We start from the raw sequence: 56229 nt of genomic DNA on the forward strand, positions 1-56229 counted from the left end.
CAGGAGCTAAACGCGAAAACAGAAACTTCGGATAGATGGCTTGTTTTTTATTGGTGATGTCATGTAACATCGGAACATGTACTAGATGTTATTTTGTAAATCTTGTAAATTATAGGTCAGCTAGACTGTCCTTAATGTGCATGGAGTCCTGAGAAATGCCCGCCAATTCCGGCAAGAAACTCTTCGTCGGCCCGCGGTTCCGCAGGATCCGGCAGCAACTGGGGCTGTCGCAGACCCAGATTGCCGAGGGCCTCGGGATCTCGCCGAGCTATGTCAACCTGATCGAGCGCAACCAGCGCCCGGTGACGGCGCAGATCCTGCTCCGGCTGGCCGAGACCTATGACCTCGATTTGCGCGACCTCGCCACCGCCGACGAGGACCGTTTCTTCGCCGAGCTCAACGAGATCTTCTCCGATCCGCTGTTCCGCCAGATCGACGTTCCCAAGCAGGAGCTGCGCGACCTCGCCGAGCTCTGCCCCGGCGTCACCCATGCGCTGCAACGGCTCTACGCCGCCTATACCGAGGCGCGCCAGGGCGAGACGCTGGCGGCGGCGCAGATGGCCGACCGCGACGTCGGCACGCGCTTTGAGGCCAATCCGGTCGAGCGCGTCCGCGAGCTGATCGAGGCCAACCGCAACTATTTTCCGGAGCTCGAGCAGGCCGCGGAGGCCCTTCGCGATGAGCTGAACGTGCCGGCCGAGGGACTCTATGCAGCGCTCGCGGCGCGGCTGCGTGAGAAGCATTCGATCCAGACCCGCGTCATGCCGGTCGACGTGATGCGCGAGACGCTGCGGCGTTTCGATCGCCATCGCCGCCAGCTGCTGATCTCCGAGTTGGTCGATCCGCCCGGCCGCGCCTTCCAGCTCGCCTTCCAGCTTGGCCTCGGCGAATGCGCGCAAGCCCTGGAGAGCATCATCGGCCGTGCCGGACCGCTCGACGACGCGCCGCGCCGGCTGTTCCGCATCACGCTCGGCAACTACTTTGCAGCGGCCGTGATGATGCCCTACCCCGCGTTCCTCGCCGCGGCCGAAGCCCTGAATTACGACATCCACGTGCTGGCGCAGCGATTCAATTCCGGCTTCGAGCAGGTCTGCCACCGGCTCACCACCCTGCAGCGGCCGAACGCGCGAGGCATTCCGTTCTTCCTCTTGCGCGTCGACAATGCCGGCAACGTCTCCAAGCGCTTCTCCTCCGGCACTTTCCCGTTCTCGAAATTCGGCGGTACCTGTCCGCTGTGGAATGTGCACTCGACCTTCGACACGCCCGATCGCCTGCTCAAGCAGGTGATCGAGCTGTCCGACGGCACGCGCTATTTCTCGATCGCGCAGATGGTGCGCCGCCCCGTCGCGCCGCACCCGCTGCCGCAACCGCGCTTCGCCATCGGCCTCGGCTGCGAAATCCGTCACGCCGCGCGCCTGACCTACGCCGCCGGCATCGACCTGGAGAAGACCGAGGGCACTCCGATCGGCGTCAACTGCCGCCTCTGCGAGCGCGAAAACTGCGCCCAGCGCGCCGAACCGCCGATCACGCGCACGCTGATTTTGGACGAGACGACGCGGCGGGTATCGAGCTTCGCGTTCTCGAATGCGCGGGAGTTGTGACGGGCACTCTCTCCTTCGTCATGGCCGGGCTTGACCCGGCCATCCACGCGCTACAGCGTGCGAGGAAAGACGTGGATGCCCGGGACAAGCCCGGGCATGACGACCGAACATGCGGCCGCTGCTCGCCAATATCGCAAACAAGGCCCTACGCCAGCGTATGCACGATCACCGGCCCCGCAGCCGCGCTCGCATGGCCCGCAAGCAACGGCCCGAGATCCTTCTCGATCCAGGCGATCGCCCGCCGGTTCGCCTCCTCCGCCTGCTCGAACTTGTCGAAGATCGAGATCGCGGTCACGGTATCGTCGCCGGCATAGACGACGTAGTAGGCACGGAAACCGTCGACGTCGCTGATGATCGGAACGGCGCCGTCCTTGATGCGGCGCGCCAGCTCTTCCGCGCTCCCGCTTTTCGCCTTGGCCTGACGGATGGCGGCATACATGGCATCCTCCCCTTCCGGCTGTCTGGACTTTTGGGCTCTGTGCCCGGAGCCGATGTTACGCCGAAGCCCGCCGCCAATCCACGCTTGGTTAACCCCGCACTAATCTGCCGCAGCGATCTGCAACCACCGGTTAAGCACGCCTCAACATCGCTGCCTTAGTCTTGCCCCACTCACTTTTCGCAAACAACGGTGGCCTATTCTGCCGGGCGAAGTGACATCAGGGGGTTCATCATGCGCATTGCGTTGCTGCTGACCGCAACCATTGTCGGCGCGCTCTTCGCCAATCCATCCCAAGCCGGATCGCTCGATGCCGATGCAGCGCAGTCGCTGCCGCCGGGCTTCCAGAGCTATCGCGGCTACATGTTCGACCTGTCGGAGAATTCCGACCGCAAGGATGTCGACAAGCTCACCGACAATCTGAAGAGCCAGATCGACGCGGTCGAGGCGGCCGGCCTGTCGCCGCGCGTGCTGCGCTTCTTCCGCACCGTGCCGATCATCGCCAGCGAGCTCGCCTGCCTCGACGAAGGTGCCGCCACCGCCTGCTACGGCCGCGTCGCTCCCAACGTCGAACGCCGCGTGCCGCGGACGCTGACGGTCTGGGACCACGACAAGCAGCGCTGGACCAATCCGAACGCCGTCGACCTCGCGGTCGATTCGGGCCTCGGCGTGATCATGCTGCGGCCGGACATGATGCGCTACGAAAAGGAGGCGGTGCTGCTGCACGAGCTCCTGCACGCCTACCACGCGCGGCTGTTGCCGGACGGCTACGCCAACAAGGGCGTGATCGCCTATTTCGCCCTTGCCAAGTCCAAGGACTTGCTGCCCAAGGAATCCTATGCGTTGAAGAACCCCATGGAGTTCTTTGCCGTGACCGCCAGCATCTTCCTGGCCGGAAAGAGCGAATTCCACGATCCGAAGTCGCGCGAGACGCTCAAGGAGAAGATGCCGGACTATTACAAATATCTGGTCGGAGTGTTCGGCTTCGACCCGGAGCCGGCGGCTGCAAACGGCCCGGTCGCCTCGCTGAAGTGAGGCGAACGTCGAGCTGCCTCAACCAGATCAACCAAAGAGCCGCGCGAAATGCGCGGCTTTTTTGTTTTGCAGGCCGGAAGCTGCGGATGACGCCCAGGCGGGAATTGCCAAGGCGGGGCCCGATCTGCATAGTCCCGCCCGCATCGAGACCCATTTTCGAAGAGGATAGAACAACATGGCGGACGCCGACCTGGATGTCGTGATCCGGCAACTGGCCAGACAGCTGCATACGGGCCTGATGACCCGCGCCAAGGAGCGGCGGGATCGCTTCAACGGCCTGGCGGCCAAGGCCAAGGGCAAGGACACCGGCGACCGCTTCAAGATGATGGCCAAGGCCACCATGGAGCAGGCCACCGCCGCCGCCAAGCGCCTGCAGATGTCCGCCGACAACGTCGCCGACAGCTACGCGCGGTCAATGCGGCTTGCCGCTAGCGCCCCGGTGGCGGCGAAGGTCGAGAAGAAGGCGAAGGAAGAGAAGCCGGCGAAGAAGGCCGCGAAGGCGAAGAAGGCCAAAGCCAAGAAGGCGAAGTAGGCGGACGAGAAGTATCTCTCCGCACAATCAGCACCTAGGGTGGGCATAGCGACTTGTCCGCCGTAGCTCGAAGAGCGAAGGCGGAAGCGTGCCCACGCGTCTGTTGCCGTATTGTAGAGATCGTGGGCACGGCGCAAGGGCGCCTTTGCCCACCCTGCGATTCCAGGATTCGGTGGATAGAGCCCCCTCACTGCCTCGGCACTGACACCTGCGTCGGCTCGGCGCTGGCGAGTTCGGCGAGCCTGGCGCGCGCGGCTTCGCGGGTTTGACCGTCCTTGCCGGCCGGCAGCGCCAGCGCCGCCTCGAAATCGGCGCGCGCATCGTCGGCCTGGCCGCGGGCGAGGAACGCCAGGCCACGGTCGAGGCGGGCCTGCGCATCCGAGGGGTCGAGGCGAACCGCCGTGTTGTAGCTCAGAATCGCGCGGTCGAGATCGCCGGTGGCGGCGAGCGCGAGACCGCGCTGGTGATAGGGCGCGGCGCGCTTGGGATCATGCGCGATCGCCTCGTCATAGTCGGCGATGGCGAGTTCGAGGTCGCCATTCTGACGGCGCGCGAGCGCGCGGTCGCGATAGAGCGAGGCGCGGTTGGGATTGAGGTGAATGGCCTCGTCGAAATCGGCGACCGCCCGCCTGAAGTCGCCGTGGCGCAGCGCGATCCGTCCGCGCCCCTCATAGGCAAAGGCGATCAGCGATCCGCGCAGCGGCGAGAAGCCGATCACGGCGGAGCAGATGTCGGGATCGTCCTCGTCGCCGCAATTGACGACCATGTGCGTGGACAGGCCGACGAGCACGCACAGGACGATCAGCAATGGTACGGCAGCTCTGGTCATCTTCGACGGTGGCCGGCAGCGGGCCGGTCACGCATCCCCTTTCGAAGGAAGTGTCTCGCCGGGGTCTTAACACCGGCTCGGACCATCCTGTGTGCGCCAGGTCACAAAGCCGACCGCAAATTGCCGCAGGTTCCATATCAGCCCCAGGGACCACGCGAGGACGAGCGCCCCCATGGGCTGCGCGGCGGATAGTTCTCGTTGGCGCCGACCGACGGCGCCGGCCGCGTGCCGAGCTCGGCCGCGAGCTGCTGAAGCGCCGCAATGCGGTTCTGCGTCGAGGGATGGGTGGCGAACAGATTGTCCACGCCATGGCCCGACAGCGGATTGATGATGAACATGTGCGCGGTCGCGGGGTTTCGCTCGGCCTCATAGTTCGGCACCTGATGCGCGGCGCCCTCGATTTTCACCAGCGCGGAGGCCAGCCACATCGGCTGCCCCGCGATGCGCGCACCGAGATTGTCCGCGGCATATTCGCGAGTGCGGCTGATCGCCATCTGCACCAGCATGGCGCCGAGCGGGGCGAGGATCATCATCAGGATCGAGCCGACGATGCCGAGACCATTGTTGTTCTCGCGGTTGCCGCCGAAGAACATGCCGAACTGCGCCAGCATGGAGATCGCGCCGGCGATGGTCGCAGTGATCGTCATCAGCAGCGTGTCGTGATTCTTGATATGGGCGAGCTCGTGCGCGATCACGCCGGCGAGCTCCTCGCGGCTGAGCTGACGCATCAGGCCGGTGGTGACGGCGACGGCGGCGTTTTGCGGATTTCGGCCAGTCGCGAACGCGTTGGGCTGCATCTCATCCATCAGGAACACGCGCGGCATCGGCAAGCCTGCCCGGCCCGCAAGTTCCGCGACCAGCCCGACCAGCTCCGGCGCGGTCGAACGATCGACCTCATGGGCGCCGTACATCGAGAGCACCATGCGGTCGGAGTTCCAGTAGGTGAAGAGATTGGTCGCGGCGGCAATAACGAGCGCGATCATGGCGCCGGAGGCGCCGCCGATCAGATAGCCGACGCCCATGAACAGGGCGGTGAGGCCTGCGAGCAGCATTGCGGTACGAAAATAGTTCATGGCCGTCTCCCAAGGCGGCCGCGGGCGAACCTCTGGCCGGCACCCCGGAGGTATGAAGGCTGCCTGCGACTGCAAGGTTCGTGCGTCGCCCGGCCGCACATTCCATCGCGGCGTCAGCCTTTCCCGCGCCGCTAAAGCTTGAGCGGGATTTGCGCAAAAACACCCGCAGACGTTTAGCAACCTGGAAAGCGCAATCGCGGCTTAATTCGTGGTAACCGGGCACGCCGCGCGGTCGCGGCGCATTGACCGGTTCCGTTGGCACCCCGTCAGCAAGGTGACCGTCATGATGGACCGCTCGAGCGCCGCCTCCCTCGATCCCGCATCTGCTCCCTCCCCTCACGACGCCAAGATCGACGCCAAGATCGACGCGAGGACTGACGCGAAGGGATTGCAGGAGGCGCTGTACGAGCAGATGTTCGCCAATGACGAGCCCGGCCCCGCGCCCGATGCGAAGACAGAGCCGGAATCGCAGCGGCGCTGGCCACGTCTGAGGCGCGGCGCGAAGATCGCGATCGGACTTGCCCTCATCGCCATTTTCGGCTGGCTGCCGCTGCGCGCGGTCTGGGAGTATTCAAGCGTCGAGGCCGTATTGAATTCCCGCCTCGTCACCCTGCGCACGCCGATCGGCGGCCGTGTGGCAGCCGCGCAGCGCTTGACCGACCAGGCCAGACTCGACGCCGGGACCGTGGTCCTGCGCGTGGTCAACCCGCGTGGCGATCGCACCCGGCTCGACGATCTCCGGCGGCAGAAATCGCGCCTGGAGAACGAGCGGCCGAGCCTTGCCGCCAAGCTTGCCTCGGCCCAGGCCGCGCAAAAGGACCTGGCGCGACAGGCGACGCAATTCCGCGACGGGCGCGTGCTCCAGCTCGAGGCCCGGATCGCCGAGATCCAGACCTCGATCGAGGCCGCGGCAGCGCGGCGGGAGGAAGCCAGTGCCGCGGTCGACCGGGCTTCCTCGCTGGCGAAATCCGGCAACGTCTCGACCGTCGAGCTGGCACGGCTGACGCGCGAGCTCTCCGTGTCGCAGCAGATCGAGCTCGGTGCGCGCAAGCGGCTGGACGCGGCCATGGTCGAGCTTGCCGCGGCACGGAACGGCTCCTTCCTCGGCGACAGCTACAACGACCGGCCGAGCTCGGTGCAGCGCGAGGAAGAGATGCGCCAGCGTGCTGGCGACCTCGACGCCGACCTCGCACGCATCGACACCGAGATCGCCTGGCTCGCCAGCGAGATCATCACCGAAGAGGTTCGCTTCGCCGATCTGTCCGAAGCCAACATCACGACACCGGTCACAGGGCGCGTCTGGGAGATGATGACCTCGCCGGGCGAGGACGTGCAAGCCGGCCAACCGCTGCTCAAGGTGCTCGATTGCAGCAGCGCCGTCATCACCGCGAACGTCACCGAGAACGTCTACAACCGTTTGCAGCTCGGCGACCACGCGACCTTCGAGCCGAACGACGGTGGCGCGCCGATCTCCGGCACCGTGGTCAACCTGACCGGCGCCGCCGGCGCGCCCGCCAATCTCGCCATCAATCCCGACGCGCTGAGCAAGGAGCCCTATCGCGTGACCGTTGCGCTCGGTGATGGCGCTGCCCACTCCTGCACGGTGGGACGCACCGGCCGCGTGGTGTTTGCAAGGCAAGAGACCGCGCCGTGACGACGGCGCTGACGCCCGGCCTGATTGCGCTCGGCGCCTTCATGGCGATCGTGCCGCTGCTCAGGCGCGACAGCACGATGGCACGCTCGTTCCTGGCCATCGTGTCACTCGTTTTCCTGCTCCGCTATCTCCATTGGCGCGTCACAGCGACTCTCCCGCCGCCGCATCTGACCGCGGATGCCGCGGTCGGCTATCCCTTCATGCTGCTGGAAGCGGCCTCGCTCGTCGCGGTCAGTTTGTCTCTGCTGTTCCTGAGCCGAACAATCGATCGTTCCAGATCAGCCAGGATTGACAGCCGCGCCTTCGATCCCGGCGCGCCGCTGATCGACGTCTTCATCTGCACCTACAACGAGGAACGATCGATCCTCGAGCGCACGATCATCGGCGCGACCGGCATGACGTACGGCAACTACCGCGTCTGGGTGCTCGACGACGGCCGACGGCCCTGGCTGCGGCGACTTTCGGGCGAACTCGGCTGCCATTATCTCACGCGGCCCGACAACCATCACGCCAAGGCCGGCAATATCAATCATGCGCTCCGGCATGTCGGTGCGATGCCGAAGCCGCCGCAATTCGTCGCCATCCTCGATGCGGACTTCGTGCCGCGGCCCGACTTCCTGGCGCGGACCATCTCGCTCATGGACGATGCTTCGGTCGGGGTGGTGCAGACGCCTCAGCATTTCATCAATCCCGACCCGATCCAGAGCAATCTTGCTGCAACCGACGTTTGGCCGGACGAGCAACGCTTCTTCTTCGACATCCTGCTGCCGGCCAAGGACGCCTGGGGCGTCGCATTCTGCTGCGGCACCTCATCGCTCATTCGCTACGACGGACTGGTGCGGATCGGCGGGTTTCCGACCGATTCCGTCACGGAAGACTATCTCGTCACCCTTCGCCTGAAGGAACGCGGCCTCAACACGATCTATCTCAACGAGCGGCTGACGATCGGGCTCGCGCCGGAAGGGTTGAAGGAATACATCACCCAGCGCGCCCGCTGGTGCCTCGGCTTGATGCAAATCGTGCGCGGCCGCAGCGGACCGCTCTCGCGCGAGTCGAAGCTTTCCTTCATCGACCGGCTCTCGCTGGTCGATGCTTTCATGAGCTGGTCCGCGGTCTACACGTCGAAGGTGGCGGGCCTCGTGGTGCCCTGGCTGTTCCTGCTCTTCGGTATCAAGGCGGTCCGTGCCGACCTGAGCGAGCTGCTCCGGTTCTTTCTGCCGTTCTATGTCTGGCACAGCCTCAGCATGGCCTGGCTGTCGCACGGCCGCTCGCTGGCCATGATGACGGACGTGTCGCAACTCATCGCCGCGCCCGCAGTGCTGAAGGCGGTGGCAACCGGTCTGCTGAAGCCGAAAGGACACAAGTTCAAGGTCACGGCGAAAGGCGGGGACCGGGACAGGAGGTTTGTCGAATGGCCGCTGCTGCGGCTCTATGGCACCGCGCTTCTCGTTACGCTCGCGGCCATCGCTTATGCCTTCATCCTGCACCTGCGCGGCGAGAACATCGCCTACGGCGGGCTGGCTTTGGCCTGGAGCCTCTACAACGCGTTCATCCTCACCGTGGTCTGCTTCGTCTGCATCGAGCAACCGCGCAAGCGCAAGGCGGAGCGTTTTGATCGCAACGAGACGGTGCTGCTGCGCCAGCACGGCAAGTCGCATCTCGCGCGGCTCGCCGACATCTCGATCACCGGCGCCCGCCTGATCGATCCCGATCCGCCGCACCCGGGCAGCGCGATCGAATGCCGGATTTATGGCCGCCCGATCGCCGCAGTCGTGGTGCGGCAGACCGCGGACGGATTCGCGGTGCGTTTCGAGGAAGGCATGGATACACGCGTGCATGCGATCAGGGCGTTCTATGCCGGCGAGTATGTACGCGCCTATCAGGGCGTCAGGGCGCTCCCGGTCGGGAAAGCGCTGCTGATGCGACTGTTCGGCTAGACCGGCATCCACTCGCATCCCATATGCTGGCATGGCACGGAAGGGATGGCCTGAGGCCATCACTTCACCTAAACTTCGGGCGAATCCACGCCTGCCCCTTCCCCGCCGGAACCCCTATGGTCCAGACCCGATTTCTGATCGCGGCCGTCGCGCTCCTCGCATGCTCCGCCACCGCCTCCGCCCAGTTCGCGCCGCCGCCCGCCAAGCCCGTGGCGCCCAGGACCACCGCAGCCTCGCCGCGTGCGGCGTCCTGCCATAACGGTGCGAGCTTCGATCGCTTCCTCGCCGACGTGAAGCAACAGGCTGTGGCCGCCGGCGTATCGCAGCGGACGATCGCGGAGGCTTCGCCCTACCTCGTCTACGACCAGGGCATCGTCAACCGCGACCGCGGCCAGCGCGTGTTCGGCCAGCTCTTCATCGAATTCGCCGGACGCATGGCGGCGCCCTATCGCATGCAGAACGGCCAGCAGCACATCAAGCAATACGCTGCCGCGTTTGCACGAGCCGAAAAGGAATATGGCGTGCCGCCGGCGGTGATCGCCGCGTTCTGGGGGCTGGAGAGCGACTTCGGCGCCAACATGGGAAATCTGCCGACGCTGAAATCGCTGGTGTCGCTCGCCTATGACTGCCGTCGCTCGGAGATGTTCGTGGGCGAGACCATCGCCGCGCTGAAGATCATCGACCGCGGCGATCTGCATCCCGACGAGATGATCGGCTCCTGGGCCGGCGAGCTCGGCCAGACCCAGTTCCTGCCTGTGCATTACGTCAACTACGCCGTCGACTATGACGGCGACGGACGGCGCGACCTGTTGCGGTCGCCAGCCGACGTGATCGGCTCGACCGCGAACTACATTGCCAACGGCCTGAAGTGGCGGCGCGGCGAGCCGTGGCTGGAAGAGATCAAGGTGCCGCAAAACCTGCCATGGGATAAGACCGATCTCACGGTGCGAGAGCCGCGCTCGACATGGGCGCAGCTTGGCGTCACCTATCCCGACGGCCGGCCGCTGCCGAATGACAATCTCGCGGCCTCGGTGCTGCTGCCGATGGGACGCAATGGTCCGGCCTTCATGGCGTACCCGAATTTCGCGGCCTACACCGAGTGGAACAACTCGTTGATCTATTCGACCACCGCGGGCTATCTCGCCTCGCGCATTGCAGGTGCTGCACCGATGCGCAAGCCGTCGGCGCCGGTGGCGCAGCTGCCGTTCAACGAGCTCAAGGAACTGCAGCAACTGCTCGTGCGTGCGGGCTTCAATGTCGGCAAGGTCGACGGCGTGCTGGGCCAGCAGAGCCGCGCGGCCGTCAAGGCGATGCAGATCAAGCACGGCCTGCCGGCCGATTCCTGGCCGACCGCCGAGCTGCTGGCGCGCATGCGCGGCGCCACGGCGCAGGCCCAGCCGGCGGGGACGTTGCGGTAGAATTTTCGCACTGCACAAGCAGCTTCCCGCGATTGTATTTTTCCGTGAGCCTCCCATGTGAGTAGCTCAGGTTTTCTCCTGAGATTTCCCATTCACAAGCGAGCATCACATGTCCTTCTACGACGCCGTCGTCCCCGCCTATTTGCAAATGCTGAACAGCGTGACCGGCCTGCTCACCAAAGCCGAGGCGCATTGCGCGGCCAAGAAGATCGACCCGAGCGTGCTGCTCGGCTCGCGCCTCTTCCCGGACATGCTGCCGCTGTCGAAGCAGGTCCAGCTCGTCAGCGATTTCGCCGCCAAGGGCTGTGCTCGGCTCACTCATAGCGAGGTGCCCTCCACGCCTGACACCGAGACGACCTTCGCAGAGCTGAAGCAGCGGCTGGCCAAGACCATCGACTATGTGAAGTCGTTCAAGCCCGAGCAGTTCGAAGGTGCCGAGACCAAGGACGTCACCTTCCCCGCGGGCCCCGACAAATCCATCACCATGAAGGGCCAGCAATTCTTGAGCGCGTTCTCGCTGCCGAACTTCTATTTCCACGCCACGACCGCCCACGGCATTTTGCGCCACAATGGCGTCGAGATCGGCAAGCGGGATTTTATGGGCGCGAACTGATTTGCGAAATCGCACGGCCGTGGCAGTCGTAATCCACTGCCACGGCCAAAATCGCACATGAATTATGCTACGCGGCCCCCGCCGCGTAGCGCGCCTGCACTTTCCGTATGGCTCATCTCTTGCGCTTGATGTCGCGATGCACAAGTGTTCCTGACCTTTCACCGTCTGGAACATCCCCCATGAGCCGTTCGACCAAATTGTTTGAGACCTACAAGCTCGGCCCGATCACGCTGGCCAACCGCCTGGTCATGGCGCCGCTGACGCGCAACCGTGCGGCGCCCGGCACGTTCGTGCCAGGTCCGCTCGCCGCTGATTATTATGGCCAGCGCGCCTCCGCAGGGCTCCTGATCACCGAAGCGAGCCAGGTCTCGCAGCAGGGCCAAGGCTACCAGGACACGCCCGGCATCTACAGCAAGGACCAGGTCGCCGGCTGGCGCAAGGTTACCGACAAGGTGCACGAGCGCGACGGCAAGATCTTCATCCAGCTCTGGCATGTCGGCCGCATCTCGCATGTCGACCTGCAGGCGGGAGGCGCAGCCCCCGTGGCACCGAGCGCGATCCGCGCCAAGGGCAAGACCTTCGTGAACGGCGGCTTTGCCGACGTCTCCGAGCCGCGCGCGCTCCAGCTCTCCGAAATCCCCGGGATTATCGACGATTTCAAGCGCGCCACGAAGAACGCGCTGGAGGCCGGCTTCGACGGCGTCGAGATTCACGGCGCCAACGGCTATTTGCTTGAGCAGTTCGCCAAGGACGGCGCCAACACGCGCACCGATGCCTATGGTGGCTCGATCGAGAACCGCGCGCGGCTGATGCTGGAGGTGTCCAGGGCCGTCGTGGCCGAGGCCGGCGCCGACCGTACCGGCATCCGCATCTCGCCGGTGACGCCTGCCAACGATATCTCGGATTCCAACCCGCAGGCCCTGTACAACCATATCGTCGACGGCCTCAGCGCGCTGAAGCTGGTCTATCTCCACGTCGTTGAAGGCGCCACCGGCGGCCCGCGCGATATCGCGCCGTTCGACTATGCATCCTTGCGCAAGCGCTTTGCCGGCGCCTATGTCGCCAATAACGGCTACGATTTCGATCTCGCCACCAAGGTGCTGGACACCAATGCGGCCGACCTCATCGCCTTCGGCAAGCCGTTCATCTCCAACCCCGACCTCGTCGAGCGGCTGAAGCAGGGCGCAACGCTGAACGACTGGGACAAGACCACGTTCTACGGCGGCGGTGCGAAGGGTTATACGGACTATCCGACGCTCGCGGCCGAGCCGGCGGAGTAACGACCAACCACACGAAAGCTGTCATGCCCCGCGAAGCGGGGCATCCAGTACGCCGCGGCCTCTCGGTTCAATCGCGACCGTCTCGGAATACTGGATTGCCAGCCTTCGCGGGCAATGACACCCAGTGTGTAAGACGCGCTGGTGCCACAAGCGCAAAACAAAAAGGCCGGGATTGCTCCCGGCCTTTCGTCCTTGTGAGACCTTGCCTTACTTCGCTTCCGCGCGCTTGGGCGGGGTGGCCGGCCACGACTTGATCAGAGTGTCGTAGTCGACGGTCTCGCCCTTCGGCTTCTCGTTGGCGAGCTTGCGCTGCGGAGCAATCGTGCCGTCCTTCTGGGCCTTGGCGAACCAGTATTCGGCCGTCTCCTTCTTGTGCAGCTTGGGACCGCAGGCGCCCTGCACGCCGGACTTCTCCAGGCGCTCCATGACGGAGTCCTGAGCGGCGGCCAGCGCGTCCATCGCCTGCTGCGGGGTCTTCGCACCGGACGACGCATCGCCGATGTTCTGCCACCACAGCTGCGCGAGCTTCGGATAGTCGGGCACGTTGTTGCCGGTCGGGGTCCACTGCACGCGCGCGGGCGAGCGGTAGAACTCGATCAGGCCGCCGAGCTTCGGCGCACGCTCGGTGAACGACTTGTCCCAGATGTCGGATTCACGGATGAAGGTGAGACCGACATGGCTCTTCTTCAAGCTCACCGACTTCGAGATGATGAACTGGAGATAGAGCCAGGCCGCCTTGCGGCGATCCGCCGGGGTCGACTTCAGCAGCGTCACGGAGCCGGCGTCCTGGTAGCCGAGCTTCATGCCTTCCTTCCAGTACGAACCGTGCGGCGAGGGAGCCATACGCCATTTCGGCGTACCGTCCGCGTTCATCACGGCGATGCCCGGCTTCACCATGTCGGCGGTGAAAGCGGTGTACCAGAACATCTGCTGGGCGATGTTACCCTGCGCCGGCACCGGGCCTGCTTCGGAGAACGTCATGCCCTGCGCCTGCGGCGGCGCGTACTTCTTCAGCCACTCGAGATACTTGGTGATCGAGTAGACCGCGGCGGGACCGTTGGTGTCGCCACCACGCTCCACCGAGGAGCCGACCGGACGGCAGCCTTCCATCCGGATGCCCCATTCGTCGACCGGCAGGCCGTTCGGAATGCCCTTGTCACCGTTGCCGGCCATCGACAGCCAGGCGTCGGTGAAACGCCATCCGAGCGAGGGGTCCTTCTTGCCATAGTCCATATGGCCGTAGACCTTGACGCCGTTGATCTCCTTGATGTCGTTGGTGAAGAACTCGGCGATGTCCTCATAGGCGGACCAGTTCACGGGCACGCCGAGCTCGTAACCATACTTGGCCTTGAACTTGGCCTTGTAGTCGGCGTTGGTGAACCAGTCGTAGCGGAACCAATAGAGGTTGGCGAACTGCTGGTCGGGCAGCTGATAGAGCTTGCCGTCCGGCCCCGTGGTGAATGACTTGCCGATGAAGTCGTTGACGTCGAGCATGGGATCGGTGACGTCCTTGCCCTCGCCGGTCATGTAGTCCGACAGCACGACGGTCTGACCGTAGCGGAAATGCGTGCCGATCAGGTCGGAATCGTTGATCCAGCCGTCATAGACGTTCTTGCCGGACTGCATCTGGGTCTGCAGCTTCTCGACGACGTCACCTTCCTGGATGAGGTCGTGCTTCAGCTTGATGCCGGTGAGCTCGGAGAACGCCTTGGCCAGCGTCTGCGACTCATATTCGTGAGTCGTGATGGTCTCGGAGACGACGTTGATCTCCATGCCCTTGAAGGGCTCGGCGGCCTTGGCGAACCACTCCAGCTCCTTCTTCTGGTCTTCCTTCGACAGCGTCGAGGGCGTGAATTCCGCGATCCACTTCTGGATCACGGCGTCGTCGGCGGCGCGGACCGGCGCCGAGACGGCGAACGACACCGCAATGATGGCGGCGGCGCTGGACATGGTCAGAAAACTATTCTTGGCCAATGGACCTTTCCTTCTCCTAAACTGTCGCATGTTGTTCCTCCGTTGCAGCGACAAACTTTTATACAGACCCGGATTGCCCCCGGATCTGGCCGTCCCTTCGCGAGCTTCAGACCGTGCGAAAAATGAGCACGGCCGTGACCAGCGAAATTCCACTTGCGAGCCACAGGCGCGAGATTTCAACGCCCTCCTCGCCGATCGGCAGCGTTGCGATCGCATCGGTGCCGAAGAAGCCGATCCAGAGAAGGTGGATGACCGCCGCCGATATCAGCGAGATGAACAGGCGGTCGCCGCGCGTGGTCGGAATTCGGAGCACACCGACCCGCTCGGCTTCGGGATAGACCGCCGCAAGCCACGTCATCACGGCGAGCGTGCAGGCGAGCGCGGCGAAGAAGATCGCCGTCGGCAGCGTCCAGGCCATCCATGCGATGGATTCCATGCTCTTACTCCTTGCGCATGATCTGGTCCGAAAACCGGTTTGCACTTTTCGGGATCATGCGCGCTCTCCTTACACGCGACCGAGCGCAAAACCGCTCGCGATGTAGTTACGGACGAACCAGATCACGAGCGCGCCCGGGATGATGGTGAGCACGCCGGCGGCTGCCAAGAGGCCCCAATCCATGCCCGACGCCGACACCGTGCGCGTCATGATCGCAGCGATCGGCTTGGCCGACACCGAGGTCAGCGTGCGCGCGAGCAGGAGCTCGACCCAGGAGAACATGAAGCAAAAGAAGGCGGCGACGCCGATGCCGCTCGCGATCAACGGCACCAGGATCTTGATGAAGAAGCGCGGGAAGGAATAGCCGTCGAGGAAGGCAGTCTCGTCGATCTCGCGCGGCACGCCGGAAACGAAGCCTTCGAGGATCCACACCGCCAGCGGCACGTTGAAGATGCAGTGCGCGAGCGCGACCGCCCAGGGCGTATCGAACAGGCCGATCGCCGAATAGAGATTGAAGAAGGGTAGCGCGTAGACCGCGGCCGGCGCCATGCGGTTCGACAACAGCCAGAAGAACAGATGCTTGTCGCCGAGGAAGCGGTAGCGCGAGAACGCATAGGCCGCGGGCAGCGCCACCGAGATCGAGATGATGGTGTTGAGAACGACATATTCCAGCGAGTTGATGTAACCGGAATACCAGCTCTCATCGGTGAAGATGCGCTTGTAGTGCTGCAGCGTCGGCGTGTGCGGCCATAGCGTCATCGTCGAGATGATCTCGCTGTTGGTCTTGAAGCTCATGTTGACGAGCCAGTAGATCGGCAGCAGCAGGAAGATCAGGAACAGCCCCATGATGAGGCGGCGGCCGGGAATCGAATGCATCACGCCACTCCTTCCTTTGGCTTGAGCACCGGCACGGGCTTGAGCGCGGCCGCAGACTTCGGCTCCGACGCCGGCTCACTTTCGGCCTGGACTTTGCGCTCGACACCGGCGTTGGTCATGACGGTGTAGAAGATCCAGCAGACGATCAGGATGATGAGGTTGTAGACCAGCGACAGCGCCGCGGCCTTGCCGAGGTCGAACTGACCCAGCGCGATCTTGACGAGCTCGATCGACACGAAGGTGGTGGAGTTGCCGGGTCCGCCGCCGGTGACGACGAACGGCTCGGTGTAGATCATGAAGCTGTCCATGAAGCGCAGCAGCACCGCGATCAGCAAGACGCGGTTCATTTTCGGCAGCTGGATTGCCTTGAACACGGCCCAGCGCGAGGCACCGTCGATCTGGGCGGCCTGGTAATAGGCTTCGGGAATCGACTTCAGGCCGGCATAGCAGAGCAGCGCGACGAGGCTGGTCCAGTGCCAGACGTCCATCACGATGACGGTGACCCAGGCGTCGATGTCGTTGGAGACGTAATTGTAGTCGATGCCCGCGGCGTTGAGGACGTAGCCGAGCAGCCCGATGTCGGGACGCCCGAAGATCTGCCAGATCGTGCCGACCACGTTCCACGGAATCAGCAGCGGCAGCGCGAGGATCACGAGGCAGGCCGCCACCGTCCAGCCCTCGCGCGGCATCGACAACGCGACGACGATGCCGAGCGGCACCTCGATCGCGAGGATCACCAGCGAGAAGAACAGATTGCGGCCCAGCGAGGCAAGGAACCGGCCGCCGAGATCGGTCGAGGGATCGAGCAATTCCTTGAACCAGCCGACGCCGTTCCAGAAGAACTGGTTGTTGCCGAAGGTGTCCTGCATCGAATAGTTCACCACCGTCATCAGCGGCAGCACCGCCGAGAAGGCGACGACCAGGAACACCGGCAGCACCAGGAACCAGGCTTTTTGGTTGACGGTCTTGTCCATCAGGCGGCTCCCTCCACCAGAAGGCTATCGGCATAGACGTGGACGTGGGACGGATCGAATTTCAGTCCGGCCATGCCGTCCGCGCTCGTGAAGCCCGCCGGCGCGCGCGCCGCGAGCTTGGCGTCACCAAGGCGTGCCCGCGCAAAACGGATCCGGCCGAGATCGTCGAGGCGCTCGATCTTCGCCGTGAGCAGGCCGGGCGCAGGTGCGACGACCTCGACGAATTCGGGACGGACGCCGATCTCGATCTTCGCACCGGCAGGCAGATTGTCGTAAGCACGGTTCAGCGCGATGACGTGACCGCCAATGCGCGCCTCGCGTCCCCTCACCTCGGCCGGCAGGATGTTCATGCCGGGCGAGCCGATGAAATAGCCGACGAAGGTGTGTGCCGGCTTGTCAAACAGCTGGGCAGGCGTACCGCTCTGCACCACGCGGCCGTCATGCATGACGACGACGGTGTCGGCGAAGGTCAGCGCCTCGGTCTGGTCGTGGGTCACGTAGATCATCGTGAGGTCGAGCTCGCGATGCAGCGCCTTCAGCTTGGAGCGGAGCTGCCATTTCAGCTCGGGATCGATCACCGTCAGCGGTTCGTCGAACAGCACGGCGGCGACGTCGGAACGGACGAGACCGCGGCCGAGCGAGATCTTCTGCTTGGCATCGGCCGTGAGCCGCGTCGCCTTGCGGTTCAGATAGGGTTCGAGATCGAGCAGGCGGCCGATCTCGGCGACGCGCTTGTCGATTTCGGCCTTCGGCACGCCGCGGTTTTTCAGCGGAAACGCCAAATTCTGTCCGACCGTCATGGTGTCGTAGATCACCGGAAACTGGAACACCTGCGCGATATTGCGCTTCTGGGTTGACAGAGGTGTGATGTCCTTGCCGTCGAACAGGATTTGCCCCCGCGACGGCGTGATGATGCCGGAGATGACGTTGAGCAGCGTGGTCTTGCCGCAGCCGGACGGACCAAGCAGCGCATACGCGCCGCCCTGCCGCCAGGTCATGGTCACCGGCTTCAGTGCAAAGCTGTCCTGCGGCGCATCATTGCCGCCGTAGGAGTGGGCGAGATCGACGAGGTCAATGCGGGCCATGGCGCATCCCCCTCAGGATTGACCGGGAGCCGCGACCAAACGGTCGGCAGCATCGAACACGAACACATCATTCGGATCGAGCACGGCGTCGAGCGTCTGGCCGGGCTCGAACTCGTGCACGCCGTGCAGCACCGCCACCCAGTTCGATCCTTCGCGGGTCAGATGCACGAAACTCTCCGAACCGGTGATCTCGGTCACCGTGACAGTGGCATGGAAGGCATGGCGATCGGCCTCGCCATTGGCGAGCGCGAGCTGATGCGCGCGAAAACCGACGCGATAGGCGCCGTCGGCCAGCGACGAATAGAGGCCAGAGGCCGGCGAGGCGGTGCCGCCGGCATATTGAACGGAGCCGTTCTTCTTCTCGATACCGACGAGGTTGAGCGGCGGATCGGAGAAGACCTGCGCGACACGCAGGGTCTGCGGCCGGCGGTAGACATTGGCAGTCTCGCCGATCTGGAGCGCCTGGCCTTCCCACATGCATACAGTGTTGCCGCCGAGCAGCAACGCCTCGGTCGGCTCGGTCGTGGCATAGACGAAGATCGCGCCCGAGGCCTCGAAGATGCGCGGCAGCTCGGCGCGCAGCTCCTCGCGCAGCTTGTAATCGAGATTGGCGAGCGGCTCGTCGAGCAGCACGAGATCGGCGCCCTTGACCAGCGCGCGCGCGATCGCGGTGCGCTGCTGCTGGCCGCCGGAGAGCTGGAGCGGCGTGCGCTTCAGAAACGGCTCGAGCCGCAGCAGCTTTGCGGCTTCCGCCACCCGCGTCTCGATCTCGTCGCGCGGCTTGCCCTGCACGCGCAGGGGCGAGGCGATGTTCTCGTAGACCGTCAGCGAGGGGTAGTTGATGAACTGCTGATAGACCATCGCAACCGAACGCTGGCGCACGTCGGCGCCGGTAACGTCCTTGCCGTTGACCAGCACCTTGCCCGAGGTCGGCTTGTCGAGGCCGGCGAGCAGCCGCATGATCGAGGTTTTGCCCGACAGCGTCGGCCCGAGCAGCACGTTCAGCGTGCCGCTCTCAAGCGTCAGCGAGACGTCGCGGATATGCTGGACCCCCTCGACGGTTCGGGTCACGTGATCGAGCGTCACGGTCATGAGCGTCCTCCCGCTTCCAGCAGAGGACTTTGCGGCACGGCGTGGGTCCTGATCCAGTCGTCAAGCGCAGCAATCTCGTCGGCAGATAGTCGCAGGCCGAGCTTGGAACGGCGCCAGACGACGTCCTCGGCGGTCACGGCCCATTCATTGGCCATGAGGTAGCGGACCTCGCGCTCGGTCAGCGTCGCGCCAAAGGCCTGGCCGAGATCGGCCGATGATTTGGCGTCGCCGAGCAGCTTGATGGCCTTGGTGCCATAGGCGCGCGCGAGCCGCCTGGCGTGCTCATGACTGATGAAGGGATAGCCGCGCTGCAGCTCGGCGATCAGGCCGTCGATGTCGGACACATTCATGTCGCCGCCGGGCAGCGGCCATTTGCCGGTCCACCCCTCCCGCGCTTTTGCGCTGCGAAGATAGGGCGCGAGCCGCTCCAGCGCCTCCTCGGCGAGGCGGCGATAGGTGGTGATCTTGCCGCCATAGATCGACAGCAGCGGCACGCCGCCGGGCGTGTCGAGCTCGAACACGTAGTCGCGCGTCGCGGCCTTGGCTTCGCTGGCGCCATCGTCATAGAGCGGGCGCACGCCGGAATAGGTCCAGACCACGTCGCCCGGGGTCACGGGCTTCGCCAGATACTCGCTCGCCGCGGTGCAGAGATACTGGATCTCCTCCGCCGTCGCCTTCACCTTGGCGGGATCGCCGTCATAATCGCGATCCGTGGTGCCGATCAGCGTGAAATCGTCCTGGTACGGAATCACGAAGATGATGCGGCCGTCGGCGTTCTGGAACATGTAGGCGCGGTCGTGGTCGTAGAGCTTCCTGACCACGATGTGTGAGCCCTGCACCAGGCGCACCTTGGCTTTCGCGTTGACGCCGGCGCCGCGGCCGAGCACGTCCTCGACCCAGGGGCCGCCGGCATTGATGAGCGCGCGCGCCTGGATCGACGAGCGCTCACCGGTCAGCGTGTTGACCATGCTCACGGTCCAGAGGCCATCGGACTGCTTGATATCCGTTGCGCGGGTGCGGGTGCGGATCTCGGCGCCCTTGTCGGCGGCATCGCGTGCATTGAGCACGACGAGGCGGGCGTCATCGACGAAACAGTCGGAATATTCAAAGGCGCGACTGTAACGATTCGGGATCAGCGGCTTGCCGACCTCGTCACGCCGCAGATCGACCGAGCGCGTCGCCGGCAGCAGATGCCGGCCGCCGATGTGGTCATAGAGGAAGAGGCCAAGCCGCAGCAGCCAGGCGGGGCGCAGGCCGGCATGATGCGGCAAAACGAAACGCAGCGGGCGGATGATGTGGGGCCCGATGCCCCAGAGGATCTCGCGCTCGATCAGCGCCTCGCGAACGAGGCGAAACTCGTAATATTCGAGATAGCGCAGGCCGCCATGCACCAGCTTGGTCGACCAGGACGACGTCCCGCTCGCCAAATCGTTCATTTCGCACAGGAAAACCGTGTTGCCGCGGCCCACCGCGTCGCGCGCGATGCCGCAGCCATTAACACCGCCTCCAATGATGGCGAGGTCGAAAATACGCTCCAACAGACGCATCCCCCGGCGACTCGCTCGTTCCGTCGAGCGACTACTTTCGTTTTTGATTAGATCACACCGAAAAGCGAAAGCAAGACGAAAGAGAGGAGGAAGGAAGTGAAAGCGAAACTTTTTCAGCGCCAATACGGCGGAGAAATCAGCAGGAGAACGGACAGTTTTGAGGCAGACGGCTCGGCTGATCGGCTCAGGGGCCCACCGCACCGCTTCAGCTGACTTGGATGTAGCAACATGCCTACATATAATTTGCCCCAACGCAGGCGAGGAGGCGCGAACCGATGGTCACCACCCTGACCAGCCGAGAGTTCAATCAGGATACGAGCGGCGCCAAGAAGGCAGCAGCAAAGGGGCCCGTCTTCATCACCGATCGCGGCCGTCCGGCCCATGTCCTGCTGAGCATCGAAGATTATCTGCGCCTGAGCGGTGGACACATGAGCCTTGCCGAAGCTTTGGCACAGGCGAACGCGGACTTCGATTTCGATCCGCCTCGCATCACCGGCGGAATCTCCAGGCCGGCCGATCTCGACTGATGTTTCTGCTGGACACCAACGTCATTTCCGAACTGAGGCGGCCGGATAAGGCTGATCGCAACGTGCTTGCTTGGGCCAATACAGCGCCCGCGGCGAATTTCTTCATGTCTGCCATCTCGATTCTCGAAATTGAATTTGGCGCGCGCCTGATCGAGCGCAAAGACGCGGTGCAAGGTGCTTTCCTGCGCGCCTGGATCGACGATCACATTCTGGCCCGCTTCGAAGGGCGGATCCTGGCTATCGATACGGCCGTGGCGCAGCGTTGTGCCCAACTTCACGTTCCCAATCCGCGGGCCGAACGCGACGCCCTTATTGCAGCCAGCGCGCTTATCCACGGCCTGACCTTGGTTACGCGCAATGTGGGGGATTTTGAACCTACGGGCGTGCCACTGCTCAATCCGTGGAGCAGTACATAAGTCTCTATCTCAGCCGCACCACCGGCGCGGCTTCCGGTGCCGCATCCTGGGCATCTGCCGGCGCATCGTCGATGTCCGCGCCCTTCGGCAGCGCTTCCACCACTTCGATGCCCTTGCTGTGGCAGATGGTGGCGAGGCGCTCCGGAAGCTCCTGGTCGGTGACGAAGGTCTGGATCTGGGTCATGTGGGCGATGCGCACCGGCGCGCTGCGGCGGAGCTTTGTGGAATCGGCAACCAGCATCACGCTGCGGGCATTGGCGATGATGGCCTGCGCCACCTGCACCTCGCGATAGTCGAAGTCGAGCAGCGCGCCCTCCTCGTCGATCGCGGACGCACCAATGATGGCGTAGTCGACCTTGAACTGACCGATCAACTGCGTCGCGGTGGAGCCGACCACGGCGCCGTCGGCACGCCGGACCGTGCCGCCGGCGACCACCACCTCGATGCGGGGATGACGGTAGAGCAGCATCGCGACGTTGAGATTGTTGGTGATGACGAGGAGATCCTCGTGCGAAGTCAGCGCGCTCGCGACCTCCTCGGTCGTGGTGCCGATGTTGATGAAGAGCGAGCAGCCGTTCGGGATCAGCGAGGCGGCCGCGGCTCCGATCGCCTTCTTTTCGTCGGCGGCGACGAAGCGCCTTGCCTCGTAAGCGAGGTTTTCGACGCCGGAAGCGATGATGGCGCCGCCATGGATGCGGGTCAGCGATCTCCGCTCGCAGAGGTCGTTGAGATCCTTGCGGATGGTCTGCGCCGAGACTTCGAAGCGGCGCGCGAGCTCCTCGACCATGACGCGGCCCGAGGCCCGCGCGATGTTGAGGATTTCGGCTTGGCGATGGGTTAGTCCGGTCACGGCAAAGGCCTCAAATCAGGAGAATGCATGGTGCGGCGGTTCGCGCCTTCGGTCAATGCGCGCGCCGATCACGGTTAACTTATGCGGCCCGTCACCACGCCATGGTGCTCGCGAGACGCGCGAGCAGCTGCGGATCGTCGAAGGCACTGGCGGACGCGACTGCGCCGGCTGCAACCAGGTCAGCATGGCTGAGGCTGGTCCGGACGCCGATGGTCGGAATGCCGGCCGCCGTGGCCGATTGCACGCCGGTACGGGAGTCCTCGAATGCGATCGAAGCCTCTGCGCTCGCACCGACGAAACGCAGCCCTTCCTGATAGGGCAGCGGATGCGGCTTGCCGTGCGGCAGCTCGGCGCCGATCACGAGCGCCTTGAAACGATGCGAGATGCCGAGGCCGGAGAGCAGCAGCTCGGCATTGAGACGCGGCGCATTGGTCACGGCCACCATGGGAACGCCGGCTGCGTCCGCCCGGTCGAGCAGCGCCATCAGGCCCGGCAGCGGCTCGATCTGCCCGGCCACGAGCGCACGGAAGACCTCCTCCTTCTCATCGAGGATCAAGGCGCGCCGCTCCGGCGCCTCGTCGGGCAGAAAGCGCTCGCCGATCGCGACATTGGCGAAACCTTGCAGCTCTCTAGAGAACCGCGCGTGATCGAAGACGTGGCCGCGAGGGCCGAGCACCTGGTTGAACGCCTTCAAGTGCAGCGGGTCGGTGTCGGCCAGCGTGCCGTCGATGTCGAACAGCAAAGCCCTGCCCATCGCTTCCGTTTTGGCCTCGATCATTTCCGTACTTTCCCAAATCCACGGCGTATTGATGCGCGAGACGTATCAATATGGCTTCGACCGCGCAATGACGCATGCTGATGACGACGACGTGACACTCGACAAAGTCGCGCGCGGCTGCAACACTCGCCGCAAGATCAAAAAGGAGGAAACGATGACGATCAACCGACGCGATCTGGCTCTCTCGACTCTTGCCGTCTCCGCGCTTGCGCTCACGACACCGGCGCTCGCCGCTTCGGCGGACGAGGACGCCGTGGCGAAGAAGGTCGAGGCCTTCCGCCTCGCCCAGATCGCGGCCGATCCGAAGGCGCTCGGCGCACTGTGCTGGGATGACCTCAGCTACAGCCATTCCAGCGGCAAGGTCGAGGACAAGGCGACGTTCATCGCCAACGCCACCGACGGCAAGTCGAAATTCCTGTCGATCGACTACAAGGACCCCACCATCAAGGTCGTCGGTCCTGCAGCGATCGTGCGCTTCCACTGGCTGGGCGAACAGGAGATGGCAGCCGACGGGAAGAAAGTATCGACCAACCTTCACATCCTGATGAACTGGCAGAAGCAGGGCGACGAGTGGAAGCTCCTGTCGCGGGCAGCAACGAAGTTGTGACGACTCTTACCCTCTCCCCTGTGGGAGAGGGTGGCTCGTCGCGTAGCGACGAGACAGGTGAGGGGTTGCCTCAGCGAACCCCTCTCTCTCTGAATCTCGAGAACGCCGAAACATACCCCTTATCCGGCGCTTCGCGCCACCTTCTCCCACAAGGGGAGAAGGAAGAAAACAGCAGTATCAAGGGCGGCAAAAAATTCCGACCTCGCTCCGCGAGCCCGGAATCACCAGCGGGCGCTTACGCCGCTTCCTTCACATCACCGTTCACCAGCTTGCGCGCGGCGCGTTCGGCTTCGCGGGCGTTGCGGAAGAGCTGGCCTTCGAGACGGTTGAATCGGTGGGACGAGGCAAAGAAGCAATAGCCTCCCGAAGAACGAACGACGATACCTGCGGTCTGCGAATTGACTTCGATGATGTAGCTGTCCGGCATGGTCCGTGGATTCCTCAGTGCGGGCAAATAACGGCACTCATGCCCAAAGGTTCCCAGGCATTTTGAGGCCGTTTCCACCCCGAATCGACACGCAATTGAGTACGCCGAGACCTCATCCGTTTTATGACTGGTTCTTGGCGAAGCGGCGACGAAGATGACTCACTGGTGCCGCGTTTGACGGCGCTTGCCACGCATTTGTGAGATGAGGCAGAGCGTCGCGCGCGATTACGTCGCGATGACAGTGTCGGTCGGGCGAACCGCTTGCGGGCGACCATGTTCGTCGATCGAGACGTAGGTGAAGTTGCCGTCGGTGACGAGGAACGGATGCTCCTCCCCGCGGCGCAGCGCCCACGCTTCCAGATGCACAGTGAGCGAGGTGCGGCCTACGCGCACGAGATTGGCGTAGACCGACACGAGATCGCCGACATAGACCGCCTTGCGAAAGTTCATCGCCTCGATCGCAACCGTCACGGTCCGCGATTTCGCGACCTTCGAGGCAAACACGCCGCCGCCGACGTCCATCTGACTCAGCAGCCACCCGCCGAAGATGTCGCCATTCGCGTTGGTATCGGCGGGCATCGCCAGCGTACGGATGCAGAGATCGCCGTTAGGCCCGGGGGCGGAGCTGATAGGGGCGTGGACATGCGTATCGGTCATATGGTTGGTCTCCCGCGGCTCTCGGCTCTGGATACAAAGCCGCGGCGCCTTGCGCAACATCGACACGAGGCAAGCTTGCGCTATCCAATCGGCCGCGGCGACCCGACGAGGATTCCGGTATCGTTCAGTTTGCGTTGCCACTCCGCATCGTCGGCCCGCGGCGCGCGTCCGGTCGTCGCCGTTACCAACCGTTCCAGCCTGCTCCATAGCCGGAGACGGTCGCATGGATAATTGGCCCATCCATTGATGACACAATATCGGATGGTGTGGTCACGGTGATGACACCAATGATGCTCGGGTGAGCAGACCAGATGCAGCCGTTGCGCCATGCGCAGGAGCAGCGGGCGGACCGGCCGGTGCGCGAGATTGTGAAAGCTCATGCCAAACAGCATGCAGGTCGCGATCACGAACCAGACGATCATCAGCGCATAGGTGAGCGCGGAAACCGGAAACAACGCCGTGACGGTGGCCGCGACTCCGACCACCAGCGCGCTCGGCGCCGCACCGAGAGACGCCTGGTCGAGGAATCCATAGAGTAAGACGTGGCCGGGGTGGGTGTGATGCTCCCGCGTGATCGCGATGCCGCGGCCGAGCATCCCCTCGTCGAGCCAGGTGTCGACCACCCAATGCACCAGCCCTGAAAACAGGTCAGCGAGGAAATATCCTGCCAGGAGCGCCACGATCAACCACGGCCAGCGCAATTCCACCGCGGGATAACGCCCGACGAGATAGCCTGCGCAACAAAGGATCACGACGATATCGGCCCCGCAGCACAGCCGCGTGATGATGATCTCGCGCAGGGTCGCTTGCTTGAAGAACGGGATCGTCGGCACCGGCGATACTCCCCACGGGCTCTACCACCCATGATAGCATCTTTTTACCGACGGCCCCCTATTGCAAACTGTCCCAGCCCGCATCCGGCGCAAAACGTCCGCCGAATCGCTCGGCGAGCCCACGCAACGTGGACACGACGTTCTCCACGCCGCGCGTGCGCGCATAGTTCAGCGGGCCGCCGCGGAACGGTGCATAGCCGGTACCGAAGATCATGGCGCCGTCGACCGCATCAGGATCGTCGACGATGCCCTCGCGAAGGGCAGCAACGCAGACATTGGACATCGGCAGCATCAGGCGGTCGATCATCTGGTCGGTGACGCGCGGACCGGTCTCGGGGAGCGGTGCCTTCTCGGCCTTGCCGTCCTTCCAGGTGTAGAAGCCCTTGCCGGTCTTGCGGCCGAGCTCGCCCTTGGCGACCTTGTCGCGCAGCCAGGCCGGCGTCGGCGGCAGGAGATCGCCGAACTTGGTGCGCAGCATGTCGCCGACGTCGAGGCAGATGTCGAGTCCGACCTGATCGGCCAGCTCGATCGGGCCCATCGGCATGCCGAACTGCTCGGCCGCGGCGTCGATCAGACGCTGGTCGATCTTCTCGTCCAGCATCACCATGGCTTCGAGCATGTAGGGCGTCAGCGCGCGGTTGACGAGAAAGCCCGGCGAGCTCTTCACAGGCAATGGCAAGCGATCGATCGCACCGACGAAAGCGAGCGCGTCTTTCAGCACCCGCGGGTCGTTGCCGTCATGGCTGACGACCTCGACCAGCTGCAGCCGCGACACCGGATTGAAGAAATGCAGGCCGACCAGCCGCTCCGGTCGCGCCAACGTGGTGCGCAGATCCTGAAGCGGAATGCTCGAGGTGTTGGTGGCGAGAATCGCGCCCGGCTTCATGCGCGGCTCGAGCCCGGCATAGACCTTCTGCTTGAGCTCGAGCTTTTCCGGGACAGCCTCGATGATCAGATCGGCGTTGCGGACGCCCTCGCCGTCCATGTCAGGGATGAGACGATCGAGCGCGTCGCGCACTTCGGTCGGCTTGCGGATGATCTTGCCGTAGAGTTCGGCGGCGCGCTTCACCGCGCCCGCAATCGGCGCCGCCTTCATGTCGGCGAGCGAGACGCGCAGTCCCTGCCCGGCTACCCAAGCCGCGATGTCGCCGCCCATGGCGCCGGCGCCGATGACATGGACATGCTTGATGGTGTTGCCGCTGCCGGCCGCCTTCTTCATCTGCTCGCGCAGGAAGAACACGCGGATCAGGTTCTGGGCGGTCGGTGTTACCATCAGCTTGGCGAACGAGGCCTGCTCCGCCTTCAGCATCGCGGCCTTGTTGCCGCCATGGGTCTCCCAGAGGGAGATCAGCGCGTAAGGCGCGGGATAGTGCTCGCGGGACGCGGCCTTCGCCGCCTCCGAGCGCATGCGCCTGGCCAGGAGACCGCGCACGAAGCCAAAATTGGCTGCACGCCCGAGCAGGCCGGGCTTGGCCCGCTTCAGGCGGCCGAACAGCGCGTCCTTCACCGCGCCCCGGACATGGCGCTCTTGAGTCACGGTATCGACGAGGCCGAGCGATCTGGCGCGGCGTGCGTCGATGGTGCGGCCGGTCAGCATCAGCGCCATCGACTGGGTGGGATTGACCAGCGCGGTGAACCGCGCGGTGCCGCCGAGGCCGGGGTGCAGGCCCAGCATCACCTCCGGAAAGCCGAAGCGTGCGCCGTCGATGGCGATGCGCGACTGGCAGGCCAGCGCAACCTCGAGCCCGCCGCCGAGGCAGAAGCCGTGGATGACCGCGACCGTTGGTAGCTTCAAGGCTTCCAGATGATCGACCACCGCGTGCGCGGCGCGGATTCGCGTCTCCACCATCTCGGGATCATCAGCGCCGCGGAATTCGTTGACGTCGGCGCCGGCGATGAAGCCGGACGGTTTTGCGGAGCGGATCACGAGGCCGGCCGGGCGCTCGGTCTCGATCGCCGCGAGCACGGCGTCGAACTCCTCCATCACCTCCGAGGACAGCGTGTTGGCGCTTGCATCAGCGCGGTCGAACAGCAGCCAGGCGACGCCGTCTTCATCTCGCGTCAGCTTGAAGTGCCTGTACGGACTGTCCGTCGCGGGCTTGGGCCCGAGTTCGAGCACGCGGTCGCCGAGCGCGGTCATGATCTTGGAATCCATGGTCACACCGCCTCGATCAGCATGGCGCCGCCGAGCCCGCCGCCGATGCATTCGGTGGCAATTCCGCGCCGCGTGCCGAGCCGCTTCATCGCGTTGACCAGATGCAGCACGATGCGGTTGCCGGAGGTGCCGACGGGATGGCCGAGCGAGATGGCGCCGCCATCGACGTTGAGCTTGTCACGGTCGATCTCACCGGCCGCGCCGTCGAGGCCCAAAATCTCGCGGCAGAACTTGTCGTCATTCCAGGCAGCCAAGCAGCCGAGCACCTGCGTCGCGAAGGCTTCGTTGAGCTCCCAGGTCTCGACGTCCTTGATGGTGAGGCCGTTGCGCTGGAGCAGCGGCGTCGCTGACATCACGGGACCGAGGCCCATGATGGCAGGATCGAGCGCGGCCCAGTGGCTGTCGACGATCGCGGCCTTCGGCGTCAGCCTGTGCTTTGCGACCGCGGCGTCGGAGGCGAGGATCACCCAGGAGGCGCCGTCGGTGATCTGCGAGGAATTGCCGGCGGTGACCTGGCCCCAGGGGCGCTCAAACACCGGTCTCAGCTTGGCCAGCGTCTCCGCCGTGGAGTCCGGCCGCACGCCGTCGTCATGGTCGAAGAATTTTCCGTCGCGGGAGAACGCGGTCTCAACCTCACCCTTGAGAAAGCCCGCACTTTGCGCCTGGGCGAGCCGGCGGTGGCTCTCGGCGGCATAGGCATCGGATTGCGCGCGCGTAATGCCGAAGAGATGGCCGACGACCTCGGCGGTCTGGCCCATGTTCAGATCGGTGACGGGATCGGTCAGCCCGCGCTCGAGCCCGATGATCGGCTTGAGATCGCGCGGGCGCAACTTGAAGGCAGCCGCGAGCTTGGCGGCGACGCCCTTGGCGGTGGCAAGGCCGGCGAACCAGCGCACGCCGGAGTTAGGCCAAACCAGCGGCGCGTGGCTCAGCGCCTCGGTACCTCCCGCCAAGATCATGTCGGCATGACCTTCGCGGATATAGCGGTAGGCGGTGTCGATTGACTGCATGCCGGAGCCGCAATTGATCTGCACGGTGAAGGCGACCATGTCCTCGCCCATGCCGAGCCGGAGCGCGGCAACGCGGGCCGGATTCATCTCGTCCGCAATCACGTTGACGCAGCCGAGGATGACCTGGTCGAAATCCGTGGGCGCAAACGGCTGGCGCGCCAGCAGCGGCCGTCCGCATTGCACGGCGAGATCGACCGGCGTGAAGGGCCCCGGCCCCGAGCGCGCCTTTAGAAACGGCGTTCGGCTGCCGTCGACGATGAAAACCGGTCGTGCCATCAGCTCGCCGCCCTCTGTTCACCGAGTTCCTGGAAGAACTGATGCACATTGACGGTTTTCTTGTAAATCGGCGACAGCGCCTCCGGCGCAAAATCGTCGACCTCGATTACTTTTGTGACGGCTTCATGAGCCGCGGCCAGTTGCTCGCCCTCGGCCTGCGTGATCACGCCCTTGGCGACGGCGTCCTTCCAGTCGCGGATATGCGCGGCGCGCATGCGCTTGGCGATGGCATCGGTACTTGCGACCAGCACGAACGCGCGCTCCAGCCGGGCAAAGCCGCCGTCGTCATCGACATGGGCGAGATCCTGCGTGAGGCGCTCGCGCGCCGCCGACGGCTCCAGCACGATGGCCGCGCATTGGTGCACGACGCGGTCGGAGGGGCCGAGCACGCGGGCGCCGAACGGCTGGACCACGAGCTTGAGGAAGCCGGCAACAAAGCGGTTGGGCAGATTGGCCAGGATTTCGGCCAGCCGGTTCTCGATGGTCCTGAAACCGGTCGCCATGCACCATTCCAGCGCGGCAAAGTCCTCCTTCTGACGACCCTCGTCGTGCCAACGCTTTAGCGCGGCCGACAGCAGATAAAGCTCGGAGAGAATGTCGCCGAAGCGGGCCGACAGCATCTCCTTGCGCTTGAGCGCGCCGCCCAGCGTCAGCAATGCCATGTCGGCGCAGAGCGCGAACGCAGCGGAGTAGCGCGAGAGCTGGCGATAGAACGGTGTGGCATCGCCCGCATCCGGCGCCATCGCAAAGGCGCCGAAGGTCCAGCTGCGGCCGAAGGCACGGAACAACGTGCGGAGGCTATGGCCGACATGTTTCCAGAACGCCTTGTCGAACGCGGTCAGCCCGCGTTCGCGATCGGTATCGGCCAGCGCGTTCATCTCGTCGAGCAGATAGGGATGCGCGCGGATCGCGCCCTGCCCGAACACGATGAGATTGCGGGTCAGGATGTTGGCGCCTTCGACCGTGATCCCGACCGGCACGGCGCGGTGCAGATTGCCGAGATAGTTCTGCGGACCGTCGATCACGGCCTTGCCGCCATGGATGTCCATGGCGTCGTCGATCGCGGTGCGCATTCGCTCGGTGGCGTGCAACTTCATGATGCCGGAGATGACGGCGGGATGAACGCCGGCATTCAGTGCCGCGCAGGTCAGCCGCCGGGCCGCATCCAGCTGGTAGGCGGTCGCGACGATGCGCGCGAGCGGCTCCTCGACACCTTCGAATTTCGAGATGGAGATGCCGAACTGCTCGCGGATCCGGGCATAGGCGCCGGTGGTGCGTGCAGCATAGGCGGCCCCCGCAGCAGAGAGTGACGGCAGCGAGATGCCGCGGCCGGCGGCAAGCGCGGTCATCAGCATCTTCCAGCCTTGCCCCAGCCGCTCCTTGCCGCCGATGACGTAGTCGAGCGGGATGAAGACGTCGCGGCCCCGGTTCGGGCCGTTCTGAAACACCTGCATTGATGGCAGATGGCGATGGCCGATCTCGACGCCGGGCAGATGGGTCGGGATCAGTGCCACGGTAATGCCGAGCTCCTCCCGGTCGCCCACGAGGTGGTCGGGATCATAGGCCTTGAAGGCGAGGCCGAGCAGCGTCGCGACAGGTCCGAGCGTGATGTAGCGCTTGTGCCAGTTGAGCCTGAGGCCGACGACCTCGCGGTCCTCGAAGGTGCCCTTGCAGATGATGCCGGTGTCGACCATCGAAGCCGCGTCGGAGCCGGCTTCCGGGCTGGTGAGGCCGAAGCAGGGAATATCGCGTCCGTCGGCGAGGCGCGGCAGCCAGCGCGCCTGCTGTTCCGGAGTGCCGAAACGCATCAGGAGCTCGCCCGGCCCGAGCGAGTTCGGCACCATGACTGTGACGGCAGCAGCGATCGAGCGGGTCGAGATCTTGCGCACCACTTCCGAATGGGCATAGGGCGAGAAGCCGAGGCCGCCAAACTCCTTCGGAATGATCATGCCGAAGAATTTTTCGTGCTTGACGAAGTGCCAGACATCCGGCGGCAGGTCGCGCCATTCCCAGAAGATCTTCCACTCATCGAGCATGGCGCAGAGCTCGTCGACGGGTCCGTTGAGGAACGCCCGCTCCTCCTCGGTCAGCCTGGCCTGCGGGACCTTCAGCAGCTTCGACCAATCCGGGTTGCCGGTGAAGAGATCGGCATCCCACCAGACATCGCCCGCCTCCAGCGCCTCGCGTTCGGTATCGGACATCGCCGGCAGCACGCCGCGGGCCCAGGAGAAGATCGGCTTTGTGATTTTGTCGCGGCGGAAGCTCATGGCTGACCTCATGCATCGGCGCGGTGTCGGGCATTTTAGCGGAAAGCGGCCGGCGGCGGTGAAGACTTCGCCTGCGACATTGACGCGGCCAAGCGCCCCCGGACCATAACGGCCAGGGTGCGACGGCGGTTCCGGGAGGGGAAAATGGCGATGGATCGTAGCCCGGATGGAGCGAAGCGCAGTCCGGGTAGGCCTATCCGCGCGGGGAGAATCCCGGATTACGCTGCGCTCCATCCGGGCTACGGGCGCGACCGATCAATCCGGCCGCACCATCTCGAACATGTTTTCCGGCTTGATCTCGAAATAATCGCCGCGGCGGCCGGCACGGACGATCGGGCGGGCGGCGGCGGTCTGGTAGACGCCGTCCTTGATCATGGCCTTGTCGATATGGACGGCGACGACCTCGCCCAGCGTCAGCCAGGCGTCGGCCTCCTTGCCGTCGGCGCCCTTGAGGCGGACGATGTCGGACACCTTGCACTCGAAGGCGACGGGGCTCTCAGCCACGCGTGGCACGTTGACGAGCTTGCCAGGCACGGCGGTGAGGCCCGCGATCTCGAACTCGTCGACCTCAGGGGCGACATGCGCGGCGGTCGCGTTCATGTGTTTGGCGAGGTCCATGGTGGCGAGATTCCAGACGAACTCGCCGGTCTGCTGGATGTTCTCGACCGTGTCCTTCCAGTTGGTGGAGGAGAAGCCGATGATCGGCGGCACGTAGCAGAACGCATTGAAGAAGCTGTAGGGCGCGAGATTGACGTGGCCCTTGGAGTCGCGCGAGGAGATCCAGCCGATCGGCCGCGGCGCGATGATGGCGTTGAAGGGGTCGTGCTTGAGGCCGTGGCCCTTGGAGGGCTCGTAGAAGTACAGATCTTTGTCGGTCACGCGCTTGCTTCTCCGTTTTCCGTCATTCCGGGGCGGTCCGGACGGGACCGCGCAAGCGCGGCCCGGAGGACCGAACCCGGAATCTCGAGATTCTCAGGTGCGCAATTGCGCACCATAGTTCGCCTCTTCGAGGCGCCCCGGAATGAGAGAGGCAGCTTATAGGAGGAAACCCGCCACCCCGTCAGTGGCGCGGAGACAGACCCGCGATGACGAAATCGATCATCTGGTCGATGGTCGGGCCCGGCTTGGTGGCGCACTGGGCGATCATCTGGGGGTGGAAGAAGCGTATCATCGCGGTGCAGGCGCACAGCGAGGCCAGCTGCAGGTCCGGCGCCTCGAACTCGCCGGAGGCAACGCCTTGCGCGATCATCTGGCCGATCACCCCGGCGATGCACTCCATATGGGCGACGCAGACGTCCCAGTCCTCCTCCATCGCGATCGCGACCATCTCGTGCAGCTTGTTGTCGCCGACATAGCGCTCGGTGTTCATGCGATGGATGGTGGTGAGCAGTTCCCGGAAACGCTCCTTGACCGGACCGGGCCTCGCCACGATCCGCTGCGCTTCGAGCTCGACCTCGCCCATCAGGCCCTGCGCCACCGCCTGATGGATCGCCTTCTTCGATTCGAAGAAGCGATAGACATTGGCGGGGCTCATCCTGAGCTCCTTGGCGATGTCCCCGACCGTCGTCTTCTGGTAGCCGATCTGGCGGAACAGCCGCTCGGCCACCTCGAGGATACGATCCCGGGTGTCGACTTCGATATGTTCCGAAATAAGGGCCATCAGTCAGGACTCGTTGGTCAGCAGTCTTCTCATCTATTCAGCCGCTTCGGCAAGCGGAATTGCGCGCTGGTCATCGCTCCCATGCTGCGGCGCGGCAGGTTGCTCGGGGGTACCCGCCTCGTCCAGGCTCTTCCTGAACCACAGCGCGTAGAGGCCCGGCAGGTACAGCAGCGTCAGGAAGGTCGCGACGAACAGACCGCCCATGATCGTGATCGCCATCGGGCCCCAGAAGGCCGAGCGCGACAGCGGGATCATGGCGAGGATGGCTGCCAGCGCTGTCAGCACCACCGGACGGGCGCGGCGGACGGTTGCCTCCACGATCGCCTCGCGCCGGGTCAGGCCATGCGAGACGTCGGTCTCGATCTGGTCGACCAGGATGACCGTGTTGCGCATGATCATGCCGGCGAGCGCGATCAGGCCGAGCAGCGCCACGAAGCCGAACGGGGCGTTGGCGACGTTGAGCCCGAAGGAGGCGCCGACGATGCCGAGCGGCGCGGTCAGGAACACCAGGATCAGGCGCGAGAAGCTCTGCAGCTGGATCATCAGCAGCGTCAGCATCACCATGACCATCAGCGGGAAGAGGACGAAGATCGAGGCGTTGCCCTTGGCGGATTCCTCGAAGGCGCCGCCCGGCTCGATGCGGTAGGCCGGCTCGAGGTGGTCCTTGATCGCCTTCAGCTTCGGCGTGATCTGGCTCGTGACGTCGGGCGCCTGCACGCCGTCGACGACGTCGGAGCGCACGGTGATGGCCATGTCGCGGTTGCGCCGCCACATGATCGGCTCCTCATGGGCATACTCGATCTTGGCAATCTGCTGCAGCGGCACGGCAACGCCATTGCGCGAGGTGATGGTGAGATCACCGACGCCGCCGAGGTCGAGGCGCTCGGACGGAATCGCACGGGCGACCACGCCGACCTTCTCGATGCCGTCGCGCACAGTCGTGACCTGCGAGCCCGAGATCAGCATCGCGAGCGCCTGGGACACGTCCTGCGGGGTCAGGCCCATGGCGCGGGCGCGGTCCTGGTCGACGACGAGCTTGAGGTAGGGCGACTGCTCGTTCCAGTCGAGCTGGACGTCCTTGACGCTCTTGTTCTGCCGCATGACGTCGCGGACCTGGTAGGCGATCTCGCGCACCTTGTTGGCGTCGGGGCCGATCACGCGGAACTGCACGGGGAAGCCGACCGGCGGGCCGAAGTTGAAGCGGTCGACGCGGACGCGCGCTTCGGACAGCATGCCGTCCGCAACCGCGTTCTCGATCTTGGCCTTGACGCGCTCGCGCCCCTCGACGCCCTTGGCGACGATGACGATCTCGGCAAAGGCCTCGTTGGGCAGCTGCGGATTGAGGCCGAGCCAGAAGCGGGGAGAGCCCTGGCCGACATAGGACGTATAGGTCTCGATATCCTTGTCGTCCTTCAGCAGCGTCTCGGCCTTCTTCACCGCCTTTTCGGTGACGTTGAAGGCGGTGCCCTCAGGCAGGCGCAGCTGGAAGAACAGCTCGGGCCGCTCCGACAGCGGGAAGAACTGCTGCTGGACATGGCCGAAGCCGACGACCGAGGCGATGAAGACGCCGACGGTCGCGACCACCACGGTGATGCGGTGATTGACACACCATTGCACGATGGCGCGCAGGCCCCGGTACATGCGGGTCTCGTAGACCGCGTGCGGATCGTGGTTGTGGTGCGCCTTCATCTCCGGCAGCAGCTTGACGCCGATATAGGGCGTGAAGATCACCGCCACGAACCAGGAGGCGACCAGCGCGATCGCCACGATCCAGAAGATGCTGCCGGCATATTCGCCGACGGCGGAATTGGCAAAGCCGATGGGGAGGAAGCCAGCGGCCGTGACCAGCGTTCCCGTGAGCATCGGAAACGCGGTAGATTCCCAGGCAAAAGACGCCGCGCGCATGCGGTCCCAGCCCTGCTCCATCTTCACCACCATCATCTCGACCGCGATGATGGCGTCGTCGACGAGCAGGCCGAGCGCGATGATCAGCGCACCCAGCGTGATGCGGTGCAGGTCGAGCGACATCATGTTCATGACGACGAAGACGATGCCGAGCACCAGCGGCACCGACAGCGCGACCACGATGCCGGTGCGCCAGCCGAGCGCCAGGAACGAGACGAACAGCACGATGACGAGGGCTTCCATGAAGGAGTGCACGAACTCGCCGACGGCGTGCTCGACCACCTTGGGCTGGTCGGCAATCAGCTTGACGTCGACGCCCTGCGGCACCGCCTTCATGAACTCGGCCGTCGCCTTCTCGACCTCCTTGCCGAGCTCGAGGATGTTGGCACCCTTGGCGGTGACGACACCGATGCCGATCGCGGCCTTGCCTTCCTGGCGCACGACGAAGCTGGGCGGATCGACATAGCCATGGGTGACGGTGGCGATGTCACCGAGGCGGAACACGCGGCCGTTGCTCTCGACCGGCGTCTCCGCGACGGCCTTGGCACCGTCGAGCGCGCCGGTGACGCGCAGCGGCACGCGCTGCGAGGAGGTTTCCACCGTGCCGGCCGGCGTCACGTTATTCTGCTTGGCGAGCGAATCGAACAGCGCCTGCGGGGTGATGCCGAGGGTGGCGAGCTTGGCGTGGGAGAACTCGACGAAGATGCGCTCATCCTGGTTGCCATAGACGTCGACCTTGGTCACGCCGGGCACCTTGAGGAGGCGCTGGCGGAATCCCTCCGAAACCTTCTTGAGCTGGGCATAGTCGGCGCCGTCGCCGGTCATCATGTAGAGGATGGAATCGACGTCCGAGAACTCGTCATTGACGACGGGTCCGAGGATGCCGGAGGGCAGCTGGCCCTGCACGTCGACCAGCTTCTTGCGCAGAAGATAGAAGAGGTAAGGCACGTCCTTAGGCGGCGTGGAGTCGCGGAAGGTAACCTGGAGCGCGGTGAAGGCGGGCTTGGAATAAGTCTGCACCTTCTCGAAATAGGGCAGCTCCTGGATCTTCTTCTCGATGGGATCGGCGACCTGGGTCTGCATCTCCTGCGCGGTCGCGCCGGGCCAGATCACGGAGACGTTGACCACCTTCACCGTGAAGAACGGATCCTCGGCGCGGCCGAGCTTCTCATAGGAGAAGAAGCCGGCGACACCGAGTACGAGCATCAGGAAGAGAACCAGCGTCGGATGGCTGACGGCCCAGGCCGAAAGGTTGAAGCGCTTCATCGCTCTCTCCGAAAAGACGATCCAGTTGCCAAAAAACGACAGCCACTCTGTTCAGGCCGTCGTCGCGAGGCAGCGAAGCAATCCAGGGGGCTGGGCAGATTCTGGATCGCTTCGCCGCTTCAGCCTCTGCTTAGGGACAAAGGCCGAAACTCACCTCACACGACGTAACTCGACTTCTTCTGTCATTCCGGGGCGCCCGCAGGGCGAACCCGGAATGACAGGAACTAGAAAGACAGCGACGAGACAACCCGCACCCGCTGGGCCGGATCGAGCTTCTGCACACCGAGCGCGACGATCTTGGCGCCCTCTTCCACACCGCCGGTGATGACGACGTCGTTGCTCTCGTAGGACTTCACTGCCACCGGCTTCAGCGTGAGCGCACCGTTGTCGTCGACGACGTAGAAGGACGGCTTGCCGCCTTCGTTGAACAGCGCCGACAGCGGCAGCCGCGCAACGCGCTCGGTCCCGGCGTCCGACAGCGTCAGCGTCGCGGTCATGCCGAGCGCGACCTTGTCGTCGGCCTCCGGCAGCGAGAACTTTGCAAGATAAGTACGCGTGGCCGGATCGGCCGTCGGCGCGATCTCGCGCAGCTTGGCCGTATACTTCTTGTCCGGCTCGGACCAAAGGGTGACGCTGGCGACGCCCGACTTGGCGCGTCCGACCAGCGTCTCAGGGATCGCGACGACCGCTTCCTTTTCGGCAAAGCGGGCGACACGGATCGAAGCCTGGCCCGCGGAGACCACCTGGCCGGGCTCGATCAGCGTTGCAGTGACGACGCCTCGGGCGTCGGCAACGAGCGTCGCGTAGGAAAGGGAATTCTTGGTCAGCTCGACCGAGCGGACCGCACGATCGAGGCGCGCACGGGCCTCATCGGCAGATGCCCGGCTCGAATCCAGCTGCGCGTCGGTGGTCCAGCCCTTGGCCTTCAGATCCTTGGCGCGCTGCTCGGCAGCGGCGGCCTGGGCCAACACGCCGGTCGCGGCGGTCTGCTCGGCGACGGATTGCTCGGCCTGGAGCTTCAGGTCGACCTCATCGAGAGTGGCGAGCGGCTGGCCGATTTCAACGGTCTGGCCGACTTCCACGAGGCGCTTGGCGACCTTGCCGGCAACGCGGAAGCCGAGGTCACTCTCGATCCGGGGCCGGATGGTGCCGACGAAGCTGCGCTCCGGCGTCTCGGCATCATAATGGGCGGTTGCGACCAGAACCGGCCGCGGCGGCTCGGCTTTCTCGGCGACGGTGTCATTGCACCCGGCAAGGCTAGCCGCCATCAGGGCTAACGACACACCTGCCAACAGCCTGGAATAGCTCGACAAAACCGACCGGACGAACATCGAAGGACACTCCTGCATCTCGAATGAGAGGAATGTCGACTAATCACTGATAAAAGTCAATAATCGTCAGTCATCAGGAATGCGTGATCGTTGAGGGGTAGTAGCGAGGCGGAGATTGTTGTCAGGAAGGTCCCATCGTAGGGCTAGACAGAGGCGATGAGCCTGGATGGAGCGCAGCAGGCCTCAGCTCAGACGCCGTAGGGTGGGCAAAGGCGCGCTAGCGCCGTGCCCACGATCTCTCAGTTGAGGATCACAATAACGGTTTGGTGGGCACGCTTTCGCTTTGCCCACCCTACGAGACTGGTCGCTCGGCTTACCGCCCCTGCCCGGCGAACTCATGCTTGCTGTCGTGGCCGCCGACGAACACCAGGATGCCGGCGATCAGGGGCAGCACTGCGAGCACCAGCAGGCCGGTTGAGGTCTGGCCGGTGGCTTCCTTGACCCAACCGATCAAATAGGGCCCGCCGAAGCCGGCGAGGTTGCCGATCGAGTTGATCAGGGCGATGGCGCCGGCGGCCGCGGTGCCGGAGAGCCAGGCGGTCGGCAGCGTCCAGAACACACCGAAGCAGCAGAACACGCCGATCGCGGCAACCGTCAGCAATACCATCGTCATGGTGGGATCCGTGAGATAGGAGGAAACGGCGAGCGCGACGGCGGTGAGCAGCAGCGGCGCGCCGACATGCTTCACGCGCTCGCGCGTCGCATCGGAGTGACGCGCCCACAGGATCATGGCGATGGTGCCGAACAGATACGGGATCGCGGTGACGAAGCCGGTCTGCGCGTTGGTCAACCCGAACGCCTTGACGATCTGCGGCAGCCAGAACTGCATGCCATAAAGCGCGCCGACGAAGCCGAAATAGATCAGGCTGAGCGCGATCACCTTGGGCGAGGACAGCGCCTCGCCGAGCGAGAAATGCTTCACCGCCTGCTTGGCGGCGATTTCCGAATCGAGCTTCGCCTTCAGCCACGCCTTCTGCTCGGTCGACAGCCAATTCGCCTTCTCCGGCTTGTCGGTGAGATAGAACCAGGTGACGATGCCGAGCAGCACCGAGGGGATGCCCTCGATGATGAAGAGCCACTGCCAGCCCTTGAGGCCCATCGCACCGTCGAGCCCGAGCAACAGGCCCGAAATCGGCGCACCGATCACGGTCGACACCGGCACCGCGATGGCGAAGGCCGCAAGGAAACGGGCGCGATATTCGGCCGGATACCAATAGGTGAGATAGAGGATGATGCCGGGGAAGAAGCCGGCCTCGGCGACGCCGAGCAGGAAGCGCAGGACATAGAAGCTCGTGACGCCGCTGACGAGCGCCATCAGAGCGGAGATGATGCCCCAGGTCACCATGATGCGGGCGATCCAGCGGCTGGCGCCGAACTTCTCCAGCGCGAGATTGCTCGGGACCTCGAAGATGAAATAGCCGAAGAAGAAGATGCCGGCACCCCAGGAAAAGATCAGCGGCGTGAACTTCAGCTCCGCATTCATGGTCAGCGCAGCGAAGCCGAGATTGACGCGGTCGAGATAGGAGAAGAAGTAGGCCAGCACCAGGAACGGAATCAGGCGCCAGGAGATAGCGCGGATCGTCGAGGTCTCGATTTCCGACTTGTTAAAGTTCTTGGCCGCGTCGGCGGAACCGGCATAGGTCGTGGTCTGGCTCATGGCTTCCCCCAGGGTTGTTGCTTTTATGGGCTGGTTGCGGTTTTCAGCATCGCGGGCGAAGAGTCAATGGAGCGAGCAATGCACGGGACGCAGCCGGATAAACCTGTTGCGCTGTTACGGACATCGCTGATCCGCGCCGCCCTCGCGCTCGCGGTAATCGTCTGCGGGCTGTCGCTGCGCTGGTACGGCTTTCCGCTCGGCCTGCCCGCCTTCGTCGTGAAGTATGGCGGCTCGCTGTTGTGGGCGACGATGGTGTTTCTGCTGGTCGGGGTTTTGCTGCCCCGGCTCACCCGGACTCAGATTGCGGCGATCGCCGTGGTCATCGCGGTGGTGGTCGAATTTTCCCGACTGGTGCATACGCCGTGGCTCGATGCGTTCCGGCTGACCACGGCCGGCGCACTGCTGCTCGGGCGCATCTTCTCGCTGTGGAATCTGGTGGCGTATGCGGTTGGGATTGCGTTCGGCGTCTGGATCGATCGGCTCGCCACGACGCACGCTCTCGTAGGGTGGGCAAAGGCGTCCTAGCGCCGTGCCCACGTCTTCTCATCAAATAGGCAGAGGTGGGCACGCTACGCTTTGCCCACCCTACGAGACCGACGCCGTGGCAATCAGCCTTCACTCCGCCAATTGAAACCGCTCGAAGCGATCAAGCTCCTCCTCGATCACGCGCTTGAGCTCCTTGCGCCCCACCGTCTTCTTGCCCTGCCCGACCCAGGTCCATTTCTGCATCAGCAGCTTCTTCGCCTGCCGGTCGGTCTTCAGATCAAGCGCGGCGATGATCTCGTCGCCGACCAGTACAGGTAGCGCAAAATAGCCGAGCTTGCGTTTGGCCTTCGGCACATAGGCCTCGAACAGGTGGTTGTAGCCGAAGATGAGACTGGTGCGTTTGCGCTGGATGATCAGGGGATCAAACGGCGAGAGAATGTGGACGAGATCAGGCGGGACCGCCTCGCCGTTCACCTCCAGCGCGGCCGGCGCCGCCCAATGCTCCTGCTTGCCGGCGCCGTCGATCGCAACAGGCACGAGCTCGCCGCGGCGGACGCGGGAGGCGATCAGGCCGGCCACCGCCTTCTTGCGCGGCGCGTCGAGATGGCAGATCGAATCCAGACTCACCACGCCCTGCGACCGCAGCGCGCGATCGAGCAGATAGGTCGTAATCTCCCTGGCCGAGGCTGGCCTCGGCAGCGTGTCCCAGCCGAAATGCCGCGTCATCAGCTCATAGGTCTTGAGCATGCCCTGCCGCTCGCTGATGGTCACGGCGCCGGTATAGAAGGCGAGCTGCAAGGCCCGCTTCGAGGGCTTGCGGCTCTGCCACAGATGCTCCTTCTCGGTGAGCACGTCGTCCTCGATATCGCGGATCGTCAGCGGCCCGGCGCGCACCAGCCGCATCACCTTGCGCGTGTCGGCGGGCTTCACCGAGGCGAACCATTTGTGCCCTTCGCGGCGGTGCTCGCGCATCGCCGGCAGGAAGAAGCGGAAGTCGCCGGCGGGTACGTAGGAAAGCGCGTGCGTCCAATACTCGAACACGCTTCTGTCGACGCTCTGGGCGTGGCGCAGATCGGCGCGGCGATAGGACGGGATACGGCTGAACAGGATGTGGTGATGGCAGCGCTCGATCACGTTGATGGTGTCGATCTGCACATAGCCGAGATGAGCGACCGCGTCCGCGACGGCCTGCGCTCCCTCGCCGAACGGGGCGCGTTCATCCAGCCGCTGGGCATGCAGCCAGATCTGCCGGGCCTGTGTCGTGGTGAGGTGGAGCGGTTTGGGCGCGCGTGACATTGCGGGGAGGAATGTAGCGGGATTCGCGCCAAGAAAAAGAAGAAGAAAAAGAAGACCTCGAGGCAGCAGTAAAAAAACCGCGCTGCCATCTGCTGACAGCGCGGCCGGATGCGGGGCGCCTCGCGCCTACTTCATCGTCATCGCCTTCTGCGACTTCATGTAGTGCATGCAGGCGCTCTTCATCTTGCCGTTGCTCATGTCCGTGTTGGCCATGGCCATTTCCTTGTTCGCCGCCATCTTGGCCGGCGTGTCGGGCGTACCGCCCATCATGGCTGCTGACTTCATCATGTTGTCCTTGGTGCACGCCATCATCGCGGCGGACGCGGGGGACAGCGAAAGGGTGAACGCGACAAAGGCCGCGAACGTGAGCAAGATCTTCATCGAAAAGTCTCCTCCGTAAAACAAAACCGGCGTCATGCCGGCCTTCGCAATTACGTATTCTCTCGCGCTGACGTTTCGCGGAGAAGACAATTTTCTTGCTGCGGTGCGAAGGCGGAGGGCCTAGCGGCCATCCTTCGGGGTCTTGGGCCGGTCCCCGAGGCTTCCGGTGGCGACATCCGGCTCGCACAGGGCCTTGCCGCGCCCCTCCGCCTGGCAGCGATAGACGCTGCCGGTGAGGCGGTCGACCAGCCACACGTTCTCCTCGGTCGGCGCTTCGAGCCCGACATAGCGGGAGGTCAGCCCCGTGATCAGGGTCGACAGCAGGATCGCCACCGCGATCATGGCCGCACCGATATAGATGGGCATTGAGCTCAGGGACACTGTCCGATCCGGCGGGCCGCTGCGATTGAAGTAGTCACGCTGATAGTCACTTGGCCTCGGCACTGGACGGAACTCGGCTCCTTCACTCGGCAATTGGCGGGGGCAAATCCTGCTAGGCGCGCATCTGGCCGATTTCTTGTTCGCGGCCGGGCCGTGCGGCGACGGCTTTGCGACGATCGGTGTGCAAAGGTTTCCCGCACGCCTGCCGGCCCTCGCCGGCGCTGGAACCTTTGGCCAGCACCTCCCCACCGGCACGGAAGGAATGAGCCTGCTCGCAGCGTGATTTCAATCACACGGGGGATTGCCGCCGTTTGAACCCACGCGGCGGAGGATGCGACCACTGCTATTGGGACCATCGGCCCCACCCGCGGAGCAGCCGCGAAACGCGCCGGTTCACCGCCCGGGACGCGGAGAAACACCCGAAAATGAGCCTGAGAGCGCTGTCGCCACAGTGACCAAGATCACATCAGGGCTTTTGAACCCGCCCTATGCTCGCAGCATCAAATCGCTATCAGGCGTAACAACGAGGATACGACAATGACCCGTTTTGATAAGTTCTTTGGACTGAAGGCGATAACTCTCTCCGCCGCGCTGTCGATGACGGCGGGCCTGGCTTTGGCCGGTGACAACAATGTCTCCACAGGCCAGATCCTGGATGCACTGAAGCCGAAGCCGGCGACCCGCGGCCTGTCCGCCGGTCCGCAGACCGATCCGGCGGTGCAGGCCAAGGAATCGACATTCCTGAATACGGTACGCAACCGCTCGACCCGGTCGCTCTCGACGGGCGAGCGCGAGCAGATCGCCGAACTCGCCGCGACCAAGCCGAAGATCGACCTGGAGATTCAGTTCGACTACAACTCGGCCGATATCGCCAAGACCTCGATGACCTCGGTGCAGGCGCTCGGCAAAGCCCTGTCCGATCCGGCGCTCAAGGGCTCGACCTTCGTGGTCGCCGGCCACACCGATGCGACCGGCGGCGAAGAGTACAATCAAGGGCTCTCCGAACGGCGCGCCGACACCATCAAGAAGTACCTGGTGCAGAACTACGGCCTCAACGCCACCGATCTGGTCACCGTCGGCTACGGCGAGACCAAGCTGAAGGACACTGCCAACGGTGCCGACCCGGTCAACCGCCGCGTCCAGGTCGTGAACATGGACACCAAGACCGCATCGAAGTGATCTCTAACTGATCCATACGCCGCCTGCCGCCCCGGCAGGCGGCGATGTCATATCCAGCTCTGGAACAGCATCAGCCGGCCGAAGCTCAGCATCGACGTGCCGATGAAGGCCGCAGAGATAGGCAGCATGACCGCAAAGCCGATCGCAGCGACACCGACATAGGCCCACAGCAGCCAGTGCGGCAGGCCGTCCCGGCGCAACACATAGACCAGCGCGAGCGACGCCGCGGTGGCGGCCGGCATATAGTAGTAGATGAACCCGAGCGTACGCGGCAGCAATGCCCATGCAAGCCAGGGACCGAAATAGAACGCCGCGATCAGGAACGCATCCCACCGGCGCAGCACGATGAAATCGCGCAGCACGAGCGCGAGTGCGAGCAGAGCCGGCCACAACACCAGCGGATTGCCGAGGAAGACGATTGCGGAGACGTTGTCCTCCCCCGTCTTGTCGAACAGGAACCACACCGGGCGCGCGAGCAGCGGCCAGGATGGCCATGCGCTCATATAGGTGTGTCCGGCGATCGCGGTCGTCGTGTTGTCGGCGAAAATCCGGCGCTGCGCCTCGATCAGATCCGGCAACGACACGCCGTAGAGCGGAACGAAAGCCGCCAGATAGGCCACGCCTGGCAAGACGGCGAAGCAGAGCGCGACGTGGTGCAGCCTCGAGCCGGGCCAGAGGTCCGGCCGATACCAGTCGTCCGGCTTCGCGTCGGCGAACAGCGTGCGCCAGCCCTGCATCAGGCGGATCACCGCGACGATGAGGATGCAGACGCCGAGCGGAAACAGGCCGCTCCATTTGCAGGCTGCGGCAAGACCGAACAGAGCGCCCGCGAATGCGAACAGTGCATGCGGTCGCTCCCTGCGAAAGCCATGCATGAAGGCGGCGGTCGCGAGCAGACCGAATCCGAGCGCAAAGATGTCGAGCATGGCGATGCGCGCCTGCACGTAGAGCATCTGATTGAAGGCCGCGATCAGCGCCGCGGCGATCGCGGGCCCTTGCGCGGAGAACAGCGCGAGGCCGCACAGATAGATTGCGACGATCGCCAATGCGCCGAACAATGTCGCAGGGTAACGCCAGCCGAGCGCGTTGTCGCCGAAGGCCGCGATCGAGGCCGCGATCAGCTCCTTGGCCAGCGGTGGATGCATCGGATTGAGCATCGGCTGCGACATCGCCGGTGCCAGCATCTGCCGCGCCGCCGGCACGTAGTGCACCTCGTCGAAGACGAACTTTTCCGGCGTCGTCAGTCCGATCAGCAGCGCGAGATGGGCAGCTAGGAAAATAGCGACAGCAATCACTGCGCTTCGCGACAATCTCGGAACTGCAGACCGTTCAAGCGGCTGCTGTGGGGATGTTTTGCGTGGCAAATTTGCGTCACCGCGGACAAAAATAAGGATCGCGGTTTTCATTGAACGCATTCCGCCGCGACTGTCACTAAGCATAACGCACGTCCCGCGCCGCTTGTGATAATTTCGCCACATCAGAAGCGCGCGCGATCCGGTACGATCAGGGGCACATCGATCGGTTGTGAAATGAATTTGCGTTTCTGGCTTTTCCCCGCCCTGTTGTCGGCCGCACTGTGCGCGGCGCCCGCTGCGCTGGCGCAGACGCGCGTCGGCGAAGCCGTCGTGATCCAGAACGAAGTGGTCCGCGTGGCCGCGGCCACCACGCCAATCAGCGTCGGCGACAGCATGCTGCGCGACGAGACCGTGCGCACCGGGGCCGACAGTGCCGCGCGCTTCGTGATGGCCGACAGCACCAATCTGTCGCTCGGCCCCAGCGCCACGCTCAAGCTCGACCGCACCGTCTTCAACGACGAGCACAGCTATCGCGACGTGGCGATCCGCATGACAACAGGCGCGTTCCGTTTCGTCACCGGACATTCCGAGAAGACCGCCTACAAGATCACGACGCCGCTTGCGACCATCGGCGTGCGGGGCACCACGCTCGACATCCTCTCGCAGCGGGGACGCTCCGTCGTCGTGCTTCAGGACGGCGCGGCGAGCGTTTGCACGACGAGCTCACAATGCGTGCAGCTCACCCAGCCGGGCGACACCGCAATCATTACATCGACCGGCGGCAAGGTCAGCATCACCAAGACCAACACGCCGCCCTGGACCTTCGCCGCCAACTGCGCCGCAAGTGCCGGGCTGTGCGCGGTAAACCAATATGCCGGCGCCTCGCCGACCATCACGCCCGCCGTCCAGGACGACGGCATGCTGTGCGGGCGCTGACGATGGCGCCGCTCAATTTTCGGCTCTTCGCCCTCACCGGCCTGCTGACCGTGGCCGCTGCACTTGCGTTTGTCGCGCTCGACATTCGTCCCGCCGTAGCTCAAGCGACCTGCGAAATCGGATGCGGCGAGCCGACGCCCTACCCGACCTATTCACCGTCTCCGACGCCGACATATTCGCCCTCACCCTCCCCTTCGCCGAGCCCCTATCCTTCGCCGTCGCCGAGTCCATATCCGTCGCCGAGCCCGACACCGACCGGCGCCGATACCAGCGGCAATTCGATCGGCGGCCTCGCGGGCCAGCGCTTCAACCAGATGATCACCAACCGGGTGCTCGGCACGGTCCTGCTCGGCGTCAACGAACAGATCAATTGCAGCGACTGCATCAGCGCGTTCGGCTCAGCCGGCTCGTTCTCGGCCGGCATCCACGGCCGCAAGGAGCTCACCAACAATCTGTCGCTGCTCGCCGGCATCGCCTACACGCATTACAATGAGGGCGGCTACAAGATCACGAGCGCGCCGATCGGCGCCTTCGCGCTCCGCTACGACTTCACCGATTGGGGCTCGTCGCGTCCGTTCTTCGACGTCGGAACGATCCTGACGCCGTGGGAGAAGGCGCGCTACACCCGCAGCTACAATACCAGCCTCGGTCCGGTGAGCGTGACGAGCTCGACCAACGCTTCGAACTATGCGGTCTACGGCCGCGCCGGCTGGATGAGCCGCGTGTCGCCGCGCGACGAGGTCGCAGCTTCGATCGAGGTCTGGCAGCTCTGGCAGCGCGTGTCCGGCTATAGCGACAATGCCGTGGCCTTCAACCCGTTCGACGCCACCATCGCGACCGGCACCGACCGCACCAGCCTGGTCAAGATCGGCGGCCAGTGGACGCATCTGTTCGGCAGCAACGTCGAGACCAACATCAATGGCGGCTGGGTGCAGTCGTTTGCGAGCCACAGCGGAATCGTCGCCACCGTGACCGGCGACGGCGTGGTGGTGCCGACCATGGGCAACCAGGGCTGGTTCGAATATGGCGGCCGGCTCGGCTTCCGCGTGCAGAAGGGCTGGGTCGTAGACCTTTTCGCCAACGGCACGCTCGGGCCACAGCCCGTCGGCAGCACCATCCACGGCGGCGTGGGGCTGCGGATAAATTACTGAGGCAGCTTCGTAGGGTGGGCAAAGCGAAGCGTGCCCACCACCTCTCTCAACTGGAGACGGATCGTGGGCACGGCGCAAGAGCGCCTCTGCCCACCCTACGGCACCTCGCCGTCACGCCGCCGACTTGCCCTCGAACGCGCGGCGCAGCGCGTCGACGTCCAGCTTCACCATCTTCATCATTGCCTGCATCGCGCGCGCGGCCGCTGCCCTGTCCGGGCTCGACAGGAATTCGAACATCACCTTCGGCACGACCTGCCAGGCCACGCCCCAGCGATCCCGGAGCCAGCCGCATTGCTCTTCCTTGCCGCCATCGGCGAGGAACGCATTCCAGACGCTGTCGACCCGGGCCTGGTCGTCGCAATGGATCATCAGCGAGATGGCGTGGGTATATTCCATCTTCATCCCGCCATTGAGCGCGACCAGCGGCTGACCGGCGACCGTGAACTCGACGACAAGCACGGAGCCTTCCTTGCCGGAGGGGCCGTCCGAAACATTGCGCTGAACGTGCGTGATCGCCGAATTCGGCACGAGCGAAACGTAGAACTTTGCGGCTTCCTCTGCATCGCCGTTGAACCACATGCAGGGTACGACCTTGGACATCGTGAATGCTCCTCGTTGGTTTAGCGTTCGACGGACTGCGATCAGGCATTCGCCATGGCGGGCTGCGGAGGGACAGCCGCCATGTCCAGCCAGTTCACACCCCACATGTGGCCATCCGGATCCTCGAAGCTGCGGCCGTACATGAAGCTGTATTCGTCCTTCGGGCTGGGATCGGCCACCCCGCCTGCCGCCTCTGCCTTGCCGACAATCGCGTCGACCTCGTCGCGGGTGTCGGCGGACAGGCAGAACAGCGCCTGGTTCGAGGTCTTGGCATCTGCGATCGGCTTCGGCGTGAACTGGCGGAATTTGTCGTGGGTCGCCAGCATCACGTAGATGGCCTCGGAAAAGACCATGCAGCTCGCCGTGTCATCGCTGAATTGCGGGTTCCGGGTCGCGCCGACCGCCTCATAGAAGGCGGTCGCACGTTTGAGGTCGGTCACGGGAAGATTGAGGAAGATCATCCTGGGCATCGGAAGCTCCTTGGGCGGGTTCTGCCCAAGGACGGACTGCCGGGGGCCCACCCGACACGGCTTCCGAATATTTTTTCACCCCCGGAGACGATCGCGCCTCCCACGGCAGGGCGGTCTTACTTCTTCTCGTTCGGATCCCGGTGGATGGGGTCGACCCACAGCACGGTCTCGGGCTTCTCGACCGGCTCGATGTCGAGGTTGATCGCCACCGCCTCGCCGTCACTGCGCACCAGCACGCATTCCAGCACCTCGTCCGGGCTGGCGTTGATCTCCTGATGCGGCACGTAAGGCGGCACGAAGATGAAATCGCCGGGGCCGGCCTCGGCGGTGAATTGCAGGCTCTCGCCCCAGCGCATCCGCGCCTTGCCCTTCACGACATAGATGACGCTTTCGAGATGGCCGTGGTGGTGTGCACCGGTCTTGGCATCCGGCTTGATGCTGACGGTGCCGGCCCACAATTTCTGGGCGCCGACGCGCGCGAAATTGATCGCGGCCGCGCGGTCCATGCCTGCCGTCGACGGCACGTTGGTATCGAGCTGGTTGCCGGGAATGACGCGCACGCCGTCATGTTTCCAGCGATCGTCGTGATCGTGGTCATGGTGGGAATGCGAATGGTCATGGCCGGTCATGGGACTTGCTTTCTGTTGGTTCCGTGCGCGGCAACCTAACCCGAAGCCGCACTCGCGAGCCATGCCAAAATCGGAACCCTCGTAGCTGCGGGACGTTTGTCTTTGCGAGCAAAATGGATGGAGAGTTTCATGGGTAGCACGACCGACAAGATCAAGGGTAACGCCAACGAAGCGATCGGCAAGGCCAAGCAGGGCATCGGTGAAGCCACCGGTTCCGAACGCATGAAGGGCGAAGGCGTGGTCCAGGAAGTGAAGGGCAAGGGCCAGCAGGCGATGGGCGATGCCAAGGACGCCGCAAAGGACGCGATCGATCGCGCGGCGGCCGGGGCAAAGCGCGCGACGGAATAGCGCGCGCAGGACTGAACGCGAAAGACCGGCCGAAAGGCCGGTCTTTTTGTTCGTGTCGATTATCTCCGTCATGGCCGGGCTTGACCTGGCCATCCACGTCTTAGCAGCACGAAGAAAGAACGTGGATGCCCGCGACAAGCGCGGCCATGACGACGTGGAGACGTCAGTTATTTCACCGCTAGCAATTCGACGTCGAACATCAGCGTCGCATTCGGCGGGATCACGCCGCCGGCGCCGCGGGCGCCGTAGCCGAGCTGCGGCGGGATGATCAGCGTGCGCTTGCCGCCGACCTTCATCGAGGCCACGCCCTCGTCCCAGCCGGCGATGACACGGCCCTTGCCGATCGGGAATTCGAACGGCTCCTTGCGATCGACGGAGCTATCGAATTTCTTGCCCTTCTGACCGTTCTCATAGAGCCAGCCGGTATAGTGCATCACGCAGATCTGGCCGGGCTGCGGCGAGGCACCGGTGCCGACGGTGGAATCGATGATCTGCAAGCCTGAAGCTGTGGTCATGGTCTTTCCTGCGGTCTGGGCCGAGGCCGTGGTGGAAACGAAATGCGACACGCCCGCGATCACCGTGATCGCGAGTGCCGACATCAGGGTGAGGAGCGCGCGCTGGAAACGCTGCATAAGGCACCTTCCGTTTGAGGCGGAAGGTGTCTAGCGCAACGCGGGTGCTGTTTCCACCCCTCACACCTCGATATTTTCCAGCCGAACCGGGAGCTTGCGGATGCGCTGGCCGGTGGCATGGTGGATCGCGTTGCAGATCGCGGCATTGGTGCCGACATTGGCGAGCTCGCCGAGGCCCTTCACGCCGACGGGATTGATGCGGTCATCCTGCTCGGAGAGCAAAATGACCTCGACGCCGGCGACGTCCGCATTCACGGGCACGAGGTAGTCGGCAAGATTGTCGTTGACGTAGCGCGCATTGCGCTCATCGATTTCGGTGGCCTCGAGCAGTGCCGAGGACATGCCCCAGATCAGTCCGCCCATCAGCTGGCTACGCGCTGTGCGCGGATTCATGATCCTGCCAGCCGCAAACGCACCGACGAGGCGAGGACAGCGGATTTCGTGGGTGAAGCGATTGACACGGACCTCGACGAACTCGGCGCCGAACGCATAGGCGATCTGGTCTTTCATGGCGTGACCACCAACGAGCCGCACCTGCCCGTTGTGCATGGCGCGGAAGGAATCCAGCGGCGCGCCTTCCGGCTTCCACTCGCCATATTCCTCGACGACGCCGACACCGAGCGCATCGAAGGCCTTCTCGATGTCCAGCGGACGATCGCCCTTCGCCGCTTGCGTGGCCGGCGTCTGGCCAAGACCCACGGTCTCCTTGGCCCGGTCGGTCAGGCTTTGAGCCGGCATCGCGGCCTTGAACAGGCGCTGGCGAATCTGATCGCACACCATCATCACCGCCGAGCAGGTGCTCGCGGTCGAGTTCGAGCCGCCGGCAACCGGCGCCGGTGGCAGATCGCTGTCACCCATGAAGACGGCGACTTTCTCGAGGGGCACGCCGAGCCGTTCGGCCGCGGTCTGGGCGATGACCGTATAGGCGCCGGTGCCGATCTCGTGGCCGGCGATCTCGACCCGGGTCCGGCCGTCGCGCTGCAGGCGCACGCGCGCGGCCGACGGCCCCATCTGCGTCGGATAGCAGGTCGCGGCACAGCCATAGCCGATCAGCCAGTCGCCGTCCGACATCGATTTCGGCTGCGGCGAGCGCTGCGCCCAGCCGAAGGCCTTGGCGGCCTCGTCGAAGCACGCCATCAACGAGCGCGAGGTGTAGGGCTTGCCACCGATCGGCTCGTTGGTGGTGTCGTTGATGCGCCGAAGCTCGACCGGATCCATGTTCAGCTTGACCGCGAGCGCGTCCATCGCGCTCTCCAGCGCAAACAGATACGGCACCTCCGGCGGCGAGCGCATGAAGCCCGGCGTGTTGCGGTCGGCACGCACGATCGACACCAGGCTGTCGACGTTCGGGCAGGCATAGAGCCGCGTCGTCGTCTTGGTGCCGCCGACGCAATAGGCGTCGGCGCGCGAGGAGACCTCGGCGCCCTCATGCCTCAAAGCCAGCAGCTTGCCATCCCGGTTTGCGCCAAGCTTGATCTCCTGGCGCGTCTCGGCACGGTGGGTCGTAATGGTGAAACCCTGATCGCGGGTCGGGACCAGCTTGATCGGGCGGCCCAGGCGCTTGGCGATGCCGGCGATGATGGCGGTCCGCGGCGTCATCGAACCGCGCGAACCAAAGCCGCCGCCGACATAGGGATTGACCACGCGCACCTTGTCGGCGTCGATGCCGAGCTGCTCGGCGACGCCGTTCTTCAAGCCATAGACGAATTGGCTGCCTTCGTAGATGACGAGATTGTCGCCCATCCAGGCGCAGCTCGTCGAAAACAGCTCCATCGGATTGTGGTGCTGCGTCGGCGTGTCGTAGGCGGCGGTCAGCTTGACCTCGGCCGCATCGAATGCCTTGGCGAAATCGCCGACCGCGGGGTCTTCCTTGAACTGCGCGTTCTGGCCCTTAGCGGCTGCCGTGGTCGTTCCCGGCGAGTCGAAGCTCGCGCTGGGCGCGGTGGCGGTGTAGCTGACCTTGACACGATTGGCGGCCTCGCGCGCGGCCTCGTAACTCTCCGCGACAACGACAGCGATGATCTGGCCGTCATGGGCGATGTCGGCCGACTTCAGCGGCTGGATCGTGGTCCCGGCATAGCCGCCATTGCTGAACAGCTTCGACTCCTTCAGCTTCGGGGCGTTCTCGTGGGTGACGATCTCGATCACGCCGCGGACGCGCTTGGCGTCATCGAGATCGAAACGGTCGATGCGGCCCTTGGCAATCGCACTGGTGAGCAGGAATGCATAGGCCGGATTATCCAGCGGCATGTCGGACGCATAGGTTGCCCGTCCCGTGACCTTTGCAGCCGCATCATAGCGCGGCACGGGCTGGCCCATATTCGCCTTGGGCGAGGGAGCTGCAGCGGTCATGATCAGATCTCCATCGTTACGGCCTGCTGGAGCGCGCGCGCCACCACGCGCTTGCCGAGCGCGATCTTGAAGCTGTTGTGCCGGCGGCCGCGGGCGTCTGCGAAAGCGGCATCAGCGACGCGTTGCGCCAGAGCTTCGTCGAACTTTTGTCCCTTCAGCAGCGCCTCCGCCTCGCGCGCCCGCCAGGGCATGGTGGCGACGCCGCCGAGCCCGACGCGCGCATCCCGGATCGTGCCGTCCTGCACGTCGAGCGCGATCGCAGCAGAGGACAGTGCAAACTCGTAGGATTGCCGGTCGCGCGCCTTGAGATACACCGAGCGCGGCCAGCGGCCCTGGATCGAGAAGGCCGAAATCAGCTCGCCGGGCTGAAGCGTGGTCTCGATATCCGGGGAGTTCCCCGGCGCCTTGTGCAGCTCCGCGAACGGTATGCTGCGCGTGCCGGCCCTGCCCGTGATCTCGACCACGGCATCGAGGGCGATCAACGCCTGCGCGAGATCGCCGGGATAGGTCGCAATGCACTGATCGGACGTGCCAAGCACGGCATGCATCCGGTTGACGCCGTCCATGGCGGCACAGCCGGAACCGGGATTGCGCTTGTTGCAATTCTCATAGGAGACGTCGCGAAAATAACTGCAACGCGTCCGCTGCATCACGTTGCCGCCGAGCGTTGCCATGTTGCGCAACTGGGCGCTGGCTGCGAGCTTCAGGGAACTCGCGATCACCGGATAATTGCGCTGGATCTCGGCATGGGCCGCCACGTCGGACATCTTTGCGAGCGCACCGAGCCGCAAGCTGTCGCTGCCCGGCTCGATTGCCGACCAGGCCTGCGCGAGCGGATTGATATCGACGATCGCGGCGGGCCGCATCACGTCCAGCTTCATCAGATCGATCAGCGTGGTGCCGCCCGCAAGCGGCTGGGCTATCGCCTGCGACAACGGATGGTTGGCTGCTGCGGCGGCGCTCAGCGCCTGCACGGCCATGTCAGGGTCTGTTGCCCGCTGATACGAGAAGGGTCGCATGCGCCTAGCCTTTCATGATCTCGGGCGCGGCTTGCTTCACAGCCGCGACGATGTTGGGATAGGCCGCACAACGGCAGATATTGCCGCTCATGTATTCGCGGATGTCGGCCTCGCTCCCGGCATGCCCCTCCTTGACGCAGGCCACGGCGGACATGATCTGGCCGGGCGTGCAATAGCCGCACTGGAACGCATCGTTGTCGACGAAGGCCTGTTGCATCGGGTGCAGGCGATCGTCGGTCGCCAGCCCCTCGATCGTCGTGATCTCCTGCCCTTCCGCCGCGAGCGCCAGCGTCAGGCATGACACCACCCGCCGATCGTCGATCAGCACTGTGCAGGCGCCGCACTGGCCGTGGTCGCAGCCTTTCTTGCTGCCGGTGAGCTTGAGGTGATCGCGCAGCGCATCGAGCACCGTGGTGCGCGCGTCGATGCGCAGGCGCTTGTCCTTGCCGTTGACGTGCAGCGTGACCTCGACAGGAAGTGAGGGGTCCTGTGCAGCTGGGGCTTTGGCTTCCTCTGTGGCCGCGCGCGCTGTGATCGGGACGAGCGCACTGCCAGCCGCGCCGGCCATGAAGGCGCGCCGATCGAATGCTGATCGTTTGGAACTTGAGGTGTCGGACATCGAGGCCTCCGCCGCTTATCTGCAAAGCAGCGCACGCCCTGCACCGCTCATCGCCCCTTAACCGGAAGCGATGAACTCTGTTCCGAACGAGAAAGGGCGACGCAGCAAATGCCGCGCCGCCCTTCGTCAACTTTTCCTGATCTTGCGCGCGGAACCCCGCGCGGCAGCACTCAATAGCCGAGCGCGCAGCCGTCCTTTCGCGGATCGGAGCCGCCGGTGAGCGTGCCCTTGTCCCAGTCGATCCAGATCGCCTGCGCGCCGCCGAGCGGGCCGACCACGCTGGTGGTCTTGTGGCCGAGCTTCTTCAGGCCCTCGACGATCGCAGCCGGCACGCTGTCCTCGAGCTGATACTGGCCCTCGTAGTGCAGGCCGCGCGGCATGTCGATCGCCTCCTGCACGTCGCAGCCATAGTCGAGGATGTTGGTCACGACGCGGGTCTGGCCGACCGGCTGGTACTGCCCGCCCATCACCGCGAACGGCATCACGGAGCGGCCGCCCCTGGTGAGCAGGCTCGGCATGATCGTGTGCAGCGGCCGCTTGCCGCCGGCGATGCAGTTGGGATGGCCCGGCTGGATGCGGAAGCCGCCGGCGCGGTTCTGGAACAGGACGCCGGTCTTGTTCGAGACGATCGCCGAGCCGAAGGAATGCGCGATCGAATTGATGAACGAGCAGACGTTGCGGTCCTTGTCGACGACGGTGATGTAGATCGTCGACGGATTCATCGGCGGCGCGACGTTCGGCAGGTCAAGCATGCCGTCCATGCGGATCTTGGCGATGTGCTCGTCGCAGAATTCCTTGGCGAGGATCTTGGCGACCTCGACCTGCATGTGGTCGGGATCGGCGACGTGCAGCTCGCGATGCATGTAGGCGATGCGCGCGGCTTCCGCCTCGAGATGGAAACGCTCGATGCTGAGCGGCGCGTATTTCGTCAGGTCGAACCGCGACAGGATATTCAGCATCAGCAGCATGGTGAGGCCGGGCCCGTTCGGCGGGCACTGCCAGACGTCGTACCCTTTGTACATGGTGCCGATCGGCGTCGTCGTCTCGGTGGTGTGCGCGGCGAAATCGTCGAGCGTATGCAGGCCGCCGATGCCCCTGAGGGTCTCGACCATGTCTTCGGCAATCGGGCCCTTGTAGAAGGCGTCGCGGCCGTCCTTGGCGATCGCGCGCAGCGTTTTGCCGAGCTCGGCCTGGCGTATGACGTCGCCGGCCACCGGCGGCTTGCCGCCCGGCAACAGGTAACGCACGGTGTTGGTGCCGCCCTTCAGCTTCTCGAACTGGTTCTTCCAGTCGAAGGCGATGCGGGGGGCGACGACGTAACCTTCCTCGGCCGCCTTGATCGCGGGCTGGAGCAGCCGGTCGAAGCCGAACTTGCCATGGTCGCGAAGGACGGTCGCGAACGCATCGACCACGCCGGGAATCGAGACCGCATGCGCCGAGGTCAGCGGCACCGAGTTGATCTTGCGCTCCAGGTACCAGTCGGCGTTCGCCGCCTTCGGGGCACGGCCGGAGCCGTTATAGGCGATGATCTTGCCCTCGCCGCGCGGCTGGATCAGCGCAAAGCAGTCGCCGCCGATGCCGGTCGATTGCGGCTCGATCACGCCAAGCAGGGCCGAGCCCGCAACCGCCGCGTCCACCGCGGTGCCCCCCTCGCGCAACACCTCGATCGCGGCGAGCGAGGCCTGCGGATGCGAGGTCGCCACCATCGCGTTGGTAGCGTGGACCGTGGACCTGCCTGGGAAATGAAAGTTTCTCATCGAATGCTTGCTCTCTTGGGCCCGTGGCGCGGATGGCGCGCCATCTCGGAAAAACCGGGGTTACATGACACATTCCGGCAGCTTTCGGCAATGCTGGCATACCAGGGAAATGGCTGCCATCCGCTGGGCGAATAGACCTTTCGAGGCCGGCGGCCATGCGGGTTTTCCGGGCCGCACGCGCCTGCTAAACGAACCGCCATGTCTGATCCGAATTCGATCAAGGTCGCCGCCTTCTACCAATTCACCACCCTCCCGGATTACCGCGAGCTGCGCGAGCCGCTGCGCGCGTTCTGCGCCGGTATTGAGCTGAAGGGCAGCGTGCTGCTGGCGCAGGAGGGCATCAACGGCACGCTCGCCGGTGCGCCGGCGGCGATCGACGCTCTTGCCCATGAGCTGGCGAACGGCGACATGTTCGGCGGCAGGCTGCACAATCTCGAATTGAAATTCTCGGCCGCCGAAGCGATGCCGTTCGGGCGGCTCAAAGTGCGGCTGAAGAAGGAGATCGTCACGCTTGGCGATACGGCTGCCGATCCGACCCGCCAGGTCGGCACCTATGTCGATGCGAGCGAATGGAACGCGCTGATCTCCGCGCCCGACATGCTGCTGCTCGACACCCGCAACGCCTTCGAGGTGGCGATGGGAACGTTCGAAGGCGCCGTCGATCCCGGCATCAGGAGCTTTGGCCAGTTCAAGGATTTTGCCGCCGTCGAGCTTGATCCAGCAAAGCACCGCAGGATCGCGATGTTCTGCACCGGCGGCATCCGCTGCGAAAAGGCGAGCGCGCACCTGCTCGCGCGCGGCTTTACCGAGGTCTATCACCTCAAGGGCGGCATTCTCAAATATCTGGAAGAGGTGCCGGAGGCGCAGAGCCGCTGGCGTGGGGAGTGCTTCGTGTTCGACGAGCGCGTCGCGCTCGGCCATGGTCTGCAAGAATCGCGCTTGCAAGAATCCGGTTTGCGCGAACGAAACAAGGATGCGACGCGTGACGAATGAGATCAAGACGCTGAGCGAGCGCATCGACACGCTTGAAACGCGCCTCGCCTACCAGGACGACACGATCGAGACGTTGAACCAGACCATCACCGCGCAGTGGAAGCAGATCGATCTGCTGACCCGGAAGATCGCAGAGCTCGGCGAGCGGCTGCAGGAGGCCGAGGCCAATGCGCCCGGGCCCACCAACGAGCCCCCGCCGCATTATTGAGCCATCTTACTGGCCGGAGGCCTTGGGCAGCAGGTTCATGAGCTCGCCGGACATCACCAGGCGGTCGCGGCCTGCATCCTTGGCGGCGTAGAGCGCCCGGTCGGCGGCCTCAACCAGCGAGGCCACGCCCGCCGTGCGCTCCAGCGCCGGCCGACAGGTCGCACCGCCGACCGAGGCGGTGACACATCCGGACTCCGGATTGGTGGCATGAACGAGGCCGGCTTCGTGGATGGCACTGCGGATCCGTTCGCCGAAAAGGGCGCAGCCGACGGCATCGGTGTTGGGCAGCAGCATGGCGAATTCCTCGCCGCCATAGCGCGCCGCCAGATCGCCCGCGCGTTGCGTCTCGGCCGCGATGATCTTTGCGACCAGACGCAGGCAGGCATCGCCCGCGGGATGGCCGTATTCGTCGTTATAGGCCTTGAAGTGATCCACATCGATCATCAGCAAAGCAAGGCTCGAGCGGTCGCGATAGGCGCGCGC

53 protein-coding genes and 1 pseudogene (1 of these 54 cut by a window edge) are annotated in these 56229 nt (G+C 64.5%); 18 read left to right on the forward strand and 36 right to left on the reverse strand.

All coding sequences use genetic code 11. The annotated features are described in order from the left end of the window. Nucleotides 1-155: 155 nt before the first annotated feature. Nucleotides 156-1601, forward strand: a complete 1446-nt coding sequence (locus BM190_RS31515; RefSeq protein ID WP_018323280.1) for a helix-turn-helix domain-containing protein — start codon at nucleotides 156-158, stop codon at nucleotides 1599-1601. 145 nt (nucleotides 1602-1746) lie between these two features. On the opposite strand, the gene BM190_RS31520 is transcribed toward BM190_RS31515, so the two are convergent. Beyond that, nucleotides 1747-2040, reverse strand: coding sequence for an antibiotic biosynthesis monooxygenase (locus tag BM190_RS31520; protein ID WP_014497428.1), 294 nt, complete (start codon nucleotides 2038-2040; stop codon nucleotides 1747-1749). Nucleotides 2041-2271: 231 nt separating this feature from the next. Here BM190_RS31520 and BM190_RS31525 point away from each other — a divergent pair, with 231 nt between their 5' ends. Then, nucleotides 2272-3072, forward strand: coding sequence for a hypothetical protein (locus BM190_RS31525; protein WP_026202904.1), 801 nt, complete (start codon nucleotides 2272-2274; stop codon nucleotides 3070-3072). A 175-nt stretch (nucleotides 3073-3247) separates the two neighbouring features. After that, nucleotides 3248-3604, forward strand: a complete 357-nt coding sequence (locus tag BM190_RS31530; RefSeq protein ID WP_092261556.1) for a hypothetical protein — start codon at nucleotides 3248-3250, stop codon at nucleotides 3602-3604. Nucleotides 3605-3791: 187 nt separating this feature from the next. Here BM190_RS31530 and BM190_RS31535 read toward each other — a convergent pair whose 3' ends face one another. Continuing rightward, nucleotides 3792-4433 (reverse strand): tetratricopeptide repeat protein, encoded by a 642-nt coding sequence (locus tag BM190_RS31535; protein WP_092261557.1) that lies wholly within the window; start codon nucleotides 4431-4433, stop codon nucleotides 3792-3794. A gap of 137 nt (nucleotides 4434-4570) precedes the next feature. Then, the gene (gene htpX / locus BM190_RS31540; protein ID WP_092261558.1) at nucleotides 4571-5506 is read right to left on the reverse strand and encodes a zinc metalloprotease HtpX; all 936 of its coding nucleotides are present in this window, start codon (nucleotides 5504-5506) and stop codon (nucleotides 4571-4573) included. A gap of 283 nt (nucleotides 5507-5789) precedes the next feature. Here htpX and BM190_RS31545 point away from each other — a divergent pair, with 283 nt between their 5' ends. The 5 genes from BM190_RS31545 (at nucleotide 5790) to BM190_RS31565 (ending at nucleotide 12408) form a co-directional block, all read left to right on the forward strand. After that, entirely contained in the window at nucleotides 5790-7160 is a 1371-nt protein-coding gene (locus BM190_RS31545; protein ID WP_092261624.1) for an HlyD family secretion protein, read from the forward strand. Then, nucleotides 7157-9097 (forward strand): glycosyltransferase, encoded by a 1941-nt coding sequence (locus BM190_RS31550; RefSeq protein ID WP_092261559.1) that lies wholly within the window; start codon nucleotides 7157-7159, stop codon nucleotides 9095-9097. The genes BM190_RS31545 and BM190_RS31550 overlap by 4 nt, the downstream gene beginning before the upstream one ends. A 116-nt stretch (nucleotides 9098-9213) precedes the next feature. Further along, nucleotides 9214-10515, forward strand: coding sequence for a lytic murein transglycosylase (locus BM190_RS31555; RefSeq protein WP_092261560.1), 1302 nt, complete (start codon nucleotides 9214-9216; stop codon nucleotides 10513-10515). A gap of 109 nt (nucleotides 10516-10624) precedes the next feature. Further along, nucleotides 10625-11128 (forward strand): DUF1993 domain-containing protein, encoded by a 504-nt coding sequence (locus tag BM190_RS31560; RefSeq protein ID WP_018323272.1) that lies wholly within the window; start codon nucleotides 10625-10627, stop codon nucleotides 11126-11128. Between the two features lie 179 nt (nucleotides 11129-11307). Next, a complete protein-coding gene (locus BM190_RS31565) occupies nucleotides 11308-12408 on the forward strand; it encodes an alkene reductase (RefSeq protein WP_092261561.1) in 1101 nt (366 codons plus the stop codon). Nucleotides 12409-12615: 207 nt separating this feature from the next. On the opposite strand, the gene BM190_RS31570 is transcribed toward BM190_RS31565, so the two are convergent. The 7 genes from BM190_RS31570 to glpD all read right to left on the reverse strand — a co-directional run bounded on the left by BM190_RS31570 (nucleotide 12616) and on the right by glpD (nucleotide 20392). Next, nucleotides 12616-14358, reverse strand: a complete 1743-nt coding sequence (locus tag BM190_RS31570; RefSeq protein WP_026202903.1) for an ABC transporter substrate-binding protein — start codon at nucleotides 14356-14358, stop codon at nucleotides 12616-12618. A gap of 130 nt (nucleotides 14359-14488) precedes the next feature. Next, complete coding sequence (locus BM190_RS31575) at nucleotides 14489-14818, reverse strand: DUF2160 domain-containing protein (RefSeq protein WP_018323269.1); 330 nt, start codon at nucleotides 14816-14818, stop codon at nucleotides 14489-14491. A gap of 69 nt (nucleotides 14819-14887) precedes the next feature. Then, the gene (locus BM190_RS31580; RefSeq protein WP_092261562.1) at nucleotides 14888-15694 is read right to left on the reverse strand and encodes a carbohydrate ABC transporter permease; all 807 of its coding nucleotides are present in this window, start codon (nucleotides 15692-15694) and stop codon (nucleotides 14888-14890) included. Continuing rightward, nucleotides 15694-16668: a carbohydrate ABC transporter permease gene (locus BM190_RS31585; protein WP_092261563.1), complete on the reverse strand. Its 975-nt coding sequence runs from the start codon at nucleotides 16666-16668 to the stop codon at nucleotides 15694-15696. Before BM190_RS31585 ends, BM190_RS31580 begins: the two co-directional genes overlap by 1 nt. Then, complete coding sequence (locus tag BM190_RS31590; RefSeq protein ID WP_092261564.1) at nucleotides 16668-17753, reverse strand: ABC transporter ATP-binding protein; 1086 nt, start codon at nucleotides 17751-17753, stop codon at nucleotides 16668-16670. The genes BM190_RS31585 and BM190_RS31590 overlap by 1 nt, the downstream gene beginning before the upstream one ends. A gap of 12 nt (nucleotides 17754-17765) precedes the next feature. Continuing rightward, nucleotides 17766-18845, reverse strand: a complete 1080-nt coding sequence (locus BM190_RS31595) for an ABC transporter ATP-binding protein (protein ID WP_092261565.1) — start codon at nucleotides 18843-18845, stop codon at nucleotides 17766-17768. Continuing rightward, complete coding sequence (gene glpD / locus BM190_RS31600) at nucleotides 18842-20392, reverse strand: glycerol-3-phosphate dehydrogenase (protein WP_092261566.1); 1551 nt, start codon at nucleotides 20390-20392, stop codon at nucleotides 18842-18844. Before glpD ends, BM190_RS31595 begins: the two co-directional genes overlap by 4 nt. A 275-nt stretch (nucleotides 20393-20667) precedes the next feature. Between glpD and BM190_RS31605 the strand changes: the two genes are divergently transcribed. Both BM190_RS31605 and BM190_RS31610 read left to right on the forward strand, forming a co-directional pair. Next, nucleotides 20668-20919, forward strand: coding sequence for a type II toxin-antitoxin system Phd/YefM family antitoxin (locus BM190_RS31605; protein WP_092261567.1), 252 nt, complete (start codon nucleotides 20668-20670; stop codon nucleotides 20917-20919). Beyond that, entirely contained in the window at nucleotides 20919-21335 is a 417-nt protein-coding gene (locus tag BM190_RS31610) for a type II toxin-antitoxin system VapC family toxin (protein WP_092261568.1), read from the forward strand. The genes BM190_RS31605 and BM190_RS31610 overlap by 1 nt, the downstream gene beginning before the upstream one ends. A 4-nt stretch (nucleotides 21336-21339) precedes the next feature. Here BM190_RS31610 and BM190_RS31615 read toward each other — a convergent pair whose 3' ends face one another. Beyond that, on the reverse strand, nucleotides 21340-22185 hold the full coding sequence (locus tag BM190_RS31615; protein WP_092261569.1) for a DeoR/GlpR family DNA-binding transcription regulator: 846 nt from the start codon (nucleotides 22183-22185) through the stop codon (nucleotides 21340-21342). Between the two features lie 91 nt (nucleotides 22186-22276). Beyond that, nucleotides 22277-22963 carry an HAD family hydrolase gene (locus BM190_RS31620; protein WP_092261570.1) on the reverse strand — a complete coding sequence of 229 codons (687 nt, stop codon included), beginning with the start codon at nucleotides 22961-22963 and terminating at the stop codon, nucleotides 22277-22279. A 154-nt stretch (nucleotides 22964-23117) separates the two neighbouring features. Between BM190_RS31620 and BM190_RS31625 the strand changes: the two genes are divergently transcribed. After that, nucleotides 23118-23570, forward strand: coding sequence for a nuclear transport factor 2 family protein (locus BM190_RS31625; RefSeq protein WP_026202902.1), 453 nt, complete (start codon nucleotides 23118-23120; stop codon nucleotides 23568-23570). 235 nt (nucleotides 23571-23805) lie between these two features. Here the strand turns inward: BM190_RS31625 and BM190_RS31630 are convergent, their stop codons facing one another. The 11 genes and pseudogenes from BM190_RS31630 to BM190_RS31680 all read right to left on the reverse strand — a co-directional run bounded on the left by BM190_RS31630 (nucleotide 23806) and on the right by BM190_RS31680 (nucleotide 39014). After that, entirely contained in the window at nucleotides 23806-23997 is a 192-nt protein-coding gene (locus BM190_RS31630) for a hypothetical protein (RefSeq protein ID WP_018323258.1), read from the reverse strand. A 225-nt stretch (nucleotides 23998-24222) separates the two neighbouring features. Beyond that, nucleotides 24223-24654 (reverse strand): acyl-CoA thioesterase, encoded by a 432-nt coding sequence (locus BM190_RS31635; RefSeq protein ID WP_092261625.1) that lies wholly within the window; start codon nucleotides 24652-24654, stop codon nucleotides 24223-24225. A 209-nt stretch (nucleotides 24655-24863) separates the two neighbouring features. Next, nucleotides 24864-25487, reverse strand: a pseudogene (locus tag BM190_RS31640) (fatty acid desaturase CarF family protein); the annotation flags it as partial. Between the two features lie 58 nt (nucleotides 25488-25545). After that, nucleotides 25546-27642 (reverse strand): 3-hydroxyacyl-CoA dehydrogenase NAD-binding domain-containing protein, encoded by a 2097-nt coding sequence (locus BM190_RS31645; protein ID WP_177237409.1) that lies wholly within the window; start codon nucleotides 27640-27642, stop codon nucleotides 25546-25548. A gap of 2 nt (nucleotides 27643-27644) precedes the next feature. Beyond that, nucleotides 27645-28928 carry an acetyl-CoA C-acetyltransferase gene (locus tag BM190_RS31650; protein WP_092261572.1) on the reverse strand — a complete coding sequence of 428 codons (1284 nt, stop codon included), beginning with the start codon at nucleotides 28926-28928 and terminating at the stop codon, nucleotides 27645-27647. Next, nucleotides 28928-31195 (reverse strand): acyl-CoA dehydrogenase, encoded by a 2268-nt coding sequence (locus tag BM190_RS31655; RefSeq protein ID WP_177237410.1) that lies wholly within the window; start codon nucleotides 31193-31195, stop codon nucleotides 28928-28930. Before BM190_RS31655 ends, BM190_RS31650 begins: the two co-directional genes overlap by 1 nt. A 255-nt stretch (nucleotides 31196-31450) precedes the next feature. Continuing rightward, entirely contained in the window at nucleotides 31451-32074 is a 624-nt protein-coding gene (locus BM190_RS31660) for a flavin reductase family protein (RefSeq protein WP_092261574.1), read from the reverse strand. 181 nt (nucleotides 32075-32255) lie between these two features. Further along, entirely contained in the window at nucleotides 32256-32855 is a 600-nt protein-coding gene (locus BM190_RS31665; RefSeq protein ID WP_018323253.1) for a TetR/AcrR family transcriptional regulator, read from the reverse strand. Between the two features lie 33 nt (nucleotides 32856-32888). After that, nucleotides 32889-36026, reverse strand: coding sequence for an efflux RND transporter permease subunit (locus tag BM190_RS31670; RefSeq protein ID WP_092261575.1), 3138 nt, complete (start codon nucleotides 36024-36026; stop codon nucleotides 32889-32891). A 224-nt stretch (nucleotides 36027-36250) separates the two neighbouring features. Beyond that, nucleotides 36251-37357, reverse strand: coding sequence for an efflux RND transporter periplasmic adaptor subunit (locus BM190_RS31675; RefSeq protein WP_092261576.1), 1107 nt, complete (start codon nucleotides 37355-37357; stop codon nucleotides 36251-36253). A 313-nt stretch (nucleotides 37358-37670) separates the two neighbouring features. Beyond that, nucleotides 37671-39014 (reverse strand): MFS transporter, encoded by a 1344-nt coding sequence (locus BM190_RS31680; RefSeq protein WP_092261577.1) that lies wholly within the window; start codon nucleotides 39012-39014, stop codon nucleotides 37671-37673. Between the two features lie 78 nt (nucleotides 39015-39092). On the opposite strand from BM190_RS31680, the gene BM190_RS31685 reads away from it, so the two are divergent. After that, nucleotides 39093-39539: a ribosomal maturation YjgA family protein gene (locus BM190_RS31685; protein WP_177237411.1), complete on the forward strand. Its 447-nt coding sequence runs from the start codon at nucleotides 39093-39095 to the stop codon at nucleotides 39537-39539. Nucleotides 39540-39629: 90 nt separating this feature from the next. On the opposite strand, the gene BM190_RS31690 is transcribed toward BM190_RS31685, so the two are convergent. From BM190_RS31690 to BM190_RS31700, 3 genes are all read right to left on the reverse strand, one after another. Beyond that, the gene (locus BM190_RS31690; protein WP_092261579.1) at nucleotides 39630-40796 is read right to left on the reverse strand and encodes a winged helix-turn-helix domain-containing protein; all 1167 of its coding nucleotides are present in this window, start codon (nucleotides 40794-40796) and stop codon (nucleotides 39630-39632) included. A 126-nt stretch (nucleotides 40797-40922) separates the two neighbouring features. Continuing rightward, the gene (locus BM190_RS31695; protein ID WP_026202897.1) at nucleotides 40923-41177 is read right to left on the reverse strand and encodes a hypothetical protein; all 255 of its coding nucleotides are present in this window, start codon (nucleotides 41175-41177) and stop codon (nucleotides 40923-40925) included. A gap of 120 nt (nucleotides 41178-41297) precedes the next feature. Continuing rightward, nucleotides 41298-41543: a hypothetical protein gene (locus BM190_RS31700; RefSeq protein WP_092261580.1), complete on the reverse strand. Its 246-nt coding sequence runs from the start codon at nucleotides 41541-41543 to the stop codon at nucleotides 41298-41300. Nucleotides 41544-42095: 552 nt separating this feature from the next. On the opposite strand from BM190_RS31700, the gene BM190_RS31705 reads away from it, so the two are divergent. Next, on the forward strand, nucleotides 42096-42737 hold the full coding sequence (locus tag BM190_RS31705) for an OmpA family protein (RefSeq protein WP_092261581.1): 642 nt from the start codon (nucleotides 42096-42098) through the stop codon (nucleotides 42735-42737). 47 nt (nucleotides 42738-42784) lie between these two features. Here BM190_RS31705 and BM190_RS31710 read toward each other — a convergent pair whose 3' ends face one another. Beyond that, nucleotides 42785-44215 (reverse strand): phospholipid carrier-dependent glycosyltransferase, encoded by a 1431-nt coding sequence (locus BM190_RS31710; protein ID WP_092261582.1) that lies wholly within the window; start codon nucleotides 44213-44215, stop codon nucleotides 42785-42787. A 51-nt stretch (nucleotides 44216-44266) separates the two neighbouring features. On the opposite strand from BM190_RS31710, the gene BM190_RS31715 reads away from it, so the two are divergent. Together BM190_RS31715 and BM190_RS31720 are read left to right on the forward strand one after the other, a co-directional pair. Further along, on the forward strand, nucleotides 44267-44968 hold the full coding sequence (locus BM190_RS31715) for a FecR family protein (protein ID WP_177237412.1): 702 nt from the start codon (nucleotides 44267-44269) through the stop codon (nucleotides 44966-44968). A gap of 2 nt (nucleotides 44969-44970) precedes the next feature. Continuing rightward, nucleotides 44971-46119: a hypothetical protein gene (locus BM190_RS31720; RefSeq protein ID WP_177237413.1), complete on the forward strand. Its 1149-nt coding sequence runs from the start codon at nucleotides 44971-44973 to the stop codon at nucleotides 46117-46119. 111 nt (nucleotides 46120-46230) lie between these two features. On the opposite strand, the gene BM190_RS31725 is transcribed toward BM190_RS31720, so the two are convergent. The 3 genes from BM190_RS31725 to BM190_RS31735 all read right to left on the reverse strand — a co-directional run bounded on the left by BM190_RS31725 (nucleotide 46231) and on the right by BM190_RS31735 (nucleotide 47818). After that, nucleotides 46231-46719, reverse strand: a complete 489-nt coding sequence (locus BM190_RS31725; RefSeq protein ID WP_092261585.1) for a VOC family protein — start codon at nucleotides 46717-46719, stop codon at nucleotides 46231-46233. 41 nt (nucleotides 46720-46760) lie between these two features. Continuing rightward, entirely contained in the window at nucleotides 46761-47189 is a 429-nt protein-coding gene (locus BM190_RS31730) for a VOC family protein (protein ID WP_018323240.1), read from the reverse strand. A 116-nt stretch (nucleotides 47190-47305) separates the two neighbouring features. After that, nucleotides 47306-47818: a cupin domain-containing protein gene (locus tag BM190_RS31735; protein WP_007606929.1), complete on the reverse strand. Its 513-nt coding sequence runs from the start codon at nucleotides 47816-47818 to the stop codon at nucleotides 47306-47308. A gap of 129 nt (nucleotides 47819-47947) precedes the next feature. On the opposite strand from BM190_RS31735, the gene BM190_RS31740 reads away from it, so the two are divergent. Then, complete coding sequence (locus BM190_RS31740) at nucleotides 47948-48166, forward strand: CsbD family protein (RefSeq protein WP_026202894.1); 219 nt, start codon at nucleotides 47948-47950, stop codon at nucleotides 48164-48166. A 167-nt stretch (nucleotides 48167-48333) separates the two neighbouring features. Here the strand turns inward: BM190_RS31740 and BM190_RS31745 are convergent, their stop codons facing one another. The 5 genes from BM190_RS31745 to ggt form a co-directional block, all read right to left on the reverse strand. Next, nucleotides 48334-48798 carry an FKBP-type peptidyl-prolyl cis-trans isomerase gene (locus BM190_RS31745; RefSeq protein ID WP_018323238.1) on the reverse strand — a complete coding sequence of 155 codons (465 nt, stop codon included), beginning with the start codon at nucleotides 48796-48798 and terminating at the stop codon, nucleotides 48334-48336. A 60-nt stretch (nucleotides 48799-48858) separates the two neighbouring features. Next, a complete protein-coding gene (locus tag BM190_RS31750) occupies nucleotides 48859-51150 on the reverse strand; it encodes a xanthine dehydrogenase family protein molybdopterin-binding subunit (RefSeq protein ID WP_092261586.1) in 2292 nt (763 codons plus the stop codon). Between the two features lie 2 nt (nucleotides 51151-51152). Continuing rightward, nucleotides 51153-52169 (reverse strand): FAD binding domain-containing protein, encoded by a 1017-nt coding sequence (locus BM190_RS31755; protein WP_092261587.1) that lies wholly within the window; start codon nucleotides 52167-52169, stop codon nucleotides 51153-51155. 4 nt (nucleotides 52170-52173) lie between these two features. Further along, a complete protein-coding gene (locus BM190_RS31760; RefSeq protein ID WP_026202892.1) occupies nucleotides 52174-52788 on the reverse strand; it encodes a (2Fe-2S)-binding protein in 615 nt (204 codons plus the stop codon). 170 nt (nucleotides 52789-52958) lie between these two features. Next, on the reverse strand, nucleotides 52959-54545 hold the full coding sequence (gene ggt / locus BM190_RS31765) for a gamma-glutamyltransferase (RefSeq protein ID WP_092261588.1): 1587 nt from the start codon (nucleotides 54543-54545) through the stop codon (nucleotides 52959-52961). A gap of 198 nt (nucleotides 54546-54743) precedes the next feature. On the opposite strand from ggt, the gene trhO reads away from it, so the two are divergent. Together trhO and BM190_RS31775 are read left to right on the forward strand one after the other, a co-directional pair. Next, nucleotides 54744-55538, forward strand: a complete 795-nt coding sequence (gene trhO / locus BM190_RS31770) for an oxygen-dependent tRNA uridine(34) hydroxylase TrhO (protein WP_092261589.1) — start codon at nucleotides 54744-54746, stop codon at nucleotides 55536-55538. Beyond that, nucleotides 55528-55746 (forward strand): SlyX family protein, encoded by a 219-nt coding sequence (locus tag BM190_RS31775; protein WP_092261590.1) that lies wholly within the window; start codon nucleotides 55528-55530, stop codon nucleotides 55744-55746. Before trhO ends, BM190_RS31775 begins: the two co-directional genes overlap by 11 nt. Nucleotides 55747-55752: 6 nt before the next feature. Here the strand turns inward: BM190_RS31775 and BM190_RS31780 are convergent, their stop codons facing one another. After that, nucleotides 55753-56229: the final stretch of a sensor domain-containing diguanylate cyclase gene (locus BM190_RS31780; RefSeq protein ID WP_092261591.1), read on the reverse strand. Its footprint extends 1428 nt past the window's final position; 477 of the gene's 1905 nt are visible here — the last part of the coding sequence; its start codon lies beyond the right edge, outside the window; its stop codon occupies nucleotides 55753-55755.

It is taken from the genome of Bradyrhizobium sp. Rc3b, from assembly GCF_900114915.1.
Classification (GTDB): Bacteria; Pseudomonadota; Alphaproteobacteria; order Rhizobiales; family Xanthobacteraceae; genus Bradyrhizobium.

Excerpts from the sequence above, each read along its gene's own strand:
- htpX (WP_092261558.1), bottom strand. The coding sequence starts at position 5,506 with ATGAACTATTTTCGTACCGCAATGCTGCTCGCAGGCCTCACCGCCCTG.
- BM190_RS31745 (WP_018323238.1), bottom strand. The coding sequence starts at position 48,798 with ATGCAGCGTTTCCAGCGCGCGCTCCTCACCCTGATGTCGGCACTCGCG.
- BM190_RS31525 (WP_026202904.1), top strand. The coding sequence starts at position 2,272 with ATGCGCATTGCGTTGCTGCTGACCGCAACCATTGTCGGCGCGCTCTTC.
- BM190_RS31580 (WP_092261562.1), bottom strand. The coding sequence starts at position 15,694 with ATGCATTCGATTCCCGGCCGCCGCCTCATCATGGGGCTGTTCCTGATC.
- glpD (WP_092261566.1), bottom strand. The coding sequence starts at position 20,392 with ATGCGTCTGTTGGAGCGTATTTTCGACCTCGCCATCATTGGAGGCGGT.
- BM190_RS31740 (WP_026202894.1), top strand. The coding sequence starts at position 47,948 with ATGGGTAGCACGACCGACAAGATCAAGGGTAACGCCAACGAAGCGATC.
- BM190_RS31585 (WP_092261563.1), bottom strand. The coding sequence starts at position 16,668 with ATGGACAAGACCGTCAACCAAAAAGCCTGGTTCCTGGTGCTGCCGGTG.
- ggt (WP_092261588.1), bottom strand. The coding sequence starts at position 54,545 with ATGAGAAACTTTCATTTCCCAGGCAGGTCCACGGTCCACGCTACCAAC.
- BM190_RS31725 (WP_092261585.1), bottom strand. The coding sequence starts at position 46,719 with ATGTCCAAGGTCGTACCCTGCATGTGGTTCAACGGCGATGCAGAGGAA.
- BM190_RS31665 (WP_018323253.1), bottom strand. The coding sequence starts at position 32,855 with ATGGCCCTTATTTCGGAACATATCGAAGTCGACACCCGGGATCGTATC.
- BM190_RS31515 (WP_018323280.1), top strand. The coding sequence starts at position 156 with ATGCCCGCCAATTCCGGCAAGAAACTCTTCGTCGGCCCGCGGTTCCGC.
- BM190_RS31760 (WP_026202892.1), bottom strand. The coding sequence starts at position 52,788 with ATGTCCGACACCTCAAGTTCCAAACGATCAGCATTCGATCGGCGCGCC.
- BM190_RS31675 (WP_092261576.1), bottom strand. The coding sequence starts at position 37,357 with ATGTTCGTCCGGTCGGTTTTGTCGAGCTATTCCAGGCTGTTGGCAGGT.
- BM190_RS31545 (WP_092261624.1), top strand. The coding sequence starts at position 5,790 with ATGATGGACCGCTCGAGCGCCGCCTCCCTCGATCCCGCATCTGCTCCC.
- BM190_RS31670 (WP_092261575.1), bottom strand. The coding sequence starts at position 36,026 with ATGAAGCGCTTCAACCTTTCGGCCTGGGCCGTCAGCCATCCGACGCTG.
- BM190_RS31750 (WP_092261586.1), bottom strand. The coding sequence starts at position 51,150 with ATGACCGCTGCAGCTCCCTCGCCCAAGGCGAATATGGGCCAGCCCGTG.
- BM190_RS31605 (WP_092261567.1), top strand. The coding sequence starts at position 20,668 with ATGGTCACCACCCTGACCAGCCGAGAGTTCAATCAGGATACGAGCGGC.
- BM190_RS31650 (WP_092261572.1), bottom strand. The coding sequence starts at position 28,928 with ATGGCACGACCGGTTTTCATCGTCGACGGCAGCCGAACGCCGTTTCTA.
- BM190_RS31620 (WP_092261570.1), bottom strand. The coding sequence starts at position 22,963 with ATGATCGAGGCCAAAACGGAAGCGATGGGCAGGGCTTTGCTGTTCGAC.
- BM190_RS31735 (WP_007606929.1), bottom strand. The coding sequence starts at position 47,818 with ATGACCGGCCATGACCATTCGCATTCCCACCATGACCACGATCACGAC.
- BM190_RS31695 (WP_026202897.1), bottom strand. The coding sequence starts at position 41,177 with ATGAAGATCTTGCTCACGTTCGCGGCCTTTGTCGCGTTCACCCTTTCG.
- BM190_RS31655 (WP_177237410.1), bottom strand. The coding sequence starts at position 31,195 with ATGAGCTTCCGCCGCGACAAAATCACAAAGCCGATCTTCTCCTGGGCC.
- BM190_RS31625 (WP_026202902.1), top strand. The coding sequence starts at position 23,118 with ATGACGATCAACCGACGCGATCTGGCTCTCTCGACTCTTGCCGTCTCC.
- BM190_RS31710 (WP_092261582.1), bottom strand. The coding sequence starts at position 44,215 with ATGTGGCGAAATTATCACAAGCGGCGCGGGACGTGCGTTATGCTTAGT.
- BM190_RS31630 (WP_018323258.1), bottom strand. The coding sequence starts at position 23,997 with ATGCCGGACAGCTACATCATCGAAGTCAATTCGCAGACCGCAGGTATC.
- BM190_RS31570 (WP_026202903.1), bottom strand. The coding sequence starts at position 14,358 with ATGTCCAGCGCCGCCGCCATCATTGCGGTGTCGTTCGCCGTCTCGGCG.
- BM190_RS31560 (WP_018323272.1), top strand. The coding sequence starts at position 10,625 with ATGTCCTTCTACGACGCCGTCGTCCCCGCCTATTTGCAAATGCTGAAC.
- BM190_RS31720 (WP_177237413.1), top strand. The coding sequence starts at position 44,971 with ATGGCGCCGCTCAATTTTCGGCTCTTCGCCCTCACCGGCCTGCTGACC.
- BM190_RS31680 (WP_092261577.1), bottom strand. The coding sequence starts at position 39,014 with ATGAGCCAGACCACGACCTATGCCGGTTCCGCCGACGCGGCCAAGAAC.
- BM190_RS31610 (WP_092261568.1), top strand. The coding sequence starts at position 20,919 with ATGTTTCTGCTGGACACCAACGTCATTTCCGAACTGAGGCGGCCGGAT.
- BM190_RS31565 (WP_092261561.1), top strand. The coding sequence starts at position 11,308 with ATGAGCCGTTCGACCAAATTGTTTGAGACCTACAAGCTCGGCCCGATC.
- BM190_RS31755 (WP_092261587.1), bottom strand. The coding sequence starts at position 52,169 with ATGCGACCCTTCTCGTATCAGCGGGCAACAGACCCTGACATGGCCGTG.
- BM190_RS31520 (WP_014497428.1), bottom strand. The coding sequence starts at position 2,040 with ATGTATGCCGCCATCCGTCAGGCCAAGGCGAAAAGCGGGAGCGCGGAA.
- BM190_RS31705 (WP_092261581.1), top strand. The coding sequence starts at position 42,096 with ATGACCCGTTTTGATAAGTTCTTTGGACTGAAGGCGATAACTCTCTCC.
- BM190_RS31715 (WP_177237412.1), top strand. The coding sequence starts at position 44,267 with ATGAATTTGCGTTTCTGGCTTTTCCCCGCCCTGTTGTCGGCCGCACTG.
- BM190_RS31530 (WP_092261556.1), top strand. The coding sequence starts at position 3,248 with ATGGCGGACGCCGACCTGGATGTCGTGATCCGGCAACTGGCCAGACAG.
- BM190_RS31575 (WP_018323269.1), bottom strand. The coding sequence starts at position 14,818 with ATGGAATCCATCGCATGGATGGCCTGGACGCTGCCGACGGCGATCTTC.
- BM190_RS31590 (WP_092261564.1), bottom strand. The coding sequence starts at position 17,753 with ATGGCCCGCATTGACCTCGTCGATCTCGCCCACTCCTACGGCGGCAAT.
- BM190_RS31555 (WP_092261560.1), top strand. The coding sequence starts at position 9,214 with ATGGTCCAGACCCGATTTCTGATCGCGGCCGTCGCGCTCCTCGCATGC.
- BM190_RS31730 (WP_018323240.1), bottom strand. The coding sequence starts at position 47,189 with ATGCCCAGGATGATCTTCCTCAATCTTCCCGTGACCGACCTCAAACGT.
- BM190_RS31700 (WP_092261580.1), bottom strand. The coding sequence starts at position 41,543 with ATGCCCATCTATATCGGTGCGGCCATGATCGCGGTGGCGATCCTGCTG.
- BM190_RS31535 (WP_092261557.1), bottom strand. The coding sequence starts at position 4,433 with ATGACCAGAGCTGCCGTACCATTGCTGATCGTCCTGTGCGTGCTCGTC.
- BM190_RS31645 (WP_177237409.1), bottom strand. The coding sequence starts at position 27,642 with ATGGATTCCAAGATCATGACCGCGCTCGGCGACCGCGTGCTCGAACTC.
- BM190_RS31690 (WP_092261579.1), bottom strand. The coding sequence starts at position 40,796 with ATGTCACGCGCGCCCAAACCGCTCCACCTCACCACGACACAGGCCCGG.
- trhO (WP_092261589.1), top strand. The coding sequence starts at position 54,744 with ATGTCTGATCCGAATTCGATCAAGGTCGCCGCCTTCTACCAATTCACC.
- BM190_RS31635 (WP_092261625.1), bottom strand. The coding sequence starts at position 24,654 with ATGACCGATACGCATGTCCACGCCCCTATCAGCTCCGCCCCCGGGCCT.
- BM190_RS31595 (WP_092261565.1), bottom strand. The coding sequence starts at position 18,845 with ATGACCGTGACGCTCGATCACGTGACCCGAACCGTCGAGGGGGTCCAG.
- BM190_RS31685 (WP_177237411.1), top strand. The coding sequence starts at position 39,093 with ATGCACGGGACGCAGCCGGATAAACCTGTTGCGCTGTTACGGACATCG.